This is a genomic window from Brevibacillus gelatini (assembly GCF_003710935.1).
In the GTDB taxonomy this organism is placed as follows: domain Bacteria; phylum Bacillota; class Bacilli; order Brevibacillales; family Brevibacillaceae; genus Brevibacillus; species Brevibacillus gelatini.
Window position 1 is genome coordinate 1 of sequence record NZ_RHHS01000063.1, and the last position, 57,671, is coordinate 57,671.

Sequence of the window (57,671 nt, forward strand, 5' to 3'; positions counted from 1 at the left end):
GAGCATCCGCCTGACTGCCTTCATCAATAAAGAAACGAAGGAACTAAAAAAATGGACGGGAACCTTTCGGTTTTCCGCCCATTTTTTATTTTGGGGACTTATTGGACAGCCCCTTTTGGCGGTGATTTGTCCCAAGGCAAGCATGCCCCCAAAGCAGCCGGAAAAGGAGCGGGTAGGAAAGGCGCAGCAAGCACGCTGCTTGAATAGGCTGAAGTGTTGGGGGCGGTGTTGGCCTCGGGTTCCGACGCCAGCCTTCCCAAGCCGTCGGGACGGAGTCTGTTTGAAAAAGAGACGGCTCGCCTCCCGTCGATACGAAAAAAATTTCCGGATGGCGAGATAGCAAACCTGTTTCTTTGGTGGTGTTTCGGAACCCATTGCCCATTTTCTGAATAGGATGTAAGGCAAAAGCCTAAAACCTTGAAATTCCGGCACCATCACCCACCCCCCATCATAGGATAAGGTGACTCTGTAATCCCTCAACCTTGTTCCTGTAGAGCCCACAAGGAGGGGTGGCACGATTGAAGGGTAGCGACCAAACCAAGCCGTTGTTAACGAATCGCGAAAGAGAAGTGTTTGAACTCTTGGTCCAAGATAAGACAACAAAAGAGATTGCCGGACAACTCTTCATCAGCGAAAAGACTGTGCGCAATCACATCAGCAATGTCATGCAAAAATTAGGTGTCAAAGGTCGATCTCAGGCAGTAGTCGAACTCGTTCGACTTGGCGAACTAGAGATTTGAACCCAGTCCACCCAGCCTCCCTTTTCTTCCCATGGTCGGAAGGGAGGGTTTTTTTATTTGGGGGGAGCGGTTGCAGTCGCAGAGGCTGTTACGCGAACGTAGCGTGAACGTAGCGAGTTGGACATTTACTTGAAAAAGAAAAAGTAAGATATTCACAGCAAATCATTTCCTGCTATGCTCCTGGTAAAATAAGGAGGATAGAATGCGCTTAAACATTGTAGAAACGGAAGAATTTTATATTGCAGGTATCGAAGTTGATATGGGTTTTGATTGGGATGAATTCTTCGAAGCGCCTGACCCTGTCTTGTCAGAGATTGAACATGCAGTGAAAAATAACGTCTATTATTTCTTTTCAGATGGGGAAAAAGATATTTTCGGCAAGCGAGTCAGTTCCATAGAGAATCTCCCGGAGAGGTGTATAGCCGCGAAAATACCTGCGGGGCTTTATTCCAAAGCACCTAATATTTTATCTACATATGAACACGACATGTTTTCAATGACGAATTACGAGATCCTTGATGAGGACGAATATAGCGAATATAGAGAGTTTGTATTTGGCCCAAACGGCAATTATTACATGTACGTTTATCGTTCAGTAGAATACTCGCCAAATATCGTGAATGTGCGCCAGATTCCCGTCTTGCCGGAAGCGAGGGCAAAACAGCTTCGCAAACAGTACATAGAAACATTTTTCGATGTGGACAGTGACCAAATTCGCGGGTTTCTCTATAAAAGATATGTAACATCTCACAGAGGATTCCTTTGGGAATTTCTAGGGAGAGAGACTTGCTTTAAGGGGCTTTCCCTGGCAGAAGCAACCGATTTTTTGAAAAGCAAACCAGAAGTGCTGTTTTTCTGGGATGGGTCAAGTGAGTTAGGGACAAGATTTGCATCCGGCAAAGTGTTTACAATGGATGCAGAAAAATTGATACGATCTTATACGCGTTTCACTTTTGACATGTACCTATTTGACTCTACGATGGACTGGACGATTATTTTTGTTCACGAACAAATTAGCGAGAAACCTAGCGATTGTTATCTCATCAATTGAAATGAAATGGAGACAACGCGCTAAAGGAGCGAAGGGGCTGTCCCTCCAGTCATGGAAAATGACAGAGGAACAGCCCCTTGTATTGTGGGTCGTCCGGAAATGAGGTAAAGGCTTTTAACAGTTGAACGCTCTCCGGGGCATCCCGGCAAAGCCTAATCCTTCCGTATAATCAAATACACAATCAACCCGATCACCGGGAAAAAAAGCAACCCAATCAGCACAATAACGGAAAATTCCTTGCTGTTGCCTCTGCGCCGTGAATCGCGGTAGGCCCAGATGCTGATGAGGATGTTTATCACGTTAAAGAGCAAAAACAACAGCAAGGGCAGTAGCATCACGAGCGTCGGGGAATCGAGCAAAAAACTCATCAATTGAATCACCTGCTTTGTCGGATAAGTCCTGTATCTTTTAATCATACCAAAATTTGGTTGATTCTGCATGTCCAGGCACTTTTTCTACAAGTAGCGGCTCTCGCGCCATTTTGTCTCGTATTCTTTTTTTCCTTCAATCCAGCAAAAGCCTTGCAACGTCAGCCTTGAAAGGAAACAAAAAAACAGATAGGGCAGCAAGCAGCTTCTGATTTCCCGATGGAGCAGATGATGAAACCCCATAGACGGCAACACCTTTTGTTTTGTTGCCAATCATTCGAGCCTGCTGGGGCTGAAAACATTCAAATGCATCCGCGCCATATGTTTCAGGAATTGGTCTTTCGACTCATATAGTTTCGGCAGGCGGTTCATGTATGATGAAACTATGGCGTGTTTTGGCAAAAAACAGGCCAAAGGAAACAGAAAACAGCGGATGAGGGGTCGCAACATGCAGGGGAAAAACAAACGTCTATTACTGGGAATCGCACTACTGGTTGTCATTGTGTTGGGCTTTTGGGGCTATCGTTTGCTGGGGCCTGTTGCGCTGGCGGAAGGATACATGTACGAAGACAACAGCCGGATGGTGTACGCGAAGGCAACAGCGGAAAATGACCAGGTCAATGTTGAAGTGACGCTGTCCAAGCTGCTCGTCGAGGATACGATTCCGCGCTTGCAAACCGAGACAAGCGCCTGGACGGGGACGATGGAAAACAATACGCTTACTCTTCAAGAAAAGAAGACGGGCCAAAAGCTCCAGGCCAAGCTGAGTGCAGACGGACTGCTGTTCCAGGGGCCGTTTGCGCAAGGCGAGCCTACTGAAACCATGCTCACAGCCAGCGACAAGCAGACGTATGATGACAAGCTGGCAGCGTGGACGAAGAGCGTCGAGCAGGAAGCCACACAGAAGAAAAAAGAACTGGAGGAGCAGCAGGCCAAGGAAGCAGCGCGCGTCGCGTTCGCCAAAAAGGTCGAGCAGACAGGAAGGCTTACGGCCGATATGCTGGAGAGCGCCCAATATTTGCAGGAAATCCAGTTCACAGAGGAGTTGCAGTTTTCCAAAGACCAGGTTGTCGAGCTGCAAGGTCTTTTGGACGAGCTGACTACATACGCGAAACAACCTGGTCTGAGCAAAATGGAATACGACGTGATGTCCGGGACGCTCGGCAGCATGAAGGTGCTGGTCGACGGAATGAACGCCATGGAGAACACGATTGCGCAAAAGAAAAAGCGGATACAGGACATTATCGCTGTGCTGGAGACGGATATGAAAGACGCGCAGACGGTGTGGGAGGAAATCAAGGCGAGCGTGACAGATGCAGAGAAGCGGGAAAAGGCGTTGACGGAAGCGGTCAAGACAGGCTCTGATGCAATCGCGCAGGCAAATGAGCGGCTCGGCACACTGGAAAAAGAGCTGGCGAGCGTCAAAGCTTCCGCAAACAGGCTCTACCAGCAGGCAGTAGCCGTGCTCGAACAGACGAGGGTCAAGTACGGCTACTAGCACAAATAGAAGACTCGTGAAAAAAATCAGGCTCAGCTTCCGGACGGCTCGATGCGGCGGAAGGCTGGGCTTTTTTTGCCAAAAAGAATGAACCAGACGTGTATCCGGTAAAAAGCCTACGTGGCACGACGGCAGATGAAGCGGGAAAGCTGGCCGGGGCCGTTTTACAGAGCAAGCTCTCCGCAAATGACTCGATGCAGCAGCGAAGTATCCGGAGCGAATCGGATTTTGTTATTTTCAGATCGGTATTCTTGTATTATCCTTAAACGTATACATCAGCCTTTGTGGCTTGGGTCGGGAGGTTTTTTATGAGCGTTTATGAAAGTATTACAGAGCTGATCGGAAATACGCCTCTCGTTCGCCTGAACCGGATCGTCCCCGAAGGAGCAGCAGAGGTTTGGGTGAAGCTGGAAAAATTCAATCCGTCGGGAAGCGTCAAGGACCGGGCTGCTTACAACCTGATCGCGGAAGCCGAGCGGGAGGGGCTGATTCAGCCGGGTGACACGATTATCGAGCCGACGAGCGGAAACACCGGGATTGGTCTTGCGATGAACGCCGCGGCCAAAGGATACCGGGCGATCCTGGTCATGCCGGACAACATGTCCAAAGAGCGGATCAACCTCTTGAAAGCGTACGGGGCAGAGGTCGTGCTGACGCCGAGCGAATTGCGGATGCCGGGAGCAATTGCCAAGGCGAAGGAGCTTGCGCAGGAGATTCCGCGCAGTTTTATCCCGCAACAGTTTGAAAACAAGGCGAACCCCGATATTCACCGGGTCACGACTGCCCGCGAGATTTTGGCGCAGACGAACGGACAGCTCGACGCTTTTGTCGCAACCGCAGGCACTGGCGGAACGATTACGGGGACAGGCGAAGCGTTGCGCGAGCAGCTCCCGGAGCTGTACATCGCCGTTGTCGAGCCAAAAGGCTCCCCCGTCCTGTCCGGCGGCAAGCCTGGACCGCACAAGCTGGTCGGCACCAGTCCGGGCTTCATTCCGCGCATTTTGAATACGGGCATTTACGACGAGATCATCCAGATTGCAGACGAGGACGCGCTGGACAGCATGCGCAAGCTCGCGGCGCTGGAAGGGATTTTGGTCGGCCCGTCGTCAGGAGCATCGGTGTACGCCGCCATTACGATTGCCAAACGGCTTGGCGCAGGCAAGCGGGTCGTCTGCATCGCGCCGGATACGGGCGAACGGTACTTGAGCATGAATCTTTTTTGACGAAAAAAGCCGCCTTTTCCCTTTTTTCCGAGGGAGAAAGCGGCTTTTTCATGTGCGCTGATCCGCTTGCTGTCGGCCATTTCGGGCCAGTGCCCTCACTTGCCTCTGGACTTAGCCTTGATGACGCGCCTGGTAAGCGAGCAAGGCTCCAATGAACAACTGCCCGGTCTGGAGCATGGAGCGCTCATCGACATCGAATTTCGGGTGGTGGTGCGGATAGGTCGCCTGGATCTTCGGATTGCGGCCTCCTGTCATGAAAAAAGTGGCGGGCCGCTCCTGCGCGAAGTAGGCAAAGTCTTCTCCGCCCATGATCGGCGGTATCTTCAAGACGTTTTCGTCGCCAAAAAGACGCTTGGCTACGGCTTCGACATGCGCAGTTTCCACTTCGTCGTTCCAGGTGGCAGGGTAGCCGCGTTCGTACGTGATTGCACACGTCGCGCCGACAGCCTGGCAGCTCGCCTCTACGATGCGGCGCATGGATTGCTCCACTGCGACGCGCACTTCCTCGTCGTACGTGCGCACGGTTCCTTTGAGGCGCACCTGGTCGGGGATGACGTTGTAGGCTTCGCCGCCTCCAAGGAATGAGCAGACGGACAGAACCACCTGCTTGAGCGGATCGATCTGACGGCTTGCGATTTGCTGCAAGTTCATCACGATCTGGCTGCCGAGCACGATCGGGTCGATCGAGTGGTGCGGGGAAGCGCCGTGGCCGCCTTTTCCGTACAAAATGATTTCGAAGCTGTCCGCAGCTGCGGTTACATAGCCCGGTGCAATCCCAACCTTGCCGACTGGCAGGTCAGAAGCGACGTGCGCACCGAACACCACATCGACGCCTTCTAGGCAGCCTGCTTCGATCATGGCTTTGGCGCCGCCCGGTGGCAGCTCTTCGGCAAATTGATGCAGGAACACGACCGTTCCGGGAATCTCGTCACGGTACTCGCTCAACACTTGCGCGACACCCAAAAGCCCTGCTGTGTGAATGTCGTGGCCGCAGGCGTGCATGACGCCCGGAATGCGCGATTTATACGCGACGTCTTTTTCATCCTGAATCGGCAGGGCGTCAAAGTCGGCGCGCAGGGCGACGGTTTTTCCGGGCTTTCCGCCCTTGAGATAGCCGACGACGCCCATGCCTCCGACACCTGTTTTGACTTCCATGCCAAAGGAAGCGAGCCTGTCTGCTACCTTTTTGGCTGTATTCTCCTCTTTGAAGGAAAGCTCTGGGTACATATGCAGATCACGCCGGAATGAAACAAGTTCAGGGTAAATTTCCTGTAAACGGGCAAACATTTTGTCTTGCATTGGACCCACTCCTTTTTCCTGTGGAAAGAGATTGATAATGCGCAGCAACCTCATTATAAAAATATTGCGAAATATTCTGCAATCTATGCTGAACCGAAGTATGCCCGGCGTGACGGGGGCGGTGGACAGTTTTGTCGTCGTGCGGATCGGCCTTGCACGACGGCTTTTTTATGATGCGCAAATGAAAATGGAAAAGAACCGGATCGAACCGTTTGATGAAAAAGTATTTTTCGTGTTTGATCGACAATTTTCTACAATGGATTGATAGGACTTTTGGCAGGCTTAGCGAAGTCTTTCTTCTCCTGCAATCCGAGAAAAATAGCACAAAAAATGGAAAATCAAACAGTTTGTCCTTTTAGGTCAGATGTCTCAAGAGAAAAATCGTTTTGCGCAGGGATAATTTTCTGTCGAAAGAAATTTTTAGGCTGTTATCAAGATGTATGTAATAATTGTGAATAGTCGGAACTACAGGGGGCGAAATGATAGTCCGGCCAAACCATACAGACAGAAAGAGAGGGTGAACGGCAGTGAAGAAAGGCAAGAAGTTCTTAGCTATTTTATTCTCGTCATCACTTGTGCTGAGTGCATTTGCGGCTGCACCTGCAGCGGGATTGGCCAAGTCGAAAGAGGACAAGCATACCCTGGAGGTGGACTTGTCCACAGTCAATATCGACCGACTGGTAAAAGGGTTGATGGAGCAAGGCGTTATTGATGAGGACGCCGATCAGGAAGAAATCAATGAAGCTTTGCTCGAATATCTCAAGGACAAAAAAGTGCCGCATGGAATCGACAACTCCAGCTCCTTTGGGAAAAAAGCGGAGAAGTCCCAAATGGCAGCCTTGTCGGAGGCGGCAAAGCGGGTGGCAGAGGTCGAGGACCAGGATGAAAGCGAACTGCGAGCCTCCAAACGAGTACATACCGATAACATTGTGGTCGCGCTCGTTGAATTCCCGGATCGGGAGCACAACCAGCTGCCAAAAGAGAACGACACGCTCTGGACGAAGGACTTCAATGAAAAGCACTACCGCGAAATGCTTTTCAACCAAAAGGGCTATACGACGCCAGAAGGCACCAGCATGACGACAATGGCCGAGTACTACTATTTGCAGTCCGGCAGAAGCTGGACGGTAGATGGAGTAGTCACTCCCTGGCAGATGGCGGAAAAGAGCTACAAGTATTACGGCGGAAACAATTCGAGCGGCAACGACGCAGCACCGCGCGATCTGGTCGAAGAAACGCTGGAAGCTGTAGGCAAGGCAATTGCAGGCAGGGAGGAAGAATTCGACCAGCGCGACCCGTACGACCTGGATGGCGATGGCGATCTGATGGAGCCGGACGGCATGCTGGACAACCTGATGCTCGTACATGCCGGTATCGGTGAAGAGACAGGCGAGGATGCAGATGCAATCTGGTCGCACCGTTGGACACTGAAAAAGCCGGTAGAAATCCCAGGCACAAGCCTGAAAGCTTTCGACTATATGATTCAGCCGGAAGACGGCGCACCTGGCGTTTTCGCCCACGAATACGGACACAACCTTGGGCTGCCGGATTTGTATGATACGACGAGACAAGGACACGATTCGCCAGTAGGGGCATGGTCCCTGATGTCTTCTGGTAGCCATACAGGCAAAATTTTCCAAACACAACCAACCGGACTGGATCCGTGGTCCAAGATGATGCTGCAAGAAATGTACGGCGGCAAATGGATTGCTCCGCGCGTCATCGATTATAAGGATCTGGAAAAGAAAAAGAAGACGTTTGGCCTGATTGACGCTTCCAGCACCGAAATGGGTGGAAAAGTTATCAAGCTCAACATGCCGCAGGTCGAAAAAGAACCGCCGACTCAGCCGAAAGACGGGGATTACGCCTACTTCTCCGATGAAGGCGACAACCTGAATACGAAAATGATTTCGGACGTAATCGATCTGACCGGGGCAAGCACGGCGTCCATGAGCTTCGACTCGTGGAGAGCGATTGAAACCGACTACGACTACCTGTATGTCAACGTGATTGATGAGGATACAGGCGAAAGCAAAACGGTAGAGCAATACGACGATGTCACCAAAGGCTGGGAAAAGGAAACAATCAGCCTGAATGATTTTACCGGCAAGAAAATTCGCGTGGAGTTCAACTACGTGACAGATGGCGGTTTGGCACTGCCTGGCTTCTACCTCGACAACTTTGAAGTGGAAGCGGACGGCGAAGTCATTTTTGCCGACGACGCCGAGGGCGACCTGAAGTTCGAACTGGATGGCTTCGTTCACTTCGACGGCAAAGGAAAATTGTACGACGCGTACTACCTGATCGAGCTGCGCTCTCATGAAGGCGTGGACGAAGGTCTGAAATACTTCCGCCGCGGCAACTCGTTCTTCTCTTACGACCCAGGCATGGTGATCTGGTACTATGACGGCCGCTACGGCAAAACAGAAGACAACAACACAAGCCAGCATCCAGGCTACGGCATGCTCGGCGTAGTCGATGCGCATCAGGAAGTGCGCTACTGGAACAACGACGAAGGAAACAAAGACGCGATTGCCGATTCCCGCTACCAGGTGAACGACGCGGCATTCAGCCCGAACAAGACGTCTGGTATGAATCTCGATTATATTTTCGGCACCATGAAATACCCGTCGCTCAAGGGAGTGACCACGTTCGACGACAGCAACGACTACTCGATGCCGGAAGTGCCGGAGGTCGGAAAAATCCTTCCGCAAATCGGACTGCAAATCAAATTGAAGCGTGTAACGAAGAAGTTCACCGACGCGTCGGTTGAGCTGTCCTTGAAAAAATAAGCAAAACGAAAGACGCCTGTCAGCGCTTGGCCGATGCCAGGCGTCTTTTTTTGTGGAAAAAGGAAATGGCCTCTAAATGTTCCCTGACAGTCCGAGCGTTTCAGGTCTAAGCCCGCCCTCCTTGCAATAGGTTAGTAACAACGAACGACAAGCTGCCCGAAATGATTTGCGCGAAAGAAAGACAACCTTTGAGCTGGAAAAAGCGAGCCCGCGCCCGGCAGCAAGGGGGGGATTGTTCATGCTGCACATCGTAGCTTGCATCAAGCAGGTGCCGGACACGAAGGTCATCAAGATGAATCCGAAAACAAACACGATGGATCGTGCCAGCGCACCCGCGATTCTCAACCCGTATGACGCACACGCGGTAGAGGAAGCAGTCCGGTTGAAAAAGCGTTATGGAGGCGTAGTTTCCGTGGTGACGATGGGGCCGCCGCCAGCCGTAAAAGCGATTCGCAAATGTGTGGAGATCGGCGCAGACGCAGGCTATCTGGTGACGGATCGCGCGTTTGCCGGGGCGGATACGCTGGCGACGAGCTATGCCATTACCAAGGCAATTGAAAAAATCGCCGAAACACAGCCTGTTGATCTGGTTATCTGCGGGAAGATGACGATTGACGGCGATACGGGCCAGGTCGGTCCGGGAGTGGCAAGAAGACTCGATATACCTCCGCTCACCAACGTCAAAAAAGTGGTAGAGGTAAACAAGGAGAAAGGCTATGCCATCGTGCACCGCAAGCTGGAAGACGGCTATGAGGTCGTCCAGTCTGCCTTGCCCTGCCTTTTTTCTGTCGAAAAGGAAATCAATGAGGTGCCGTACTCGCCGTTGCCGAACATGCTGCGCGCGGCCCGGTACAATCCGGTTGTCTGGTCGGTAAACGACCTTGGAGACATCGACCGGAACCTGCTCGGCCTGAAAGGCTCGCCGACGATTGTGGCGAAGGTATGGCCGCCGGAAAAGCCAAAGGGAGGGGAAATGCTGGAGGGCACCCCCAAGGAGCAGGTCGAGCGCTTGATGGAAATCCTGAAAGAAAAACAGGCGTTGTTTCGCGTGAAGGAGGGGCAGGCATGAATCTGGACGATTATCGGGGCATCTGGGTCTATCTGGAAGTACGGGAAGGACGTATTGCACCCGTGTCGCTCGAATTGCTTGGGGCTGGCCGGCAAATGGCCGACAAACGCGGTGTGCCGCTCGCAGGTCTTTTGATCGGAGATGGCGTGAGGGAGCTGGCACAAACCGTGTTTCCGTACGGGGCGGACCAGGTGTACGTCTACGACGACCGTATTTTTGCCGATTACCGCACGGAGTCGTACATGCGAGCCGTGATCGAGTGCGTACAGAAGCACAAACCGGAAATTTTGTTGTACGGAGCGACCTCCACAGGCAAGGACTTGGCGAGCGCTGTTGCGACCGACCTGGAGACAGGGCTGACGGCCGATACGACGATGCTTGACGTCAATGCGGAGACAGGGCTGCTCGAAGCCAGCCGTCCGGCGTTTGGCGGAAACATTATGGCGACGATTTTGTGCAAGAAGCACCGTCCGCAAATGGCGACGGTCCGCCCGAAGGTCATGAAGGCGATGGAGCCTGACTTCACGCGCACGGGCGAGGTGATCCGCGAGAGCATCCAGCTTGCAGAAGAGGACATTCGCACAAAAGTCTTGAAAGTCGTGCGGGAAACAAGGGAAAAGGTCAGGCTGGACGAAGCGGACGTCATCGTGGCGGGAGGAAAAGGGCTGGGGAGCAAGGAAGGCTTTGCGCTCATCCACCGTTTCGCGGAAGCCATCGGAGCGACAGTTGGAGCGAGCAGGGATGCCGTCGAGGCGGGATGGATCGATCATGCCCATCAGGTCGGGCAGACAGGGGTGACGGTGACGCCGAAAATTTATTTTGCCATCGGAATATCCGGCGCAATCCAGCATCTGGTCGGCATGCGTAACGCCGGACTGATTATTGCGATCAACAAAGACCCGAACGCGCCGATTTTTCAGGCGTGCCACTACGGGATTGTGGGAGATGCCTTTGAGATTGTGCCGTTACTAATGGAGGCGTTCCAGAAGGAGCCGGACAGGGAGGTTACGTATGGCTGAGAAATTTGATGTGATTGTCGTTGGTGCAGGTCCGGCCGGAACCGCATGCGCCTACACATTGGCGAAGGCGGGCGTCAATGTGCTGTTGATGGAGCGCGGCGAATACCCAGGGTCGAAAAACGTGATGGGGGGAGTGCTCTACTGCAAGACAATGGAAGACATCATCCCCGGATTTTACAAGGAGGCGCCGGTTGAGCGTCCCATCGTCGAGCAGCGCTTCATGATGCTGGATAAGGAATCCGCCGTAAGCTTCAGCTACAAAGGTCTGGAGTGGGCAAAGGAGCCTTACAACAACTTTACGGTGCTGCGGGCCAAATTCGACCAGTGGTTTGCGGAAAAGGCGGTGCAGCAAGGGGCGCTTTTGCTCAACGAGACGGTCGCGTTGTCTTGTATCGTCGAGGATGGCAAAGTGGTGGGGATCAAGACAGACCGCCCGGATGGAGACGTCTACGCCGATGTGGTCGTCCTCGCAGACGGGGTCAATTCGCTTTTGGCCAAATCACTTGGCTTTCACAAGGAGTTTCGCCCGGACGAAGTCGCGCTGGCCGTCATGGAAGTGCTCAAGCTGGACCGCAAAATCATCGAGGAGCGCTTCAATCTGGAAGGCGACAACGGCTGCACGATCGAGATTTTCGGCGACTCGACCAAAGGGATTCTCGGCACAGCCTGGCTGTACACGAACAAGGACAGTCTGAACATCGGCGTGGGCACGATGCTGTCCGGGCTGATTAAGCACAAGATCAAGCCGTATGAGCTATTGGATTACGTCAAGAACCACCCGATGATTCGCCCGTACCTGCAAGGCTGCGAGCAGCAGGAGTACCTGGCTCACCTCATCCCGGAAGGCGGCTACCGCTCCATGCCCAAAATTGTCGGCAACGGCGTGCTCGTCGTTGGCGACGCTGCGCAGCTCGTCAATGCCATTCATCGCGAAGGCTCGAACATGGCAATGGCATCCGGAGTCATGGCGGCCGAAGCGATTTTGGCCGCCAGAGAAGCGGGAGATTACTCGGAAAAAATGCTGGAATCGTACCGCACCAATCTGTTGAACAGCTTCGTCGGCCAGGATTTGAAAAAGTACAAGGACGCCACGCATCATTTTGAAAAGTCGCCGCACTACTTCGAGCAGTACATCCCGATGATGAACCGGGTGGCCAGCCAGATGTTCACGGTGGATGGAAGCTCGAAGTGGAGCAAGCAGAAAAAAATATGGAGCGACCTGGGCAGCGCCAGGGACAAGTGGAAGATGGCACGCGATCTGATGAATGCATGGAGGGTGATGAAGTGATGACGCAAATACCCAAAGGGCAATCGATCGAGGAAAAGCAGTACCTGGTTCGCTTCAAGGCCGACACGCAGTCGCATCTGCACGTGTTGAACGCTGATGTGTGCGCGACGCAGTGCCCGGATAAGCTCTGTACGATCTTTTGTCCGGCGGAGGTGTACAAGTGGGAAGAGGTGCGCATGCACGTAGGATACGAAGGTTGCCACGAATGTGGAAGCTGCCGCATCGGCTGTCCACACGAGAACATCAAGTGGGAATACCCGAAGGGCGGCCACGGGATCATTTTCAGACTGGGATAATGGGCGGCGATACAGGTGATTCAAGTAGGGGATTTGGTCGTATTCGCGAAGGATGGTGCCAGAGGTGTCGTCATCAGCATCGACGAGGAACGGTGTCAGGTGCTGTGGGAGGATGATTTTGTCAGTTGGGAACAGCGTGAATGGCTGATCGTCACCAAAATGGAACAGACAGAACAGCGGGAGCGATGACCCGCCGTTCTGCCTGTTTTTTTGACTGAATCGGATAGATGGACTCTATTCAAGCTGGAGAGGGCACGAAAAGGCGGTTGCCCCCCAAATGCGGTAACATCCGAGTGCAGGTTTTGGCGAAGCAAGGGAGACGATGAGATAGGCGGCTTCGGGATAGTTGGCGTAGGCGATGTCTTCGATGGATGGAACAGGCGGAGCAGTTGGATGGGAATGGTAAATTCCGACCAGCTTTTCCCCCCGGAAAGCGATTTTTTGCAGCACCTTCTGGATTTGCCGTGTGTTCATGGCAAAAGCGTCGGGGCGCTTCAAAATGTTTTCCATCCGCCAGATCGTTTGCGCGCTGCCGTTCCTTCCCGAAAGCAGGCCGCATGCCTCATACGGTTTTTCTTCCTGGCAATGCCGGATCATTTCATCCCACACAGAACGGGTCATGGAAAAGGGTACTTTTATTGCCTTAGCCTCGCCAACGCCTGCCGCAGCATCCCCCGGTTGTTTTGGTTTGGACAAAGGGCTTGACGTTGTGCACGGGCCCGGATTTTGGCAGTGGCGATGGCGGCATTCCCAACGGCCGCATGCCTTGGTGAACAGGGCGTTGCTGGCGTTGATTGTAAAGTGCGCGGAGTTGATCTGGTGTCATGGATATCCCTCCCTTTCTGTACTGTACTATGTTTTATTCAGCAAGGCTGCGAGTGGTAACGGCTATCGCACATTGGAGCAGGTCACTTGAACGGGTTGAATGTGTTCCCCTGCTGGGTGTACGGCGGCATCTGGAACGGCAAGGGAGTAGAGGAAGAGACGATCCCCGTCGACTGACTGCTGCTTGGCAACTGGCTCAACGCCTTGTTCGCCCGCGCTTCCTTTTGGCTGAAGTCTTTTATGGCTTGTCTGTATTTCTCCTCTTTTTCCTGATGCTCCTTGACAAGCTGTTTCAGTCCGGCGACTGTCTTTTTCAAGACAAGCTCCTGGGTGGTGATTTGTTCAAGCTGCTTTTCTTTTTCCATCAGTTGTTGTTTAAACGACTGGATGGTGTCTTCGAGGCGTTTGTTCCAACTGCTCTCATCCGCCTGCTGCTGGGCCAGCTTTCTTTCGGCGTCGCGCAACTGCTGCAGCGTCTGGTCGTGCTTGTCGCGCAGCTCCTGATAGGTCTGGTGCGCGGCTTGCAGTTCAGCGTCTTTTTGCGCAAGGGTCTGTTTCCATGATTGCTCCTGCTGTTCCCAGTGGGAGATGCTCGCTTCTAGTTGTTGCTGCTGTGCCAAAAGCTGTGTTTCATGGTTGCGGGCGGCTTCGAGTTGTTGGGTAGTGGATTCGAGTTGGGTTGAAGTGGCTTCGAGTTGTTGGGTAGTGTTTTCGAGTTGCTGGAAAGTATCTTCGAGCTGCTTTGTTGTCGTCTCCAGTTGGCGGGTCGTAGCATCGAGTTGCGAAGAGGTGCTTTGCCATTGTGTGGTTGTTTCTTCCAATTTTTTGCTCATTTCATCGAGCTGAAGTGAAGCGGTGTGCAACTGTTGCAGCGCTTGGTCGTGCTTGTCGTCCAGTTCCTGGTAGGCCTGCTGAGCAGTTTGGAGTTCGGCGTCTTTTTGTGCAAGGGTCATTTTCCAGGCTTGCTCCTGTTGTTCCCAGTACGCGATACTCGCTTCGAGTTGTTGCTGATGTGTCAAAAGTTGTGCTTCGTGATCGCGTGCCGCTTGGAGTTGGTGGGAAGTATCTTCGAGTTGCTCGGTTATTGCCTCCAGTTGGCGTGTCGTAGCATCAAGCTGGGAAGAGGTGTTTTGCCATTGCGTCGTTGCTTCTTCCAGTTGTTTGCTCATTTCATCGAGTTGCTGCGAAGCGGTGCTCAGTTGCTGCAGCGTCTGGTCGTGCTGGTCGCTCAGTTCCTGATAGGCTTGGTGAGTGGCTTGCAACTCGGCGTCTTTTTGCGCAAGGGTCTGTTTCCATGAATGCTCCTGCTGTTCCCAGTGGGAGATGCTCGCTTCGAGCTGTTGCTGCTTCGCCAATAGCTGTGCTTCGTGGTCGCGGGCGGCTTCGAGTTGGTGAGAAGTATCTGCGAGTTGTTGGGTAGTATCCTCAAGCTGCTTGGTTACAGCCTCCAGTTGGTGGTTTGTAGCATCGAGCTGCGAAGAGGTGCTTTGCCATTGCATGGTGGTGTCTTCGAGTTGTTTGCTCATTTCATCAAGCTGCTGCGAAGCGGTGCTTAGTTGCTGCAGCGTTTGGTCGTGCTGGTCGCTCAGTTCCTGATAAGCCTGTTGAGCAGTTTGCAGCTCGGCATCCTTTTGCTCCAGGGTCAGATTCCAAGAGTGCGCCTGTTGTTCCCAGTGGGCGATATTCGCTTCGAGCTGTTGCTGCTGTGTCAAAAGCTGTGCTTCTTGGTCGCGGGCGGCTTCGAGTTGTTCGGTTGTTGCCTCCAGTTGGCGGGTTGTCGCATCGAGCTGGGAAGAGGTGTTTTGCCATTGCGTCGTTGCTTCTTCCAGTTGTTTGCTCATTTCATCGAGTTGCTGGGAAGCGGTGTTCAGTTGTTGAAGTGTCTGGTCGTGCTTGTCGTTCAGTTCCAGATAGGCCTGGTGAGTGGCTTGCAACTCGGCGTCTTTTTGCGCAAGGGTCTGTTTCCAGGCTTGCTCCTGCTGCTCCCAGTGGGAGATGTTCGTTTCGAGTTGTTGAGAAGTATCTGCGAGTTGTCGGGAAGTGGCTTCGAGCTGCTCTGAAGCGGTGTTCAGTTGCTGCAGCGTCTGGTCGTGCTGATCGCTCAGTTCCTGATAGCTTTGGCGAGCGGCTTGCAACTCGGCATCCTTTTGTTGCAGTTGCTCTTGCAAGTGCTCCAACTGGGTGAGGTGCTCCTGCTCGATTTGCTGCGCGCTCTCGTATTCGGTGTGCATATGGTCAAACGCTTTTTTCCATGATTGTTCCTGTTGCTCCAGCCGGGTAATCGTCGCAAGCAATTGCTCGCGTTCCGCAAGCAGTTCTTCCATATTACTGCGTTGCTGTTGCTGCTCTTCCTGCAGTTTGGCATGGATTTGCTCCTGGGAGGCGATCACCTTCGTCAATTCTGCTTCTTTTTGCCGCGCGCTTTCCAGTTGCTTGAGCACTTGCTCGTTCGCAGACTCGATTGCTTTCAACTCAGACAGCCGCTCTTCCCATTGCGCTTCTTTTTTCTCGAAGCTCTCGACCTTGCGCTGCAGCAGTTCGATATGCTCCCGCAAGTGGGCTTCCTGGGCCTCATGCTTGGCGAGCGCCTCTGCCAGACTCGGGGACTGTTCCAGGTTGTGTATTTCTTGTTGCAACTCTTCGATCGTTTGTTTCAGTTTGCCTTCCCGGTCTTTATAGACAGCAATGGCCTTTTCGCGTTGCTGCAGCAGGTTCTGGTAATGGTCGAGCTTCGTCTCCAACTCGGTGAGCAGCTTTTGCGACTGTTCGGTGTACTGTTGCCATTCCATCGCTTTCTCGTCCAGCGTGGAAAGTGTCTGCTGCAATTCCTCCAGTTGGATTCGGTATTCCTGGTTTTCCTGGCTGAGCGCTTCTATCTGTTCTTCAAGCTCCGCGACGCGCTGGCCTAGCTGGATTGCTTTGTCTTCGTAGTAGTAGGCCTGTTTTTTCAGCAAAAGGAGCTTCTCGTTTCCGGCTTTTGGCTTTTTTGTGCTGGAGGTTCTCTTTTTAAGCACCGTGTTGTCCTCCTTTTTTGCGTAAGATGATCCTCTATAGACATATGTAAGGCATGCCAAATGGTGCATGTATCCTGGTAGAGCAGGCAAAAACGCAAAAAAGGGAGAAGCCATGGTCTTCTCCCGGTAAAACACAGTTTTTGAGCGAAGCGTCTTTATGGTGAGGTGATAACGATATCCTGGAAGGTGATGCAGTCGCGTACCAGCAGTTGCTCGTCTGGAACGACAGTGATGTTGGCAGTGAAGACCAGGACACCGTTGGAATCGGTCAGTGTAAAGATGATGACGTCTGGCAGGCCGAGGCCGGTTTCGGCGAGAGTCAGCGAGTAGGTCATGACCTCCTGGACGCCGGTTGCGGTAAATGTTCTTACCCCGGTACCAGTTACGACGAGACCACTCAACAGCTCGATGCCTGGCAGGACGGTAATGCATGTCGGCGAACTGATCGAAGTTGGCGAGAAGCTGAAGCTTTGGTCGCCCAACAGTTCAGTAATGACAGTGTCAAAGAAGTTAAAGGTGAACGAGCTGCTGGATGGATCGCAGCTTGGGCAGATGTCGGCGATCAGTTGAATTGTACCGACGGCGACTTCGAGCGGGATACCGATACTGATCGAAATGTTCGGAATCAGTGCGTTCACGGATGCCTGGCAATCGCAGTTGCGAACTGGGAAGATTGGCGGGCATTGCGGCGGGAACGAGATCGGCGGGCAACGGAAGGAAGGTGTTGGCGATGGTACAGGAATGTTGTTAGGACGTGGCGAGCAGAATTTGGCCAGCACTTCCAGTTTGACTTCCGCTTCGACCTGGATTTCCACGCAGACAATGACATCGAGTTGAACCATGCCGCCAAGGAGAACGTTTCCGGTTGGGCTGCACTCCAGGGCGCTGATGCGGCAAACGATGTTGTCCTCGTTAAGCGGTTCAGGCAGGCAGAGCACGACTTCCTGATCGAACTGGACGGTTGTCGTAAATTCGCAGAGTGGCGTTCCGTCTGCGAAAACACGTACGATAACAGTCGCACTGAACACGAATCGGACGACACCTACGCGAACGGTGGTTCCGTTGACGGTGATGTTTTCACGGCGAATGCTGACGACATTGCAGGTAGGTCCGGGAGATACAGGCTCCACGCACGAAATGGTAATATCTTGCCCTGCACGAATAGCTGCGTCCACAAGAGCTCGACAATCGTCGGGAAGGGCAATCTTGTTTCGGTAGCTGTTAGCAAGAACGACCCAGTCATACACCTTTTGGACGCGAATGCACTCTTCCTGAAGGTTGTTCGGAGTAGGAGGAGTGGCGGTCGGCGTCGGTGTAGGGAGCTGGCGACCCATAATGGGCTTCACAGGATGTTTCACCGTATGAATCCTTCCTTTCCTGAGGGATTTGCTTTGCAGTTACATACTATGTGGGCAAGGGGAAATTTGCTTGTCAACGAATGCCTATTTTTTAGGTGAAAGGACAGGTTAGAACGGGATCTGGAACTGTTGGAAAAACCAGTTGTCATCCCGTTTTCTCTGGGCGAGGTAACGGATGCGCTGGGCTGCCGCGCCACTGGTCAGGACATCGTCTTCGATCTCGTTTGCATCTGCGTACACAATGAGCTTTTTCGTCGCCTCGATCCGCTGTTCGTTAAAATGACTGTACGCCATCCGCAGCATATTGTAGTAGATGTGCTCATGAGCCACCGTGTACGGATGGGTTTGCCGGAACAAATGAAGAATTTTCACGGAAGGATGTACCAGGCAGGTGAACCCGAACAGCCACATTTTGATGGAAAACTCGATGTCTTCAAAGCCCCAGACGCGAAAGCCGCGATCAAAGCCGCCCACCTTCAAAAAAGCTTCCCGTGTGACGAGGAAGCAGCCCCCTGGCAGGATTGCGACCGGAGAAGGGCGATGCGGATTCGGATTCCAGACGACGCCGAGCTTCTGATCGAGCTTTTGCCCGTAGCCGATTTTGTGCGGCTCTGTCATGGAGGCGATGGCGGGGGCGACACCGTCCGCCTTTTTCGTGAGGACCAGCTCCAGCAGGCGGTCGATCCAAAAGTTTTCAAAAGTGAGGTGAGCATCGCAAAAGATCAAATATTTTCCACGTGACTGCTCCACGCCCAGATTTCTCGCGGCTGCGGCCCCGATGCCTTCTGTCGTAATCAGCTTGATGTTCGGGTTTTCCTGTTGGCGTAAAAAATGACAGCCGTTATCTGTAGAAGCATCATCGACCACGATGACTTCATAGCTCATATTCGTTCTTGTATTGACGAGGGAAGTAATCGTGGAGCGCACATTGTCTCCTTCATTTTTGACAGGGATGATAATAGAGATCAGCGGCGGGTGCTCGACGGACATATGACCACTCCTTTCTAGTTGCCATGGTATGCCATACAGCCCGAGAAGGAACGCCCAGTGCCAAAATTGCTCACTTTTGGCACTGGGCGTTCATACAATATGGCGGAGCGAGTTTAGGAAGTGTCGTAAGGGAGTGAACGGAAATGGACGTCGAGGTATATTACAGCGGGCAGCGTGGCGGGACTATGCCGTATGCGGCACTGCCTGCTTTTCGATTATTTTGCAAGCAAAACGGATTTCAATTGAAGTGGGACCCGAAGCAGAAGCGCATCGATCTGGACTCGGGATTGAAGGGCAAGGTTTGCGCTCTCTTCACGGGAAGCTCTGCCACAGAAACAGCCTATGAATGGGAGGTGCTGGGCAAGGTACAGCGGTTTGTTTCCGATTATGGCATGGAGGTCGTGCTGGCCAAAAACAACCTCGCCCTCGCCAAAAATACCGACATCGCGATCCGATTCAGCATGAAGGAACTGCGGCAGCTGGAAAAACCGCGGCTGGTTCTGTACCCGCCTGAAAGCGAGCGGCAAAGAGAGCTCATCAGATGCCTGCAGGCAGAGTTGAAGCAGACGGGAATCCCTTGCCAGCAAAAGGTGAGCAAAGGCGCGAAGCAAAATAGTGGAATCGTGCACGTCCAACTGCAAATTCCGCTGCATACCGAAGTATACCGGCGCAGGGCGTATAGCGAAAAGATTGCGTTTTACCTCGCCTCGGGCATTTTGGAGTATATGCAAAGCGGCTTGCGCATTCAGCCGCTGGCCTATCTGCCGCCGAACATTTTAAAGCTGTTTTATTCCAGCGTATGGCCATCCCAACCAAGCCGTGTTGAGGCATGGCCGGGTACAGATGACAAAGTGGAGCTGCTCAATGAAGTAGAGATGCTGCTTGATCGGGGAGCAGTGCATGCCGATGAGCGTGGGGCAAAAGAAGAAAACGCAGGGCAGACGGACGTAGTGGAGTCGGCAGAAGCGGCGGCGCAAGCGGGAGCAGTGGAGCAGGCAGAGGCAGCTTTGCAAGCGGGAGCAGTGGAGCAGGCAGAGGCAGCGGTGCAAGCGGGGACTGTGGAGCAGGCAGAGGCAGCTTTGCAAGAGGAAACTGTGGAGGAGGCAGAGCCAGCGGTGCAAGCAGGAGCGGTGGAGCAGGCAGAAGCGGAGAAGCAAGCGGGAGCAGTGGAGCCAGCAGAAGCAGCGAAGCAATCAGAAACCGTGGAGCAACCCAAAGCAACAGCACAAGCAAATGCCCCCGTTCCAATCGTAGCAAAGCCGACTGTCCAGGCACAGGGACGGATCGCGGCCGAAGTATTTTTCGACTACACGCTGATCCATTCGGACTCAGCCGAGAAGCCGTACCTGCTCATCGGCACGCTGCAGGTCAAAAACACAGGGACAGAGGTGCTGTACAATCCGATTGTGTGCCTGCGGGTGACTCCTGCCGATTCGATCAAGATGGGCGGACAGATTTTGCCGCCAAAACTCGTGGAGACGTTGGCGGTGCAAGGAAGCAACGGCTTGAAGGGCTGGAGATACCTTGACGACGACTGGTTCACGCAGGCGATGGAGCGGGGCGAATACTGGATTGCGCCGATCCAGCCGGTGGTAATCCCGCCGCAGTCGGCAGAAGCGTTTCAAAATTTCCAGGTTTCCTTCCTGAAGCAGGAGTCAGGAAAAGCAATCGTTGTAGAAGGAATCGTCCTCTGCAACGATCAATCGGTGCATTTTTCCGCCAACAACCGGATCGCTGTGTCGTTCTGAGCAAAAAAAGCCACCATTTCGCAAGCGAAATGATGGCTTTTGCATTCGATGAGCATTACTTTTTCAAAAACATTTGCACAAACGTTTTTCCGTGCGGACCGCCGTCCACGACAGCAATCCCGACGTAGTCGTAGGTAGGGCTGACGATGTTCGCCTTGTGGCCCGAAGAGTTCATGAACATTTGATGGGCACCGCTGACAGACGGATTTTGGGCAATGTTTTCAGCAGCGGCAATATAATGAATACCAAAGGTGTCCATCATCTGGAAAGGCGAGCCGTAAGTTGGAGAGGTGTGGCTGAAGTAGCCCTTGGCTACCATTTCCTGCGCCTTGACGCGCGCTACCTTGACCAGCTGCATGTCTACCTGATACGGAGCGAGTCCACGGCTTGTACGTTCCTGGTTCACCAACTGCACCATTTGTTTCTCATCTGCCGTAAGCTCGGCAGGCAACGGTACTTGTGTGCCTGTGTCCGGCTTTTGCGGTGTTTCCGGCTGGCTTGGGGTCGGAGCCGGAGTTACTGGCGGCTTCGGCGTTGGTGCTGGTGTTGGTTCTGGTGTTGGCTTCGGTTGGTTCTTGTTGTTCTTGTGCTGAGTTTCGATTGCTTTGTACGTCTTCGCATCGGCTTCACCCGTCAGGGTTTGCTTGTTGCGGGACTGGAACAACATGACGGCAAAACGGGTCGATTCGTCGTATTTGCCTGTCGCAGTTACCTTGTAGCCCAGATCAGCGAGCATCTTTTGCAAATCCTTGACCCGTTCGCCAGTGGAACCAAGCTTGAGCGTCACTGCCTGATCGGCTGGTTGGGCAGGCTTGGCAGGTGCTTGCGGCTTTGGTGCCGGCTTTTTCTTGAGGGCATTGTACGTCTTTTTCAGCTTGTCGTAGGTCGCCTTGTTGACGATTCCTGTTTGCTTGAGCTTGTATTTCTTTTGAAATTGCTTGACGTTGTACACGGTATCAGCGGTATAAAGCTTGTCTACTTTCAGCTTGCGGTCGAAGTTCAGGGCGTCGAGCATTTTTTCCACTTCGAGCACCCGCGCATTATTCATCCCTTTTTTCAGAGGGGTAAAAGTCGTTTTTGCAAAAGCTGGTTGTCCGATCATGGTGAAGGTGACGGACAGGGAAAGGATAGCTGCAATCTTCGAAATGTTGCGATTCATGTCATCACGCCTTTCTCTGGATGTCGTCTTCTCATGGTACTCGAGATTCAACGGCGAAGAAAACCACAAAATATTGGAAAGAGGGAAAAGTCGATGTTTGGCATCTCGTGGATTGACCTGGTCATTCTCGTGCTGGCCAGCTTTCGTCTCACCCATTTGATCGTGTATGACGAAATCACTTCTTTTTTGCGCGAGCCATTTTTTACCATCGTGTATGAACCCGACGACACCGGGCAAATGAACCGCCAGTATCGGTTCAAAGGGGGAAAAGTGCGCCGCTGGATTGGCGAGCTGCTCAGTTGCCACTGGTGCGTAGGAATCTGGACGGCAGTCTTGACCGTTGCGGTGTACGCGTATGTACCAGCCGCCTATCCCATTCTGCTCCTGCTGGCAATTGCAGGAGCGGCGGCCGTGATTGAAACGAGACTGTACATGTGAAGTCTGTCACGCTCTGGAAAACGTATGGTACACGATGAATTCATCGTGGGTGAGCGGAATCACTTCTTCGGCCAGATAGCCGCCGACCAGCTTGTTTTGCAAGGACGGGACAGATGCTGGCGTGATGAGCGAAGAAGCGATGTCTACGCTATGAACGTTCGTGCGTGGATCAAGCGGAATTTCCAGGGCGAACTGCGATTTTTCCACGGTAAACGTCTTGGCGCGCGCCCCGTTGACGAGCGCAGTCAGGTGAAAAGGTTTTTCCAGCTTGGTACGGGCTGTGGGAACCTTGCCTTTGATGAGCAGGATGTGAGCGGGATTGGCACGATCCGACTGGACGATAATGCGCAGGACTGGGGGAGCCCATGAGCCGGGAAAACGGTTGATGCTTGTGACATGTGCCGAGTTGGAAGGGAACGACTTGTATATTTTCAACAGGTCAATGACGCCCATCCCGCGATATTGCGAGACGTGTGACACCCAACCGCTGGGAATGCTCGAATAATGCTTGGCAAGCGACTTGAACACTTCCGGAATTCCGACCGAGTGCCATTGGGTTGTCGACTTGCAAGTGGAGTGGATGCGTGCGTTGGCAAAAAACTCCGGGACGAAGCCGATCTGATGAAACTTGGCGATCCGCATCCACAGTTCGTAGTCCATGCAAAAATGCAGCTTTTCGTCCACGCCCCCCATCTGCGCGATTACGTTGCGGCGAATAAAAGCTGCAGGCTGGCAGATGCAGCAGGAGTAGAACAGTTGCTTGGCATCGGCGTGCGAGGACGGAAATGTCTGGACGGCCTGGCCTTGTTCGTTGATGACCCGGCATTTCCCATGAACCATTCCCCAAGCCGGGTGCTGCAAAAGGGCGGTGACAGCCTTGCGAATCGCTCCGGGAAGATAGGTGTCGTCCGAGTTGAGCCAGCCGATGATCGTTCCTTGTGACATGGTAAATCCTTTGTTGAGCGCATGAGATTGCCCGTTGTCCGGCTCGGAAATATATCGGAAGCGGCTGTCCGCACTGGCGTATTCCTGCAGGATGGCGAGTGTACCGTCTGTCGACCCGCCGTCGATTACGATCATCTCCAGATTCGGGTAGTCCTGGAGAAGCACACTGTTAATCGTTTCGCGAATAAATTTTGCCTGGTTGAAGGAAGGGGTTACGATACTGACGAGAGGCAACTGTCCACTAGACACTTCTGTCACTCCTTTCCAAGAAGTCAGCGCAGCAAAAAACAGCACGCCTGCAATAGAATATGTACAAGAATCGTCTTTTGCGTCGGGATACATTTCTTAATTTTTGGGGGGCAGCAAAAAGCAACAAGGTGTGCCGCCCCCTGCGAGGAAGTGGGAGCGCACACCCGGTTGTCTGTCCAACAACAATGCAGCCATTACAGGTAGTCAGGCACCAGGCCCGGATTGCGGTAAATGCGCAAAAGCTCCGCGTACGAATCGGCGGCGGTTTCTCGCCCGCTGATCGCTCTTGCGACCATGCTGACGCGGCCGATCGGATAGTTGTTTTTGATTCCGGAGCTGATCGTCGAAATGCTTTGCGGCAAGACTTCAAAAAGCGTGCTGGCGAGCATTTCCCGCAAGCAGCGGATGGAAGGCACCCAGTAGGTGGTGATGTCGTGGTAGATTCGGGTCATGTTGCCGGGAGGGCCGTTGTAGATCATTTTTGATTCGTTGTCGTCCAGGATGCAGGCGGTCTCCAAAAGCAGATGTCCGCCTGTCTTGATGACGCTGCGCGCTTGCGACAGTGTCCACAGCGGATCGCGCACATGATAGAGAAGACCCGTATGCTGGACAATATCGAACAGGTTGTGGCGGATTTGCTGCGGGAACGGCAGCGGAACGGTGAAATCGTCCATGAGCAGCACTTTCAGGCCATCCCACAGGTTGTACGGCGAAACGTTGTACATCGGAATGACCTTGCTGCCGAGAATGTCTTTGCACAACTCAAAGTTGGAGTACAAGGGCTGCATGCAATCAGTAGCGACGACAAGCGACGCGCCGAGCTGCTCCGCCTCGAAGGCCCACATCCCGTCAAAGCTGGCAATGTCCAGCACGCGTTTACCGGCGTAGTTGATATGCGCCCTGGACTTGCGCGTGCTCTCCCAGAGCGGTTCCAAAATTTTCAGGCCGGGAGTGGCGATGCCGGGTCGCAGTTGAATCTTGTGATACCATGTGCGCTTGCTGATCTCGGCCAAAATCTCATCGTCTGTCCATCTTCCTCCCACTCATGTCCCTCCTTCGAGAAAATCGGCAGTCCATGCAAAAATGCGATCATGCTACATTACGATATGAACGCGGCAGATAGCGGGAAACAGGTGTAATCCCCCAATCTCTCGTACAGGAAGGGGGATTTAGGCAGCAGGCACAAGCAGTGGCCGTTTCCGCCGCAGCAGAAGGCGCATAAAGTGAAGGAAAATGACTGAACAGGAGGGGTGCACCGATGTCCTTGCCTATCATTTTCATGCACAGGGGCGATGACGACTATTTAGCCTACAGCTTGCGGCAAGCAAAGCTCAGCAACCCCCAATCTCCCGTCTACCTGCTCGGCAAAGAGGCGAACCGCAAACACGCTGCTCCAGGCATCATCCATGTTCCGCTGGATTCGTACATGCAGGCGGCGCAAATGTTTGCGAAGGTGTATCGACACATGCATGTCATGAGCTACGGATATAATCTGTTCTGTTTTCAGCGCTGGTTTATTCTCCGCGACTTCATGCGCAAAAACGGGCTGCAAAGCTGTTTTTACCTCGACTCGGACGTGATGCTCTACGCCAACGTCAATCAGCCTGAGTTTCAATCGTTTTCCATGGAGTTCGCGTGGACAAGTTTCATAGACTTGAATACGCTGGATCGCTTCTGCAACATGACGATGCAATATTTTGTGAACCCGCAAATGTTTCCGGTGCTCGTGCAAAAGACGCTCGAATTCGACCAGGTGATCGAAGGGGTGCCGCTTGTGTCGGATATGGTGCTTTTCCTGCTTTACTTCCGCTCTTACTCCGGCAGGCAGCATACGCACGGGTCGTTTGGCGATGCCTTTTTCGACGAAAATGTGAATCGCCCGCTCTGGGCCGAGAGTCTGGCAGGAAAGAAAAAAGTGTATGCGATCGACGGGAAGCTTTTCTGCAAGGATTTGGCCAGCGGTACATTCAAGCGGCTGTATTCGCTGCATTTTCAAGGGCTGACGGCCAAAAGCTACATGAAAGACTTCTGGTTCCCGCACATTCCGCATGAGCCGGGAATCTACTTTTACGACTACGCCGCACGCAGGTGGACCGAGCAGACGTGAGGCGATGCCATCCGCTAGAGACCATGCCCCGACCAATCGCGTCGGGGCTTTTGTCTGGCAGGCGCGGTTTGCGTGAAAAAAGCGGGTGAACAGACCATTTTCACTCGCAAAACGGTCATCCTCTATCATCGTTTCATATGATGATGCATGCATGAAGTATAACGGACAGAGGTGGCCTGGATGAAACTGGTGTTGCTGTCGGGCGGTTCGGGCAAAAGACTGTGGCCGCTCTCCAACGATGTTCGTTCCAAGCAGTTTTTGAAGCTGATTCGCAACGGGGAAAGCGAGCCGGAGTCCATGGTTCAGCGGGTGTGGAGGCAGCTTGCCGCCAATCAATGCCTGGATATGGCCTATATTTCGACGAGTCAATCGCAGGTGGATCTCATCTACAACCAGCTGGGGCCGAATGTGCCCTTGATTTTGGAGCCGCAAAAAAGGGATACGTTTCCCGCGATTGCCTTGATTGCAAGCTATTTGCACAGTGTCGAGCACCTGGGGCCAGACGAGGTTGTCACCGTCATGCCCGTCGATTCGTTTGTGGAGGACCATTTTTTTCAAAAGCTCAAAAGTCTGGAGCGCGTCATCATGGAATCGAAAGCAGAGCTTGCGTTGATGGGAGTCGCGCCGACGTATCCTTCCACCAAGTACGGCTATATCATTCCGGTCCAGAAAAAAAGCGGCCCGCAAAGCTCTCTGCAGGTCGAGCGTTTTACCGAGAAGCCTTCTGTGGAGGCAGCAAACAGGCTGCTTGCGCAGGGCGCGCTGTGGAATTGCGGCGTCTTTGCGTTTCGCCTGGGCTATTTGCTGGGCGAATTGCAGAAGAGAAAGCTGCCCGTCGACTACGACGAGCTGGCTGCGCGCTATCTGGAACTGCCGAAAATCAGCTTTGATTACGAGATTGTCGAGAAAGCCAGGCATGTCGTGGTCGTGCCATACGAAGGCCACTGGAAGGACCTTGGGACGTGGAACACATTGACAGAAGAGATGAGCGACAGCTCGGTTGGGCAAGTGCACCTGGTAGAGAGTACCAACACGCACGTCATCAATGAGTTGGACTTGCCGATTGTCACGATTGGCGTCTCTGATGTCGTGGTAGCTGCCAGCCCGGACGGGATTCTGGTCGCGGCAAAAGACAAAAGCCATGTCGTCAAAGACATCGCCAACGACTGGTCGCGGCGGCCGATGTTCGAAGAGCGCAGATGGGGCTGGTACCACGTCTTGCAGTTTCAGAAAATGAACGACAAGGTCGGGGTGTTGACCAAGCAGCTTCACCTGCACGCGGGAAAAAATTTGAGCTACCAATACCATCACTTTCGCAGCGAAGTCTGGATGATCGTGGAGGGCGAGGGCGATTTTGTCCTGAATGACCGTCTGCGTCGCGTCAAGCCGGGCGATGTGGTCGAAATCCCGGTAGGCGCCAAGCATGCGATCAAGGCGGTCAGCGACCTGGATATTATCGAGGTGCAAATGGGCAGCAAGCTGGTCGAGGACGACATTGTGCGGCTGGGCATGAGCTGGCACGACATTATGGAAATGGTCAGGGAAGCATGATGCGGCCAGACGCGACCTTTTGGCAAGGAAAAAAAGTGTTTCTGACAGGGCATACCGGCTTCAAAGGCGCGTGGATGTGCCTTTTGCTGCATACGCTCGGCGCACAGGTGACTGGATATGCGCTGCCGGCGCCGACAAAGCCCAGTTTATATGAGCTATGCAGCATCGACTCGTTGATTCATTCCGTGACAGGCGACATCCGCGAACGCAAAAAGCTGACGGATACGCTGCTGTCAGCCCGTCCCGACATCGTCATCCACATGGCTGCCCAGCCGCTGGTCGGGGTGTCGTACGTCGAGCCTGTCGCCACATACGAGACGAATGTGATGGGCACGGTCTATTTGCTGGAAGCAGTTCGTGCTGCGCGAGAGACAGGCATTCCGATCAGGGTGCTCGTCAACGTCACTACCGACAAATGCTACGAAAACAAGGAGTGGACGTGGGGGTATCGGGAGGTGGACACGCTGGGCGGGCACGATCCGTACTCGAACAGCAAGGCGTGCGCGGAACTGGTGACCGCCTGCTACCGGGCTTCCTTTTTTCAGGGGGGAGAAGCGCAGGAAAAGATGCCGCCCATCGGGATTGCAACGGCACGGGCAGGAAATGTCATCGGCGGTGGTGACTTTACGCCTGGCCGACTGGTTCCCGATTTGCTGGACAGTCTGCTAGGCGGCAAGCCGATCCAGCTTCGCCAGCCACATGCGATCCGCCCCTGGCAGCATGTACTGGAATCGCTGCACGGCTATTTGTTGCTCGCGCAAAAGCTGTACGAAGACGCTCCGCGCTACTCGTCGAGCTGGAATTTCGGGCCGAATGCAGACGATGCCAAAACCGTCGAGTGGCTGGCTGCGCGGCTGTGTGCAAAATGGGGAGCACAGGCAACCTATCACATCGCAGAGCGCGTCGCCTACCATGAGACGACATTCCTGAAGCTGGACAGCACCAAGGCGAGAGAGCTGCTGTGCTGGCGGCCGCACTGGACGGTCGAGCAGGCGCTGGATCGCATCGTGGAATGGACAAGAGCCTACCAGCAAAACGAAGACACGCGGCAAGTGTGCCTGGCGCACATTGAGCAATACAGGAAGGAGGGGGGGCCGTGAAGGTCGTCATACTGGCTGGCGGATACGGCACGCGAATCGGCGAAGAATCACAGCTTCGGCCGAAGCCCCTGATTGAAATCGGGGATAAACCGATCATTTGCCATATCATGTCCATCTACTCCAGGTACGGGTACAATGACTTCGTGATTTGCCTTGGCTACAAAGGCTATATGATGAAAGAGTATTTCGCCCATTATTTTTTGCACCAGTCGGATGTGACGTTTGATTTTCGCCAGGGAAATGAAGTCATCTTGCACAATGGCTGCCGCGACCCGTGGCGGGTTACTTTGATCGATACAGGCAAGGATACGATGACGGGCGGCCGGATCAAGCGCATTCAGCCGTTCATTGGCGACGAGCCGTTTATGCTCACCTACGGCGATGGAGTAGGCAACATTGACATCGCCGCACTCGTTGCCTTTCATCAGTCCCATGGCAAGCTGGCGACAATTACCGCTGTGCAGCCTCCCGGAAGATTTGGGGCGCTCGACCTTTCTGCCGACGGACAGGTCAACGGTTTCCGGGAAAAGCCGAATGGCGACGGAGGCTGGATCAATGCCGGATTTTTCGTTTTGCAGCCAGAGGTTTTTGACTATCTCGCAGACGACACGACGGTATTTGAGCAGGAACCGCTGGAGACGTTGGCGCAGGAAGGAAATCTGGCCGCGTATCGGCATACGGGCTTTTGGCATCCGATGGACACGATGCGCGACAAAAATTACCTGGAGTCTCTATGGAGAAGTGGAAAAGCGGAGTGGAAGTAGCAGACGAGGACAAAGCAAAGGGGGCCGAGCATGAAAGTATTGCTCACCGGAGCGACAGGCTTTTTGGGCAGCCATCTGGCGCGCGCACTGCTTGCGGAAGGGCATCAGGTGACGATCTTGAAGCGGAGCACCTCGGATTGCTCCAGGTTGGCGGATATTTACAGCGAGCTTGCCGCTTGCGATGTGGACGCGGCGGACCTGCTTTCGGCTTTTTCCCGGCACGGTCCTTTTGACGCCGTCATGCATGCTGCCACCGCTTACGGACGCAGGGGCGAGTCGGAAGCGGCGCTGGTGGAAGCCAATGTGCTGTTTCCGCTGCGCCTGCTTCGTGCTTGCTGCGAGTATGGAACCGGGCTGTTTGTGAATACGGATACGTTTTCCCGTGCCTCCCTGGCCTTTGGCGCGACGCATCTGGCAGGCTACCATCTGACGAAAAAGCAGTTTGCGGAATGGGGAGCGCATGCGGCCGTCCAGTACGGGCTGACGTTTGCCAATATGCGCCTGGAGCACGTGTACGGGCCGGACGACCAGCCTGACAAATTCATTCCGTACGTCATCCGCCAATGCTTGCAGGATGGAGCCAGACTTGCCCTTACTTCCGGCGAGCAGAAGCGCGATTTTGTGTATGTGACGGACGTGGTGGAGGCGTATTTGCTTCTGCTGCGGCAAAAAGACTCGCTCCCCAAAGGAGCGTATCTGGAATATCAGGTGGGAACGGGCAGAGCGACTGCTGTCCGCGAGGTGGTGGAAAAAATCCATTCGCTGACCTGCTCGACGGCACAGTTGCAATTCGGAGCGCTGCCGCAGCGGCCGGGGGAGCTTATGTGCTCACAGGCCGACACGCGCAAGCTCCGTGAGCTTGGCTGGAAGGAACGGGTATCACTGGAGCAAGGACTGACGATGATCCTGCAAAAAGAGGCAGCGAAAAATGGAAAATAACCCGGTTGCCCCCACGTCGTGGGAACGCAGCCGGGTATTTTTTGTCCCAAAATCATCAAAGTAGGAACGTTTTGTTTGTGCAAAACAAGTCGCCATGAAACGGCTTGATGGCATCGATCAGTTGGCTGTACGAGGTGATATTCACCAGCTCGCCGTCCCGCTTTATCAGGTATAGATGCGAGTAGAGAGCAAACAAGCGGAGGAACAGCTCGTTCGGATCCTTGCCGAAATACCCGCGCAAGTTGTCAGGATTGAACTCGATGACCAGATCGGGGTCAAACTTTTTGAATGTTTCCATTCCCCCTTGCAATACTTGAATTTCGGCGCCTTCCACATCGAGCTTAATCAGATCAATTCGCGACAGGCCGCGGTCAGAAACCCAGTCATCCAGGCGCGTGCAAGTGATCGTGTTGGTGGCGGCAGAGGTCGCTTCACTGGCGATAAACGACCAGCCTCCCCCGCGATCCACCTCGCAAAACTCGATGATGCCGTTCCGGTCAAATACGCCGAGCGGAACAGGCTCTACGTTGCTTGCGCCATTGTCGTTGAGCGTTTGCTTCAAAAAGGCGAGGTTGACGGCAGAAGGCTCGAACGCGTACACCTTGCCGCGAGGCGCCAGATAGCTGAGCGCGAGCGAGATCGTGCCGAGATTGGCCCCGATGTCCAGGCACGTGTAATCGGGCTGGACGACGCGCTTCAGGACGTTTAGCACGTAATCTTCATATAGACCGTCGGCCATTTCGATGTAGTGCAGGACGCTCTGGTCGGACGAGCTGCCATGCACGAGAAACGATTTGTCGTCAAAAGGCAGGCGGAAGGTGACGGTTTTTTGCGCATCTTGCGGGATGGGCGCGTAGATGCGGATAATGTCGTCCTTGACCTCGAAGTGCAGATCGGGGCGCAGGTTCGCAACGTACTGCTTCAGTTCGGCGATGGTCGGATAGTCGTTTAGCAGCGGGTTTGAGCCGATAAAGCAGCGGGCGTCGTCGATCAGAATGACGTGATTGCGCACAGGATGGGACAGGATGGCCGCCAGTTCTTCCAAAATCGGTGTATCCAGATCGCCTTTTGCAGATTCAGTCGACAGCGGGATGTAATGTCCGTCCAGCCAGAACAGGCAAGGCTCCGAAATGGAAGCGAGCAGCTCGGGGAGCACCTTGGCGCTGTCTCCGTGCAGGATGGAGATGTGCTGGTCGGCGGCAAAATGGGTTCTGGCGGCGAGGTACAGGGCGGGGTCAAGTTCGATGGAAAAAATGCGCGAGAACACGTCCTTTTGCGCGGCCACCATGTAACCGCGATACGTGCCTGTCTCAATGAAGGTGCGAATCTGATGGCGTTTTCCATACTCGGTGACGGCTGCGGTTTTGACCTCGTACGGCGGGGATTCCAGCAGCCAGAAATCCCACGTCTCCTGAGCGGTGAGGGGAAAAGGGATGCGCAACTCCTGTTGCCACACCCGCCGGATTTCTTCCATACGTGACATGAGCATGCTCCTTTCGTGAATCCGTTATTTTCCTGCGACCTGGTGCAAAATAGCGAGGGTTTGCTGCGCGCATTTGGACCAGGAAAACTTGCTCGCCTGCTGCAAGCCTTTGGTGATGAGTGCAGCGCGTACATGCTCGTTTTGCACTTCGACCATTTTTTGGGCGATGTCTTCAGGAGAAACCGGGTCGAATGTCAAGGCAGCGTCTCCGACGATTTCGGGAATGCTGCCGCTGCTGGAGCAGATGATCGGCAGCTCGCTTCGCATCGCCTCAACCAGCGGGATTCCGAAGCCTTCAAACAGGGAGGGGAAGCAGAGGAAGTTCGCGTTGCGGAACAAATACGGCATTTCCTCCTGCGGAATGTAATTCAGCCATGTAATCTGGTCGGACAACTGGAGCTGTTTGATCGTCGCCATGACCTGTCCGTGTGCTTCCTGCGGCGCTCCGGTGAACACCATGTGAATTTTCAGCTTGTGCTCGTCGCGCAAAAAGGCGAGTGCCTGCAACAGCGAGACGTGGTTTTTGTGCCACCACGTGTTGGCCGGATAAAAGCCGTAATGCGCAGGCAGGTTGTATTTTTGCCGGACAAGCTGATTTTTCGTCTCGTCAAACGGCAAGGTGAACTCGTGCGCTGAGTCGAGATGGATGGCGTGTATGCGATGCGGCGGAACCCCGAACTTGGCGATCATGCTCTCCCGCGAGTATTCCGACAAGGTCAGGACGGCATTGGCCTTGAGTGCGGAGGACTGGTAGGTCGCCTTGCGCCACTGCAAGGACTTCTCGTCGAAAAACTGCGGGTAAAATTCGTGCTGGATATCGGGAATGTTGATGACGCTCGGTATGGTGACATCGTACGGATTCAGCACCAAAAGCGGGCAAAACCACAGATCGAGGCGGAGGCTGCGAATCCAGCTGTGGAACTGCTTGTGCGCATCAATGTGGTCGTGCATCATCACCTTCATTATTTTCGGGTGATTGGGAAAGGTGTGGTAGTTGGTTTTGCTCAAAAACAGAAACCATTGGTTTTGATCGCCGCTTTGGATGGAGTACGCCAGCAGATTGCGCACGTACTGTTCCATGCCGCCGATTTTTCCGGGAATGCAGGCAAGCAGGTTTACTCCGATTTTCACGGTGCTTTCACCCCTTCGTCGCGCCTGTGCTGGCGGTACCAGTCGATTGTTTGCTGCAGGCCCGAGATCAGCGGTGTCGTCGCGGTAAAACCGAACGCGGCTTTGGCCTTATCTGTTGCGAGCTTTCGCCGCGGCTGTCCGTCGGGCTTGCTGGCATCCCAGACGATCCGCCCCTCGTACCCGCACAGCTTTTGAATCGTCTCAGCCAGCTCGCGAATCGTCATTTCCTCGCCAGAGCCGATGTTGACCGGATCAGAGGAGTTGTAGTGCTGGGTGGCAAGCACGATTGCACGCGCAGCGTCCTCTACGTAGATGAACTCGCGGGTGACGTTGCCTGTGCCCCAGAGAACGATTTCGTCCTTGTGCTGTTCCTTGGCTTCCAGACATTTGCGGATGATGGCGGGAATGACGTGGGATGTCTCCAAATCAAAATTGTCGTGGGGTCCGTACAAATTCACGGGCAGCAAGAAAATGGAGTTGAAGCCGTACTGCTCGCGATACGCCTGGGATTGCACCAGCATCATTTTTTTCGCCAGGCCGTACGGGGCATTTGTCTCCTCCGGATAGCCGTTCCACAGGTCTTCCTCCTGAAAAGGAACAGGGGCAAACTTCGGATAGGAGCAAATCGTCCCGATGGCAACAAACTTTTCCACGCCAAACAGTCTCGCCTGCTCCATGAGCTGTGTGCCCATCATCAGGTTGTCGTAAAAAAATTTGCCGGGGTTTTTTTGATTGGCGCCGATCCCTCCTACGACAGCAGCGAGATGGATGATGATGTCGGGGGCAAACGTCTGCAGCATGTGGACGATGTCGGCTTCTTTGCGCAAATCAAAGTCGCGGCTTCGCGGCACGAACAGGTGCTTGCAGTGCAGGGCTTCAAGCTTTTTTAGCACATGCTTTCCCAGAAAGCCTGCTCCGCCGGTCACGACGATTCGTTTGTCCGACAGATTCATGAAAGCAACACCTTCCTTTCGCGGATGTGGTCACAGCGAAGGGACTGGATTCCTGTTTTTCAACAGCCAGTCAGCTACCTTACGGGGATTTGTTTTGTAGTGCACATAAAACTGGTACTCCTGCGCGGAGAGTGGAAATACGTTCTGAACCTGAAAGCTGACAGTGCCGTTGCCTTCTGCCGCTTCGCTGTCCGGGAGTGCTTGCTGGCGGCTGCAAACAAGCTCGACAAACGAGTTGGGCTCACTGACAGGAACCGGAATGCTCGTTTCAAACGGCCCGGCCGGAATGACATGATGGGCAACAGGAGCATGGTTGACCATGACATGCACGTGAACGGGCTGATCGAACAGCGGATTCACGCCTTTGATGAGCAGGGCGTGCATCGGTTGGGCCGGATCGACATGCAGGTGCAGCCGGTAGCGCGGCGGAACCCAGGAAGACGGGTAGCGGTTGCTGTCCACGAGAATCGGCGTGTTGCCAAAAACCCGGTAGCTTTTGAACAGGTCGAGGTACCAGAACACCCCTTTGCCTGGGTAGTGCGTCAAAAAATGGTACAGCCAATGGTTGGCAACAGTGCCAAAGTGGCGGACGCTGGCCAGCAAAATCTCAGGCAGACCGAGATCGACCTCCAGCGCGATGGATTTACAGGCAGGATGCAGGCGGGAGGCGGCGAGAAAGTCTTGGATGTGACCGACTGCATACGATTTGGAGATGCGCATCCATAAATCGTAATCCATGCAATAGTGCAAGTTTTCATCGACGCCCCCGACCGCCTGGAACACCTCTTTGCGGATAAAGGCAGCCGGCTGGCAGATGATGCAAAATACAAACAGCGCCTGGCGGGAAAACGGCTTCGTCGGGTAGACACTGGTGATCTTGTCCTCGGCGTTGATGTGCAGGGCGTTGCCGTACACCATGGCCCATTGCGGATTGGCTGTCAGGGCGCTCACCGCTTTTGTGACTGCTCCCGGCATGTATTTGTCGTCGGAGTTCAACCAGCCGATGATTTGTCCGTTCGCAAACGCCAGGCCTTTGTTGATCGCATGCGACTGGCCGCGATCCGGCTCGGAAATATAGCGGAAACGGTCCCCCAGATGCGTGTACTCCCGCAAAATATCCACCGTACCATCGGTAGAGCCGCCGTCGACGACGATGTGCTCGATGTTCGGATAATCCTGGCTCAAAACACTCTCAATTGTTTTGCGGATGTAAGCGGACTGATTGAACGAAGGCGTGATGATACTGACCAGCGGCAAGTTATAATGTCCCATCAGCCTCCCCCCTTTGTTCGCGCTTGGGCTTGCAACGTGTCCCGCCAGTATTGCAGCAGGTCGCGCATGGTCTGGTGGAAGGGAATTTCCGGCTTCCAGCCCGTTTGCTCGCAAAAAGCGGTGGCGTCGCCGAGCAAAACTTCTACGTCAGAAGGGCGCAGTCGTTTTGGATCTACCAAAATCTGGACGGGTGCAGAGGTAAAAGAAAGCAGCGTATCCAACACTTCCTGGATGGTGCGCGTGCTTCCCGAAGAAATGTTGTAGACACTCCCGGGCACGCCCCGTTCCAGTGCGAGCCAGTACGCTTTGACGACATCGCGCACATCGGTAAAGTCGCGCCTTGCTTGCAAGTTTCCGACGTACACATGCGGGGGCTGCAAGCCAAGCTCGATCTGGGCAATTTGCTTGGCGAAGTTCGACGTCACAAACCGCTCGCCCCGCCGCGGCCCCGTATGGTTGAAGGTGCGGGTGCGGACAATCGACAATCCGTAGCTTTGAAAATATTGGTAGCCGAGAAAGTCCTGCGCGATCTTGCTGACGGCGTACGGACTTTGCGGACGCAGCGGGTTCGTTTCCTGCACAGGCAATTCATCCGGATAAACAAGGCCGTATTCCTCGCTGGAGCAAGCCACCTGGATTTTGCATGGAATATCTGCCATTCGGACGGCTTCAAAAATGTTCAGCTGGCTGACGATATTGTTCATCAATGTTTCGGCGGGAAAACTCCAGGAGGCGGGGACGAAGCTTTGGGCAGCGAGGTGGTAAATGTGTTCAGGCTTGATCTGGGCAATCATCTTCTCGACAGCTTCGCGGTCCTGCAGCTCGCATTCTACAAGCCGGATGCGGTCTGCAATATGTGCGATATGGTCCATCCGGCTGCGTGCCCGGTAGGTTCCGTAGATTTCGACGTCGCCGCGCGCGAGCAGGTACTCTGCCAAATGGCTGCCGGCAAAACCGGTAATGCCGGTAATCAAAGCTTTCAAGAGGCGTCCCCCCTTGTTCGTGATGGTTTGGCGAAAGCAGGCGAACCGCCTGAAAAGCGAGAAAGCAGATGCTTTATATATAGTAAAAACATGCACAGACTGGCACGGCGAATGTCTTTTGCGCACACGACCGTTTGCAGGGGGCATGCAAGCAGAAAAGGGAAGTTGCTGTCCGCCTTTTTCGCCTTTTTATGGAACAAGGGGAGCAAATGACTAAGCCTTTTGGCCGCATCTCAAATACGATGAAGAGAAGAGCGCCAAAAGGGAGGTGCACAACCGGGATGGATTCCATCAATCGCTATGAAAAACGGATTTTCTCACAAAACGGCGAGGACGGCATCATCGAAGAGCTGTTTTTCCGAATCGGGACGAAGAATCGGTTTTTTGTTGAATTTGGCGTCGAGACGGGCGAGGAATGCATGTCTCGCAATCTGGCCTGCACGCACGACTGGTCGGGGATTTTGCTGGAGGGGCACCCGCTCAAGTATTTGTACCTGCAGCAAAATTACGCCGCCTATCCGCGGGTAGTTACGCATCAGGCTTTTATCACGATGGAAAATATCGCTGCCTTGTTCGCCCGCTTGCAGGTTCCTTTGGAATTTGATCTGCTGACGATTGATCTGGACGGGATTGATTACTGGGTATGGAAAGCGCTGCATCGCTACAAGCCACGCGTGGTGATAATCGAATACAACGCGTCTTTTCCTCCGCCGCAAAAAAGGGTGGTCGCCTACAATCCGGCGTTTTCGTGGAAAGGGACCACCTATTTTGGCGCAAGCCTGACTTCACTGGCCGAATTGGGGAAAAAGCTCGGCTATTCGCTCATTGGGACGGACTCGCGCGGGGTGAACGCCTTTTTTGTTCGTCGAGATTTGCTTGCACAATCCGGTTTTGCCGAGCTGACTCCCGAAGAAGCCTACCATCCGCCGAACTACGGCGCTGCTGGAGGAGGCCACCCGCACGGAGATGGCCTCTGGCTGGAAATCTAGGCGGGCAGCAGTTGCTGCAAATAGGCAAGTACGGCTTTTTTTATATCCGAGAGTGCTTGCAGGGCCGCCGCCTCTGAGGTGTTCTTGACGCCAAAATACAGCTTCATTTTCGGTTCCGTGCCGGATGGGCGGATGCAAAACCAGCCCCGCTCGCCCAGCGTGTACTTCAAGCCGTCGCTTGCAGGCAGCGATAAAGGCTCCGTCCCGTTCGTTTCTGCCAGCCAGCGCTTGCCGTGCAAGTAGTCGTCAATCGAGGTCACATGGCGGCCTGCGACAGATGCCAACGGCTTGCTGCGCAAAGCGGCGAGGATGGCGGTCATGGCTTCCATCCCGTCTTTGCCCGGATACGTGATGGAGACGAGATCCTCCCGGTAGTGCCCGTACTTTGCATACAGCTCCTGCAAGCGCTGGTAGAGACTGGAGCCTTGCGCGAGCAGGCAGGCACAGGCGTCAGCAAGCAGAAAGGCCGCCTGCACCGCGTCTTTGTCCCGGACAAAATCGCCGCGCAAATAGCCGCAGCTTTCCTCCAGACCAAACAAAAACGCATGCGTGCCGCTTTGCGCAAACTCGTGAATTTTTTCCCCGATGTATTTGAAGCCGGTCAACGTATCAATTGTGGCAACGCCGTAGTCGGAGGCGATTGCCCGCACCATTTCCGAGGTGACGACGGTTTTCACGACGGCTGCCCGGGCTGGAAGCGTCCCTGCCTTTTTTTCCTGTGTCAAAATATAGTCGAGCAGCAAGACGCCTGTCTGATTTCCGTTCAGAATGACGTACTGGTTCGGCCCTGTCCGGACGGCCACTCCGAGCCTGTCTCCGTCCGGATCGGTGCAGATAATGAGGTCTGCGCCTTTTTTACGTGCCTGCTTCAGCGCCATTCGGAAGCTTTCCGGCTCCTCCGGATTGGGTGTCGCGACTGTTGGAAACAGCGGATCAGGCTCAGCCTGCCGGGAGACGACATGTACCTGTGTAAAGCCAAGCGCTTGCAGCCCTTGCGTGATCGGCGCCAGGGTCGTACCGTGCAAGGGGGAGAAAATGATTCGCGGCTGATGCGTGCGGAGGGCGAGCTCGGCGGCGGGATGGCGCAGTTGTTTTTGACAGGTCATGTAGGCGGCAAACACTTCGTCGCCGATCATGTGCAACAGTCCGCTGTCCATTAGCTCAGTCACTTCGCTCGTGCCGATTCGCAGTTCATCGCCTGCCTGCTCGATTTTGGCAAAAATTCGCGCGGCTGCTTCCGGCGGGATTTGCCCTCCGTCTGCGCCGTAAATTTTGTAGCCATTGTATTCGGGCGGATTGTGGCTCGCCGTGATGACAACTCCTGCACTCGCTCCCAAATGGCGGACGGCAAAAGAGAGCAGCGGCGTCGGGCAAAGCTGCTCGAACAGACAGGCTGTGATGCCGTAGTGGCCAAGCACTTTGGCCGTCTCCAGCGCAAACGTGTGCGAATGGGCGCGCGAGTCGTAGGCGATCGCCACTTTCAGCGCGGCCAGGTTTGTTTCCTGTTCAAGCAAGTGCAGGGCCAGGCCAGCCGTGGCTTTGCGGATCGTGTACATGTTGATTCGGTTGATACCCGGCCCCATCACCCCGCGCATTCCTCCCGTCCCGAAGGAAATTGGCTTGTAAAAGCAGTCCTCCCGTTTTTTTTCGTCGCCTTCCAACTGTTCGAGCTGGCGGCGAAGCTCCGGTTCCAAGTCCGGGTATTCCTTCCAGCGTGTATAATGTACCTGCCAATCTGTTGTCATGGTTGTCTTCACTCCCACCGATAAATGCAGATCGTTGCTTTAGGATATTACCGGGCGCGGAGGGGAGTGAAGGCTCCGGGCAAAATTGCTGCCGGCTGTGGCCGTCCACCTGGCGGGCTCGGAACTGCCGCAGGAAGATACGCAAAACATTTGCCAGTCGGCTTGCATATAAATAAAACAGTGTGAAATGAGCCGTGCCGGACAGTGTGCAGGAGCCAGCAAGGCTGACCGCATACACTTTGGATGGCGGTGGGCAGTTGGCTTGCTGCAATCGCAACGAGGGGGAGAGGTGGCCGATGAAAACAGCTTTCCTTACAGGAATCACCGGGCAAGACGGCGCGTATTTGGCAAAATTTTTGCTGGAAAAAGGCTATCGTGTGGTAGGGCTGGTGCCGCGTCGCAGCACCGTGGACCGCTGGCGGCTGGAGTATTTGGGCATCGCCGATGAGGTGGAATACAAAGACGGCGACATTCTGGACCTTGCGTCCCTGATGAGGGCGCTGAAGGCAACGCAGCCGGATGAAGTGTATCATTTGGCGGCGCAAAGCTTTGTCGGCTCCTCGTGGGAGCAGCCGATTTTGACCGCACAGTCTACCGGGATGGGGGTCTTGCACGTACTGGAGGCGATCCGTGAGACGAATCCGGCGATCAAGATGTATCAAGCATCCTCCAGCGAGCTGTACGGGCTTATCCAGGAGCCGCAGCAATCCGAGAAAACGCCTTTTTACCCGCGCAGTCCATACGCTGTATCCAAGCTGTTCGGGTACTGGATGACGAAAAACTATCGCGAGAGCTTCCAAATGTACTGCTGCAACGGCATTTTGTTCAATCATGAGTCCCCTTTGCGCGGGCTGGAATTTGTGACCCGCAAAGTGACACACGCCGTCGCCCGCATCGTCGCCAAAAAGCAAAACGAGCTGCGGCTGGGCAATATCCACGCGAAGCGCGACTGGGGCTTCGCGGGCGATTTTGTAGAGGCAATGTGGCTGATGCTGCAACAGGAGAAGCCGGACGACTATGTCATTGCCACCGGAAAAACATCGACGGTCGAGGACATGTGCAAAATCGCCTTTGATTACGTCGGCCTGAACTACAAGGATTATTTGGTGATCGACCCGGACCTGTACCGCCCGGCAGAAGTCGATGTCCTTTTGGGCAATCCAGAAAAAGCGAAGCGGGAGCTGGGCTGGTCACCGAAGACAAACCTGGTTGAACTGATTCACATGATGGTCGAGGCTGATTTGCGGCGAGTGGCGAAGGCGTAGAGTCGCCGGAGGAGAGAGGGGGAAGGTCGCTGTCACCTGCATGGTTGTTTTTTGTGCAAAAACGGAGCGGGTGAAGCTGCCCGTGTTCATGACCGCAAGCAACACTTCCGTTTCAAAACTGGCGTTATCAAGGTCTAGGTAAAAGAGAGTAGAAAAGGACGTTCCTGGAGACAGGGGCGTTTTTTTGTTGCAGACGAGCGGGTTTTTTAAAAAAAGGGAAATTAACAAATAAAATGTTGTTGAACCAATTTTAGTAATTCATTATAATTCAATCTATGTGTTTATAGGAATATTTTACTATTTTTGTTTTGTTGTTGAAGTTATGCAAGAAAGAGAGGGGGTCTTTCGAACGAGACAAGCTGGCTGACTTGCGTGCATACGAGCAGGCAAATGAAAACTACGAAAGATGAGGAGTTACCGGAATGAACCAGAAATTCATCCGTCTTGTCAGTGTTTGGCAAGCATTCTTGTTCGTTTCGCTCCTGCTTCTGCAACTGGTTCCCGAGCATGCAGGGGCGAGCGCAAACAGCAAGACGTACCTGATTGGCTTTAAAAACAGCGAGAAGGCTACGGTGAGGGCGATCCAGCGCTCGTCCGTGCAACAGCTCAGTCCAAGGGTGATGGTAGCCAAACTGACGGAAGGCGAGAGGCAGGCGATGGAGCAAGACCGAAACGTCGCCTACATTGAGGAGGACAGTGCCACTGAGCTTGCAGCAACAGACCTGGCACAACACCAGCAAGTACCGTGGGGCATCGCGCATATCGGTGCGAATGCAGCTCGCAACAAGCAGTACATGGGGGAAAACATCCGGATCGGGATTTTGGATACCGGAATTTCCAGCCATCCTGACCTGGAAGTCAAAGGCGGCGTTTCCTATATCGAGGAAGAGCCTGGGTACAGCGATAACCATGGACACGGAACGGCAGTAGCTGGCGTGATCGCCGCCAAAGACAACGATTTCGGCATTGTCGGGGTCGCGCCAGAGGCGGAACTTTATGCGATCAAGGTGTTGGACCAAAAAGGACATGGCACCTACTCCAGCATGATTCAAGGGATTGAATGGGCAATTCAAAACAAGATGAACATTATCTCGATCAGCGCGGGCGGCTTGATCGACAGTCGGGCGTTGCACGACCAGATCAAAAGGGCCAATGACCACGGGCTATTGGTCATTGCTGCGACCGGGAACCGGGGAATTGGCGAAGAAACGGAGCTGTTCCCTGCCCGATATGCAGAGGTATTGTCGGTCGGTGCAATCGATCAGGAAAACCAGCGCGCTGATTTTTCCAGCGTCGGAAAAGGACTCGACCTGATGGCACCTGGCGTGGACATCATGAGCACGGGGCTTGCCGGGGGCTATCAGACAAGCTCGGGTACATCTTTGGCTGCACCGCACGTAGCCGGGGCGGCGGCGGTGATCTGGTCTGGGAACGAAAAGACGACGAATCATGAAGTGCGCAAACTTTTGACTGAGAGCGCTACTCCGCTCGGAGAGTCTCGTTTTTACGGAAAAGGGCTGCTCAACCTGGAAGCGGCTTTGGGAGAGGAGGAAGAAAGGAATTCCGAGATCGAATCGTTGCATTCTTCTGTCAGCGAGCTTCAGTTGGAACAAGGGGAAAGCCGCCAGTTGAAAGTGACAGCGGAGCGAACAGACGGCACGGTTCAGGACTTGACCGGGCAAGCCAGCTATACGAGCGAGAATGAACAAATCGCCAAGGTCAATCGCTCTGGTCTGGTCAGCGGTATCGGAATCGGCGAAACAAAAGTGATCGCACAGTTTGCAGGCAAGGCAATCGAGATTGCTGTCAAGGTGCGTGAGGCTGCTCCCTTAACGCCGATTGGTGGGCTGGATCGACCGGAAGACGGCGAACTGGTCAGCGGACTGTACGAGGGAAAAGGCTGGTATCTTGACCCTTCCGGCGTAGCGCAAATCCGCATTTTGGTGGATGGAGTCCCGGTCGGTGAAGCGCAGTACGGCGACCCGCGGCCAGACCTGGAGGCAAAATATCCGGCCTACCGCAATGCGCATGCTGGCTTTCATTTTTCACTGGATACTCGTGACATGACACCTGGGGCACATACGCTTGCAGTCGCCATCGAAAATTCGCTGGGAGAGCAAACGCTTATCGAAGGAACGACGTTTTACATTGGCGACAGCCCCATGGCGGAGGGCTTGCAGGCAGATGTCAGGCGGTTGGAGCTTGCTCCCCGAAAAACGCATCAGCTGCTGATCTCCAACATTTTGCCTGATGATACGGTAACAGACGTGACGGAACTTTCGACCTATGGCTCGTCGGATGACGGGGTTGCTACGGTCAGCGATACAGGCCTGGTGCAAGCCATTGGAGAGGGAACAGCGACTGTAACAGTCTCCTACGAGGACAAAACGCTGTCCATCCCCGTCCGCGTAGTAATGGAAGCGACGCTCACACCGCGTTGGGAAGTGGAAAAACCAGCAGATCAGGCGACAGTACGTGGCATGGCTTTTATCGAAGGCTGGTATCTCGATCCGGCGGGGGTGGCCAGAATCGCGATTGATCTGGACGGCGAGCGATTGGGAGAGGCCCAAACCGGACTGGCTCGGCCTGACGTCGTAGCTGCACATCCCGAGTATAGAGATCCGTATGCTGGGTTTCGATACGCTTTAAATACGACAACACTCCTGGAAGGGGCACATGTGCTGAAAGTAACGGCGGTCAGCAACGACGGCACGGAGCGCGTGCTGGCTGAGCGAACTGTGCTGGTCGAACGGGAAGAAGCGGCGACAGGCATTGTGTCGAGCATGAGCAAAATCGAGGTCATCCAGGGAAAGACGCAGCAGTTGGGCATTTCCGCGCTGCTTCCAGACCAGCGAGTAAAGGACATCACGAAAGAAGCTAGCTATAACGTAGAAAATCCAGCCTTGGCGAGCGTATCGCCTGCCGGACTTGTAACGGGGCTGGAACCAGGGCAAACAACGATTACTGTTCATTATCAAACACATACACTGGCGATCCCCGTCCAGGTGAAAGCTGCAGCAGAGTTGGCGCATGGCGGGATCGACAGCCCGCAAGACAACGCCACGATCAGCGGCGTTTACCCGGTGACTGGCTGGTTTTTTGCCTCTGGCGGAGTGGCGAGTGTTGAGGTGCTGGTGGATGGAGCAGTGGCAGGAGAAGCCACGTACGGCATTGCTCGTCCAGAAGTCGAGATTACAGATGTCTCCGCTCCGGCAAGAGACATCGGCTTCCATTACAGTCTTGACACCGGGCGATTGCTGGAAGGAACACATACGATTGCGGTCAGAGGAACAGGCAAGGACGGAAAGCAGACGATCATTGGCACGAGAAGTGTTCAAGTCGTCCAGTTGCTGCCTGCGACAGCGCTCAGTGTGAACAATACGGAGCTTCGTCTTCCGCAGGGAAAAAACCATCAGCTTGCGGTCATGGCAGTCCTTGAAGATCAGAGCAAGCACGATGTCACGAAGCTGGCTTTGTACACAGTGGACAACGCAGCAGTGGCGAAGGTCAGTCCAGATGGTCTGGTAACGGCAGTCGCCCAGGGAACGACAAGCGTAACGATCCGATACGGAGAGCTGAGCGTCCAGATTCCTGTTACGGTCACGGAATCAGAGCCGTTGCAAGCGACAGGAGAAATCGAGACGCCCGTTAACGGTGCGACTGTGCAAGGCTCCACGACGGTAGCCGGCTGGTTTTTATCATCTGCTTCCATCTCCCGATTGGACGTTTTGCTCGATGGAGCCGTCATCGGAACAGCAACACAAGGGATCGCTCGACCAGACATCGCTTTGCTGCATCCGGATTATAAAAACAGCCATGCCGGGTTCAGCTATGCGCTTGACCTGTCCGGGCTGCCAGCGGGCGAGCATACGGTTGCCGTAATCGCCATCGATCAGGAAGGTGTGCAGCATCCTTTGCCGGAAAAACGCTTCGTGATCGGGCAGACACCAGCAGTACAGCGCTTGCAGTACGGGGATCAGCCTGTCGTCTTGCCGAAGGCTTCGAGCAAAAGCTTGACGATTACAGCCATCCTGGAGGATCAAAGCGCAAGGGATGTTACAGGTGAAGCGAAGTATGCGCATGAGCATGCTGACGTCATTCACGTCAGTCCATTGGGAGTCGTGACAGGGCTGCAAGTCGGCATGGCCAACCTCGTTGCCAGCTACGGTGGACAAACGGTAACGATTCCTGTCGTGGTAACCGAGACGGAAGCCGAGTCTCAGCAGGCAAAAGGCCAGTTGGAGCTTCCGTTCGAGCACGCTGTTATTGGCGGCACGACCACGCTGCAAGGCTGGATACTGGACCCGGCGGGAATCGACAAAGTGGAAGTTTTTGTAGATGGACAACTCCAGGGCACGGCCGAATACGGAGAGCCGCGTCCTGACATTGACGCGCTATATCCGCACTACCGTCAGGCTAACGCAGGATTTCGCTATCAGTTGGACACGCTCAAATTTTCCGAAGGGGCGCACAAAATAACCGTGCGAGCGACCAACAAAGAGGGCGTCGAGAGCGTTGTTTTGGAAAGGGAAGTGACGATTGGCCCCGTTGCCCAGCTGACCGCAAACCTGACCAGGATCGAACTGGAAAAGGACAAGACAGTCGCCTTGCAACTAACGGCAACGCACCGCGACGGTAGCACGAAGGACGTAACTGCGGAAGCGGCGTACGCCATCCAGGATGCGCTGGTTGCCAAAGTCGATGCGTCAGGCGTTGTTACTGCCCTTGCTTCGGGCCATACGACGATGACGGTTACTTATGCGGGTATCGTACTGACCATCCCCGTCCAGGTGCTGGGCGCAAGTACGGGCGGAGCCATCGACACCCCGGCGGATCAAGAAGTGGTGAGCGGACAGTATAACGTCACCGGCTGGTTCGTGCCAGCAGGTGAATTGGAAAAAGTGGAAGTGCTGCTGGATGGACAGCTCCTTGGCGAAGCCGCCTACGGTCTGGACAGACCTGACGTGCTGCGCACGCATCCGGAGAGCAAGGTGCAAAAGCCAGGCTTTTCCTATTTGCTGCAAGCGGACCAGCAGCCAACAGGCGAGCACAAGCTGACCGTGCAAGTCACAGAAAAAGACGGGAAGCAAACGAGCATGGAGAAGGCGATCACCATTGTCGAGTCCATTCCCGAGGTGTACACGTATTGGCTGCAATTTTCCAATCAGCAGGGGAAAAACAACTGGTCTTATCTGGAAGCAAACGGAGAGAGCTACACCGAGCTTGTCTGGGATGCCCAGGCGGAGGAATGGAAAAGCGAGCAAGGGGATACGGCAATCGGAAATACATGGCTGAAAATAGGCGGTTCGGAGCCGATCATTCGCTGGGAGGCGCCGCGTTCCGGGAAAATTCACGTCAGCGGCTGGGTTTCGATGATTGACCTGACCGAAGGAGATGGCGTCAACGTTCGCATTCTGAAAAACGACGAGCAAATCTGGCCTGCGTCTGGATGGCAGTCCATCGAGCACGACGATGAGATCGGCGTGGAGTTCTCGGAGGAGTTGGGGGTTGAGGCAGGAGACAAGCTTTCGTTTCAAGTGAATGCCAAAGAAACCGAAACGGGCGACCTGCTCAAGTGGACGCCGGAAATTCGCTACTTGTCCACCGAGATTCAGGATAACGCTGCTCCACAAGTGTATTTGGCCACCCCGGTAGCCGGAAAAGTCATCAGTGAGGTAAACGGGGAGGATGTCATTATTTTGTCCGGGCAGGTGCTGGACCCGAACATAAGGGATCAGGTCAGCGTCTGGTATCAAATTGACGACCAGGAAGCTCGCCAGATTGCATTGTTCACCGCTTCCGAGCAGGCGCACTCCTTTTTGTATCATGTGCCCGTGCAAAATTTGAACCCGGACGATTTGTACTCCTTAAAAGTTTGGGCCGTCGACCAGAAAGCACAAAAATCGCAGGTAGAGAAGCTCGACTTCCATCTTGACATGCGGGCTCAAGCGAAGGAAAAAGACCCGATTTTTATAGATGCCACCTGGAAGACTCCCCGAGCTAACGAGGAATTTAGCAAGGGACAAAAAGTGATGCTCACCTGGGAGTATCCAAGTGTGCCCCGTTATAGCCAATACTACGAAAAGATTACCGGACAGGAACTGACGATTTACATCACGCAGAGTGGCATGGTTACTCCTTCGATCAAGAAAAAATTGTCCGCGCAAGCTCGGTCGTATGAATTTGACACTTCTTCGCTCGTGAAAAATGCCAAGGTGGAAGCGCGGCTTCGGACGATCTTGGGTGATGTGCCGTCGTTCGTGGCAGGCTCCACGTCCAAAGTGAATTTCACTGTATTGGCCACGAATCAGCCGCCGATGTTGGAGGAGACGGAGCTCGTTACGATCGATGGTGGGCTGACTGGAATCGTCAAATACAGCATCAAGGAAAACGATGCGACCGACTTGATTGTCGCGAAAAAAATACGCGTCGGATTTACACCGGGCGGAAATGAGCTGGGCGAAAAACTGGAAGTCATTCCGGAGAAGGACCAGCAACGTCGCATCGTAGAGCGTTATCGTTTTCCGATCACCCAAGACATGTTGTTTAAGACGATTTATTGGACAGCGCAGGCTCAGGATAACCGCGGGGCGTGGACGGAGCCGGAGGTCAAATCTGCCCGCATGGTAGATGTTCTCCCCAAGCTGGCCATTTTTACGCCTGCTGTCAAGAAAACAATCGACGTGAGCGAGACATTTACGCTGGAAGGGACCTATGCGCGGCTGAAGCCGGGAGAAATTATCTCTGGTAAAGTCAATTGGATCCAAGAAGCCAAAAAAATGACGGCAACGAACACAGCGGGACATTGGCTGTTCAGCTGGACAGGAGCCGAATTGGGGCAAGACACGTATAAAGCGATTGAAGTGAGAAGCAGCGGCGGAAGTGTCGCGTTATATAACGGCGTCCTCACAGTAGAAAAGAAGCCGGGTGCTCCGACCATTGTGAACGTGGAAGCAGACGCAACTTCCATTAAAGTGTATTGGAATCCGGTCGCAGGGGCGACAAACTATGAGATCAGACTGGATAACAATGCGAGCAGGATGGTGAGCGGAACCAGCTACACGTTCTCCGGTCTTCAACCAGGCAGAGTTTACACCATTACGCTTTGGGCGATTAGCCAGTCCGGTATCAGCAGCTACAAAAGCTCGATCACTGTGGAGACGAAGCCTGCGGAAGGCAATTTCGTGCTGGTGCAGGAGAACAGCCCGATTCGCATGTACTTCCCTGCCAATCAGGCGAAGTATTTCAAGATCGCGGCGAAGACGAGCGGGACTTACCAATTCACGCTCAATAACGACTCCGGTGCCCAGGCCAATGCCAAAATTTCCATTTACCGAAGCGCGGCCTTGCTGTCCTCGGACCAAATCGCTGCGGGAGAGAACGGAAGTGTCAGTGCGGCTTTTGTCGCGGGGAAAACGTATTATCTGCAAGTGATTTCCAATAGTTCCCAGTATGCAACGCTTCTGGCCAAAGCAAACAGTGAAACCATTGCGCTTAACCAGGCCAAGGAAATCACGATTCCGGCCGGACAATCTGTCGAGTTTTCCATGAATGCGGTCGTTCCCGGAAAATACCGCATGGTGACTCAATTGAAAAATTCGAATGGCAAGTACCCGACAGTTACCTTGCTCGCCAACGGAAACATCGTGACTCCCAAGGAAAAGCCAAACGCAGCGGAAGTGATGTACGAACTGGCGACGGGCACGTATACGATCAGACTCACCAACACAGATAATACTCCCGCAAGCATCGTATTTACCGTCTATGCTCCGCTCGCTGGAGGGACGTTGTACGAATACGTCTACGATCAAAACAACCGCATTACCGCGATCAAGGAAAATGGCGCGATCAGTGTAAGCTTTACGCACGACGAGAATGGAAACCTTTTAAAAAGTGTAAAACAAACCGTTTCTCCGGCACCGGCGGCGACTGCCTTGAAGATTGATTCTGAAAAAGTGGACTTGCCATCCGGCGGTTCCAAGTCAATCAAGGTGATGGCAACATTGGCAAACGGCAGCCAGGTGGATGTGACAGCCCAAGCCGTATACGTCGTGGAGAATCCTTCCGTGGCGTACGTCAGCAATGGCCTTGTTTACGCGGTCAATGGCGGCACGACCAAGGTACAGTTGTACTACGGCGGCCAAACGAAAACAATGACGGTCACTGTGCAAGCGCCTGTTGTCCAGTTGTCGTCGATCAGCCTGAGCCCAAAGCAAACGACGTTGACGGCAGGGCGAATCCAGCGCGTTTACGCGACAGCCTATTACACGGACGGAAGCAGCAAAGACGTGAACAGCGCAGCCAGCTTCCAGACTTCGAATCCGTCTGTCGCACAAGTGAGCAGTCAGGGTGTCATCACAGGAATCGCACCCGGCACAGCGACCGTAACCGCTTCCTACAACGGAAAAAGCGCCGCGGCTCAAGTCATTGTACAAGGCGCGTATCTTCAGGCGTTGAGAGCAACTCCCGCGCAACTGTCGCTTACGGCAGGAAACAAGGGGCAACTGAACATCGTCGCCACTTATTCCAATGGTGTCGAGGAAAATGTGACACAGCAAGCAGAGTACACAAGTAGTAACCCTGCGGTTGCCTCTGTCGAGAGCGGCGGAATCGTTACAGCGCGGGCAGAAGGTACGACGCAAGCAACGATCAGGTATGGCGGAAAGAGCACTACGGTTTCAGTCACGGTCTCGGGCAGCCTGGTCACTCTCGTGTCTGTGGGAGTTCAGCCGGAAGCGGTCAGCATCAAAAAAGGGACCACCCGGCAGTTGGAGGTAAAAGCGACCTACAGCGACAACAGCGTGACCAATGTTACCAACAAAGCGGTGTATCAAAGCGCACATCCTGCGATTGCGACAGTTGCGGCCAATGGGGTTATTACGGGCGTCGCAGCCGGGTCCACGACGGTCACGATCACATTTGAAGGCAAGACAGTCGCGGTGCCAGTGCAAATCACCGAGGCCCAGGAGCCGGTGCAGAGCCTGACCGCAACTCCTGCCAGCCTGAATCTTTTGGCAGGACAAACAGAAGGCTTGCAAGTGACAGCCACCTACCAAGACGGAAAGACTGCCGATGTGACCAAACAAGCGGCCTATGTAGCACAAGATCCAACCGTCGCAACTGTTCAGGCAGACGGGCTCGTCACAGCCGTCAAGGCAGGCAGCACAAGCATCCAGATTTCGTTTGGAGGAGTGAGCACCAGCGTTCCGGTAGTTGTCACAGTCGAAAATGCACTGGTGGACATCAAGCTCGCATCAGGAGACATTACGCTGCTGGAAAAAGAGACAAAACAGCTCGTCGTCAAGGCCGTGTATGCAGATGGAAGCGAGACGGACATCACCGACAAAGCGCAATATACGGTAGACGACACAGCGGTTGCCACTGTTAGCGCGAGCGGACAGCTCACGGCAGGCAAAGCGGGTAGCGCTGGGCTTGTGGTGGAGTATTTCGGGAAGCAGCGTATTGTGGTGGTGAACGTGACGAAGGAAGTAGAGCCAGGCAGCCGAGTGCGTTCACTGTCGGCCGGCATGGGCTACACACTGGTGATAAAAGAAGATGGAAGCGTCTGGGCAACCGGGCGAAACGAAAGCGGCCAACTCGGAGATGGAACCACACAGAATCGGGCGACCCCGGTTCCAAGCATGCTGAATTTGACTGTCAAGCATCTGGAAGCCATCCCGAACGATGTAGATCTCCGGCCTCTGCAAACGAAGAAGTTACAGGTGAGTGCAACGTATGCAAATGGCAGCACGCAAGATGTAACCAGGCAAGTCAGCTATGAGATCAGTCAGCCGGAGCTAGTCCATATGTTCGTGCCCGGAGAAATTACTGCAGGAGCAGAAGAAGGGACCGTTACTATCACGATCCGGTATTACGATCAGCAACTGACAGTTCCGGTATACATCAGAGGTGCTGGCAAAAGAGCCGGGCAAATTTCAGCGGGCATGGGCTACACGCTTTTAGTGACAGAGGATGGAGGAAGCGTGTGGGCGACGGGGCGAAACGAAAGCGGACAACTTGGGGACGGAACTACGCAAAACCGGACATCTTTGGTGAAAAGCATGCTGGATGTTGCCGTCAAACAGCTGGAAGCCATCCCAGGTGCTGTGGAAATAGCCCCTCTGCAAACGAAGGCGTTACAGGTGATGGCAACATATGCAAATGGCAGCACGCAAGATGTAACCAAGCAAGTCAGCTATGAGATCAGTCAGCCGGAGCTAGTCCATATGTTCGTGCCAGGGGAAATCACTGCAGGAGCAGAAGAAGGGACCGTTACTATCACGATCCGGTATTACGATCAGCAACTGACAGTTCCGGTGCAAATAAAGGGTGCGATTCCGGGGCAGGCAATTGTACAGGAACAGGGGAGGGCAGCAAAATGACAGGACGTCGGTCATACGTCAAAAAATTAATGGGTTCTTTCATCACAGTAGTCACATTCTTTTTCCTGCTGCAAGGGATTGCTTATGCGGAAAGTAAAGTCCTCAGTAGCTCTGCAGGGCAGACTCACAGCCTCATCTTAAAAGAGGATGGAACTGTCTGGGCTTGGGGCGAGAACAGTAATGGACAATTGGGCGACGGGACAACCAGTTCCAAAAACACGCCTGTTCAGGTAAAAGGGCTCACAGAGATTATAAGCATTGCTGCTGGAAAAAATTTTAGCTTGGCCTTGAAAGCAGATGGAACCGTTTGGGGGTGGGGATTCAATCGGAACGGCGAAGCGGGCGACGATACCCGAAAAGATAAAACCGTGCCCGTTCAAATAGCAGGTCTTGCGGACATTGTGGAGATTGCTGCCGGAGATGGGCACGCGCTGGTATTGTCGCGAGATGGCACGGTCATGGCTTGGGGAATCAATCATGCCGCTTTCTCGGTAAGCAGGAAACCAGTCAAGGTAGAAGGATTATCCGAAATCAAAAGTATCAAGGCTGGTGCGGCACATAGCATTGCGCTTAAACAAGACGGTACGGTTTATACGTGGGGAAGCAATTATTTTGGACAGCTTGGTTTGAACCATCTGAATCCGAGTGCTGCTCCAAAAAAAGTAGAGTCGCTCACCAATATACGCTCCATTGAAGCGGGTGCTAGCAGGAGCTTTGCGCTTACTATGGATGGACAAGTTTACGCATGGGGAGATAATTTGAACGGTGAATTGGGTGATGGCACTACTTTGGAGCGAAATACCCCTACTCTGATCCCGGAGTTAACCAATATCGAGCACATCTACGCGGGCCCTTTTGCGTCACACATTTTTGCTCAGGCAAAAGACGGAACGCTCTACGGTTGGGGAGCCAATGAGTACGGACAACTAGGCAACGGGACGACCACGTCTGGCAACAAGCCAGTAAAAATGATCTTGTTTCCCTAACCACCAAAAATCCCCCCTTCTCACCAAGGGGGGACAACTAACCATTATGGAGGCATTATGAAACACCTTTCCATAAAGTCACTCATCTACCTGCTATGCCTTTCCTTATGCGTCACACTCCTGCCCCCAGGAGCCGTGCTGGCAAACGAACCTTTCGAGTTGTCGCCGCAGCAGGACACACCTGTTGCCACCTCGACTCTGGAAGCAGCCACAGAGGAACTCAGGCAGTCCATCGAAGACCAGCAGCTTGCCCCGCTAGAGGAACAAGCCGCAACAAGTGATCCAACCAAGTTTACCGAAGCGGAGATCGCCGCGCTCACCTGGACACAGCTCGACGTCCAGACGGCAATTGAGATTCATCGGACTTATGACAGAGGACTGCTGAAATTCGCAGCCTATTTCTACTCTGATCTTCTGCAACTTTTGTCTCTGCAAGAACAAGAGGAAGTAAAAGCACTCTCCGAAGACGAGCTTTTTGCCCGTTTTCGTGCTTTCGCACCAGACGAGCTACAGCTTTTAAACAGATTGACTCCGCTCGTCCAGACAAAAATGCAGGAGCTTAGCCAACTGGAAGAAAGCATGGAAGCTCAGTCTACCCCAACCCTTCCAGAGATGCAATTCACGGAAAAAGAACAGGAGTTTCGCTTCGCCCGCTCCAAAACAGAAAGTTCTGTAGACGAATTGTACCGGGCAGCCAACCTCGTTGAGCAGGATGTCTACCTGGAAGGCAAGCACGGCCTTGATGTCGTGCTGCAGCGTCGGTACCATTCTTTAAACAGCAAAATCAGCTTGCCGTCCTGGAACGAAGAAGAGGCGAAAAACGAGACGTATATCTCTGGCAAGAAGCTGGCGACCGGATGGGAATTCAATGTGCCTCGGATGGAGATCGTCACCAGAGGACACAGGGTATCCGTAAGCGACGCTGTTCGCAAGCCTGGACAAGAAACCTATACGACTCACATTGAGAAGTACTCGGCAAGCAATTTGTATTATTTTACGCTGGAAGACGGGACTTCTTTTGAATTTCGCCATACAAATGTCCAAAACTATCCTTACGACGATGTCAAGCTGTCCATTGAGCAGATGGGGTCCAATTACACCTTGTACTATCGCGACGTGAAATACGAGTTCAATATTCCCCATGGAACTGTTGTGAAATCCAATATTTACGGCGACACCATCAAGTACCAGCTGAACAGCGACGGCGAACTGATGAACATCGAGGATAGCGTTGGACGCTTCATCGTCCTGAAAGAAAGAGAGCGCAACGCTCTGACACAAGACCTGTATGTCTACAAGGATAAGTCTCAGACGACCGTGCTCAAGCATATCCGCTACCATATCGAGGTCAAAGTGGCTCTGAGTGGTTACACACAGTTGAACCGTGTAGAAGTGCTTCCAGTACCAGGAAGTGGAACACAAGCGTACACGGTTGCGCGTTATACGTATCATAATCCGAAAACAAAAGGAATCGCGTACTTCAACCTGAACAAAAAATACACACTGGATAAACTGGTAACCGACCAGACGCTCCAGGAGTCTCCTCAATTCTGGGAATCAGACAAAAAGGATCGGAAGCAACTTGACTACCTGCTCATGCAAGAAGCTACCTATCCGTTGCAAGGGCTGTCCATCCAATACGAGTATCGCCCGTATCAGCTGGAGCAAACGTCATTTAAGGACGGGCTGGTGCGAATTTTCCAGGACAAATATGCGCTGAGCTACGTCGCCTACCATCCCGTCAATAAAGTGACGTACAGCTACAGCTTGAAAACACCGAAAGGCACGAATACGTACAAGCTGGAAAAAAGCTATGCGGACAACGACCGCTTTTACGAGATCTGGAAAGTGCCGAAGGACCAGTTGCCGCGGTTGAAAAACATGGCGGACAGACACGGTGATACGGTCCAGGTCACGGAAACGGTGCCTTCCCGCTACACCCGTACGCTCCTGTTCCGCATCAACGCAGAAGGAAACATGCTCTTGAGAAGCGAGAAAACAACGGGAATCAGCAAAGGCGGAACCTCGATTTCCGGAGCCAAGTACCAGGTGTCGTATAACCCGACGACATACACCACGTACGCCTATTCCGGCAGCCATACCAAGCCGACTTACAAGTACGTGTTTCTGGAGCCATCTTCTGGCGTGACAGACAAGGATATTTTTAACCAATACTTGAAAGAGCCAGTCTTGTCCAAACGCGCTGCGTATGCCGCGAAAATCAACAACTACGCGCAAGAAACGTACTTCGAATACGACGACTACGGCCACCTCGTCAAGCAATTAACGCCAGACGGCATCTTGACGACCTGGACGTACGATCTGGAGAGCAAAAAAGGCTTCCGTGCGTATTCCCAGTTGAAAACTGTGCGCACGCAAGCGACTTCCGCGTCCGGCGAGCCGTACTATTCGAACATTTCCTACGAGTACAACGACCAGTATCTGCTGCGAAAAGAAACGGAAATTCATTCGTTCCCGGTGAACATGTCCGGCTACAAAAGCCAGACTACGGAGCGAACCTATGAATACACGAATGCGCAGCTTTATTCGGTCACGGAAAACTTTGGCGGCAAGACAAGAACGCAGACGTTTACCGCCTATGATGCATACGGCGTGCAACCGACGCAAATCTCGTTGGCAGGCATTGAACTGGAAAGCGGAAAAACGGACGTCCTCAACTTCTCAATGGAGTTCGACAACCAAAGCCAGCTAAAAAGCCAGACGTATCCAAACGGCAGCAAAGTCACCTACGAATACGACACGCTGGGAAGAGTTCTCACGGAAAGCTACCGCCACCAGGGCGCGAGCCGTATCTATGCGTATGTATATCGGGACGGCGAAGCATCCGGCACAGGCGCAGAGGGGCCGGGAATCGTCGAAAGAGTCTTGCCTGATGCATCCCGGATCATCACCTACTACACGCCATACGGGGACATCGCCTACCAGGAGCAGCGCGGGACGAGCGGAGGCAAACGCCCGCTGGTAGAAAACGAGTTTACCGCCGACGGCATGCAAATCAGCCGCACCATCCCATACGGCAACCAGGCGAAGAGTACGACATACACCTACGACTGGGACGGCTTCGTCTACCAGACTACGAACGCCTTGGGTACGACCCGCTCCCATCGGGCTAATGCGTATTCAGACGGCACCAGCTATTTGCCGCGCCTGACCGAACAAACATTGTCACCAAACGGCTACATCGTCACCACCTACCGCGACCTGTACGGCCGGGTAGAGAGTGTGGAAGAAACGACCCAACGAGGCAGCCACCACCGCGTGACCAACTACCAGACAGACCGCTTCGGAAAAGTTACAGACAAGGAAGTCACGGACGGCAACATCACCCAACGCTGGACGATGCGCTACGATCATAACGACCAGTTGGTCTATTTGCGCGACCCGGAAAACAATGTGAACGAATACAGCTACGACGGACTCGGCAACCTGACCACCGTGATCGAAAACGGCACCCCTACTGCCGTGTACACGTATAACGCGCTGTCCTGGAAGTTGTCCGAAAAGAACCCGGAAACCAAGGCCGAGCAGTACACGTACGAGAAAAACGGCGCCGTCAAAACTTTCAAAGACAAAAACGGCGTCCTGTTCAGCTACCAGTATTCGCCGTTCAACGAAATGACGAAACTGTCTGCGGGCAGCAGCTTCTATGAAGAACGTAGCTACGATCCACTTTCCGGCTTGCTTTTGATGGAAACAAACAACTACGGCCAAACTGTCCGCTATGGCTACGACGAATACCGCCGCCTGAATCGGCAAACGATGATGGGAAAAGACTACCAACTCGTCTACTCCGACTACGATGAGAGCATCGACGCCCTCATTTATCCATCCCGCAGCGCGGTTTCCGGTTCGGCTCCTACTTTGCGCGTTGATTATACCTACGACAATGCCGACCGCCTCAGCGCCGTGACAATCCCAGGCGTAGGAACGACGAGCTACAGCTATACGATGAACAATAGTGGCGAGACCAACACTGTCTCCTACCCCGGCCAGTCGTCGGCGATGCAAAAAACGATCAGTTCCTTTTCCGAGATCACCGGGATCAATCACGCGGATGGTTGGAATGAGACGAACAGCTACGATCTGTTCGGCAACATCATCAGCCAAAAACGCGGGGGAACGACCTACGGCACGTTTGCCTACGACAAACTGTCCCGAATTAAAGAAGAAACCATCCAGGGCAACACCCGACAGTACGCGTACGACCGCCGCGGCAACCGCCAAATCTATGCCAATGCGCCCGCAGATTCGACGCGCAGCTACGAGTTGAAGCACGATTTGCTGAATCGCCTGATCGAGTACAAAGACGCGAAAGGCACAACAAAGTACACCTACTACCCAGGCGGACTGCGCGCGACGAAACAGCAGACTGGAAGTGTAACCAACACGACCCATTACGTGTATCTCAACGGGCAAGTGATCGAAGAACTGACCCAGGACGGTAGGGTCAAAGCCCGCAACGTCTTTGGCAACCAGCTGATCTGGCGCAAGGACTACACGACGAACCAGGAAGGCACGTACTATTACAACACCCACGGGGATGTTGTGAAGATCAAAGCTCCGAACGGGAATGTGTTGAATACGTATGAGTATGACATCTGGGGCAACTTGCTTGCCGATAAAGTCAAGGAAACGATGCCGAACCCGTTTGCATATGCGGGGGAGATGTACGACAAGGAGAGCGGTTTTTACTACCTGCGTGCCCGGTATTATGATCCGAAGATGGGGAGGTTTGTGTCGGAGGATACGTATAAGGGGCAGGTGGATAATCCGCTTAGCTTGAATCGGTATGTGTATGTGAGTAATAATCCGTTAAAGTTTGTGGATCCGAGTGGACACTTACAGGAGATGACGGCAGGAGTAGGTGGCTATTCCTCGCCGGAAGCAGAGTATATACATTGGGCCAAGGTCGCAGCACAGAAGGCATACCAAGAGGGGATAGAACCCGAAGATGCAGTAAGCAAGTATGTACCAACGCCGCTACAAAAGGAAGTTCTTTCAACCGCTATTGTCACATTCAATACTACGGTTGGCATGAATCATGGAGATGTTCCCAATTTTAGTTCTGCAAGGACCGTTCAACCTGTTAATTCTGTTAAGCTTGTTGCTAAGGCAAACACAATAAAGGCAGCTGGTTGCAATTGTTTTACAGCGGGTACTAAAGTGCTGACAGATGAAGGGGAGAAGAATATTGAGGATATTCAAGTCGGAGACATGGTTCTCGCTAAGGATGAGTTTAACCCAGATGGAGAACTAGGCTACAAGGAAGTCACCGCTTTATATCGTAACCAACGTGATGATATTATTAAATTGTATGTTGGGGAGCAAATCATTGAGACGACAGACAACCATCCGTTCTGGGCTGAAGGCAAAGGTTGGGTCTTCGCCAATGAACTTCAGGTGGGAGATAAACTTCTAAAGGCTAATGGAAGTAACTTAACGATTGACAAGGTAGAGTTCGTTAAACTGGATAAGCCAGTTACGGTTTACAACTTTACGGTTGAGGACTATCACACGTATTATGTAACAGATTTGGGAATCTGGGTGCATAATACAAAATGCACTAGCAGCATTAAAAAACTTTCTAGTTCTAATCCTCTGCCCAAAAAAATTCGGGAACAATACGAAGAAATTATTTTAGGCAGGGGAACGCCAAGGATTAACCCGGCCACAGGTCAACAAAAGGTATTTAATGCGAACGAGTTGAAGAATAAATCAGGTGGTGGAGCAAATGTATGGGCCGGGTCGTTAGAATATGACGTTCCTGGAACTAACCATAGAATATTAAAAAGACCAGACGGAAAACTTGGGTATGTACTAAATCATGACTATTCACAACCTAGATTATTTCCGGGACCATGGTATCCTGAAGGTGGAAAATAGACTTGGAGGTACAATGGTTAAGTATAAAATATTTGATGATGACAGCCAATTAATTGTAGGAACTTGCAAAGACATTTTGGGACTTTCAGGAGAATGCACTACAATCGTTGAAAACGAATCTTTCCAAAAGATCATCCTAGAAGACTTTACAATAACCAGAGAATTTATGGGATACTGCACGGAAACAAAAGCCAGTGTTTCAAATATTCATCTAAGTATCCTAGATGTAAATGGGAATACCATTGGTTCGTTTTATTTCTCGCTAAAAGTTCCATTATACTTTCATAAAAATGTGCCTGAAATTAAACAAAGATATCTTGAACTAATTGGAACACTATTAACAAAGACCTCAAAAGAAGCTTTAGCGATTTGGGAAAAATGGAGACATTCTCCTCCTACATCCACTAACTTATGGTCTAGTCTCACAGAGCAACAAAGAGTAGGATGGTTAGAAGTTGCACGTTTATATTTTAAGAGAAATCCTAATCAACAAGATGAAAGATACGGAGTATATTCTTTTGATGCAAGTTACGTAAAGGATCCAACTTCTTTCTTTTGTGCTTTAGGAGAGGCAATTAATGGCCCAGGTGGATATTTTGGATTTGATTTATTAAGTCTCGAGGATTGTCTTTGTGGTGGCTTTGGTGTAGTTCCCCCATTTACCCTTAATTTGCAAAATGATAGTGATTATTTTGAAACAGATAGCGTTTTTCTAGCACAACTAAATGAGATCCTTACAGAAAAACAA

Annotated in this window: 41 protein-coding genes (1 of these 41 running past the window's edge); 24 read left to right on the plus strand and 17 right to left on the minus strand. The window is 53.3% G+C overall.

Features of this window, described 5'->3' with window-relative positions; all coding sequences use genetic code 11:
- A partial coding sequence (locus tag EDM57_RS23600; protein ID WP_211338296.1) for a hypothetical protein occupies positions 1 to 435 on the minus strand: 435 nt, incomplete at its 3' end.
- Between the two features lie 83 nt (positions 436 to 518).
- Between EDM57_RS23600 and EDM57_RS22055 the strand changes: the two genes are divergently transcribed.
- A complete protein-coding gene (locus EDM57_RS22055) occupies positions 519 to 740 on the plus strand; it encodes a helix-turn-helix domain-containing protein (RefSeq protein ID WP_003387736.1) in 222 nt (73 codons plus the stop codon).
- 202 nt (positions 741 to 942) lie between these two features.
- Positions 943 to 1,791 (plus strand): hypothetical protein, encoded by an 849-nt coding sequence (locus EDM57_RS22060; RefSeq protein ID WP_122906827.1) that lies wholly within the window; start codon positions 943 to 945, stop codon positions 1,789 to 1,791.
- Positions 1,792 to 1,943: 152 nt separating this feature from the next.
- Here EDM57_RS22060 and EDM57_RS22065 read toward each other — a convergent pair whose 3' ends face one another.
- Positions 1,944 to 2,159 carry a PLDc N-terminal domain-containing protein gene (locus tag EDM57_RS22065; RefSeq protein ID WP_122906828.1) on the minus strand — a complete coding sequence of 72 codons (216 nt, stop codon included), beginning with the start codon at positions 2,157 to 2,159 and terminating at the stop codon, positions 1,944 to 1,946.
- 136 nt (positions 2,160 to 2,295) lie between these two features.
- Positions 2,296 to 2,436 (minus strand): hypothetical protein, encoded by a 141-nt coding sequence (locus EDM57_RS23495; RefSeq protein ID WP_170163493.1) that lies wholly within the window; start codon positions 2,434 to 2,436, stop codon positions 2,296 to 2,298.
- A gap of 171 nt (positions 2,437 to 2,607) precedes the next feature.
- On the opposite strand from EDM57_RS23495, the gene EDM57_RS22070 reads away from it, so the two are divergent.
- A complete protein-coding gene (locus EDM57_RS22070; protein ID WP_122906862.1) occupies positions 2,608 to 3,657 on the plus strand; it encodes a hypothetical protein in 1,050 nt (349 codons plus the stop codon).
- Positions 3,658 to 3,965: 308 nt separating this feature from the next.
- A complete protein-coding gene (gene cysK / locus EDM57_RS22075; RefSeq protein WP_122906829.1) occupies positions 3,966 to 4,880 on the plus strand; it encodes a cysteine synthase A in 915 nt (304 codons plus the stop codon).
- A gap of 111 nt (positions 4,881 to 4,991) precedes the next feature.
- On the opposite strand, the gene EDM57_RS22080 is transcribed toward cysK, so the two are convergent.
- The gene (locus tag EDM57_RS22080; protein ID WP_122906830.1) at positions 4,992 to 6,179 is read right to left on the minus strand and encodes an amidohydrolase; all 1,188 of its coding nucleotides are present in this window, start codon (positions 6,177 to 6,179) and stop codon (positions 4,992 to 4,994) included.
- 37 nt (positions 6,180 to 6,216) lie between these two features.
- Here EDM57_RS22080 and EDM57_RS22085 point away from each other — a divergent pair, with 37 nt between their 5' ends.
- The 7 genes from EDM57_RS22085 to EDM57_RS23500 all read left to right on the plus strand — a co-directional run bounded on the left by EDM57_RS22085 (position 6,217) and on the right by EDM57_RS23500 (position 12,832).
- Positions 6,217 to 6,444 (plus strand): hypothetical protein, encoded by a 228-nt coding sequence (locus tag EDM57_RS22085; RefSeq protein WP_122906831.1) that lies wholly within the window; start codon positions 6,217 to 6,219, stop codon positions 6,442 to 6,444.
- A 262-nt stretch (positions 6,445 to 6,706) separates the two neighbouring features.
- A complete protein-coding gene (locus EDM57_RS22090; protein ID WP_122906832.1) occupies positions 6,707 to 8,971 on the plus strand; it encodes an immune inhibitor A domain-containing protein in 2,265 nt (754 codons plus the stop codon).
- Between the two features lie 238 nt (positions 8,972 to 9,209).
- Positions 9,210 to 10,040: an electron transfer flavoprotein subunit beta/FixA family protein gene (locus EDM57_RS22095; RefSeq protein ID WP_122906833.1), complete on the plus strand. Its 831-nt coding sequence runs from the start codon at positions 9,210 to 9,212 to the stop codon at positions 10,038 to 10,040.
- The gene (locus tag EDM57_RS22100; protein WP_122906834.1) at positions 10,037 to 11,059 is read left to right on the plus strand and encodes an electron transfer flavoprotein subunit alpha/FixB family protein; all 1,023 of its coding nucleotides are present in this window, start codon (positions 10,037 to 10,039) and stop codon (positions 11,057 to 11,059) included. Before EDM57_RS22095 ends, EDM57_RS22100 begins: the two co-directional genes overlap by 4 nt.
- Positions 11,052 to 12,347 carry an FAD-dependent oxidoreductase gene (locus tag EDM57_RS22105; RefSeq protein ID WP_122906835.1) on the plus strand — a complete coding sequence of 432 codons (1,296 nt, stop codon included), beginning with the start codon at positions 11,052 to 11,054 and terminating at the stop codon, positions 12,345 to 12,347. Before EDM57_RS22100 ends, EDM57_RS22105 begins: the two co-directional genes overlap by 8 nt.
- Positions 12,347 to 12,643 carry a ferredoxin family protein gene (locus tag EDM57_RS22110; protein ID WP_122906836.1) on the plus strand — a complete coding sequence of 99 codons (297 nt, stop codon included), beginning with the start codon at positions 12,347 to 12,349 and terminating at the stop codon, positions 12,641 to 12,643. Before EDM57_RS22105 ends, EDM57_RS22110 begins: the two co-directional genes overlap by 1 nt.
- A 15-nt stretch (positions 12,644 to 12,658) precedes the next feature.
- Entirely contained in the window at positions 12,659 to 12,832 is a 174-nt protein-coding gene (locus EDM57_RS23500) for a hypothetical protein (protein WP_170163494.1), read from the plus strand.
- Between the two features lie 45 nt (positions 12,833 to 12,877).
- On the opposite strand, the gene EDM57_RS22115 is transcribed toward EDM57_RS23500, so the two are convergent.
- The 4 genes from EDM57_RS22115 to EDM57_RS22130 all read right to left on the minus strand — a co-directional run bounded on the left by EDM57_RS22115 (position 12,878) and on the right by EDM57_RS22130 (position 18,830).
- The gene (locus EDM57_RS22115; protein ID WP_122906837.1) at positions 12,878 to 13,264 is read right to left on the minus strand and encodes a M67 family metallopeptidase; all 387 of its coding nucleotides are present in this window, start codon (positions 13,262 to 13,264) and stop codon (positions 12,878 to 12,880) included.
- A gap of 287 nt (positions 13,265 to 13,551) precedes the next feature.
- A complete protein-coding gene (locus EDM57_RS22120) occupies positions 13,552 to 16,482 on the minus strand; it encodes a hypothetical protein (protein ID WP_122906838.1) in 2,931 nt (976 codons plus the stop codon).
- A gap of 155 nt (positions 16,483 to 16,637) precedes the next feature.
- On the minus strand, positions 16,638 to 17,840 hold the full coding sequence (locus tag EDM57_RS22125) for a BMQ_0737 family morphogenetic spore coat protein (RefSeq protein ID WP_122906839.1): 1,203 nt from the start codon (positions 17,838 to 17,840) through the stop codon (positions 16,638 to 16,640).
- Between the two features lie 108 nt (positions 17,841 to 17,948).
- A complete protein-coding gene (locus tag EDM57_RS22130; protein ID WP_122906840.1) occupies positions 17,949 to 18,830 on the minus strand; it encodes a glycosyltransferase family 2 protein in 882 nt (293 codons plus the stop codon).
- 143 nt (positions 18,831 to 18,973) lie between these two features.
- Here EDM57_RS22130 and EDM57_RS22135 point away from each other — a divergent pair, with 143 nt between their 5' ends.
- Positions 18,974 to 20,578, plus strand: coding sequence for a hypothetical protein (locus EDM57_RS22135; RefSeq protein WP_122906841.1), 1,605 nt, complete (start codon positions 18,974 to 18,976; stop codon positions 20,576 to 20,578).
- Between the two features lie 55 nt (positions 20,579 to 20,633).
- Here the strand turns inward: EDM57_RS22135 and EDM57_RS22140 are convergent, their stop codons facing one another.
- Positions 20,634 to 21,737 carry a peptidoglycan-binding protein gene (locus tag EDM57_RS22140; RefSeq protein WP_122906842.1) on the minus strand — a complete coding sequence of 368 codons (1,104 nt, stop codon included), beginning with the start codon at positions 21,735 to 21,737 and terminating at the stop codon, positions 20,634 to 20,636.
- Positions 21,738 to 21,830: 93 nt separating this feature from the next.
- On the opposite strand from EDM57_RS22140, the gene EDM57_RS22145 reads away from it, so the two are divergent.
- Positions 21,831 to 22,175, plus strand: coding sequence for a DUF1360 domain-containing protein (locus EDM57_RS22145; protein ID WP_122906843.1), 345 nt, complete (start codon positions 21,831 to 21,833; stop codon positions 22,173 to 22,175).
- 6 nt (positions 22,176 to 22,181) lie between these two features.
- Here EDM57_RS22145 and EDM57_RS22150 read toward each other — a convergent pair whose 3' ends face one another.
- Both EDM57_RS22150 and EDM57_RS22155 read right to left on the minus strand, forming a co-directional pair.
- Complete coding sequence (locus EDM57_RS22150; protein WP_122906844.1) at positions 22,182 to 23,369, minus strand: glycosyltransferase family 2 protein; 1,188 nt, start codon at positions 23,367 to 23,369, stop codon at positions 22,182 to 22,184.
- Between the two features lie 194 nt (positions 23,370 to 23,563).
- A complete protein-coding gene (locus EDM57_RS22155; protein ID WP_122906845.1) occupies positions 23,564 to 24,412 on the minus strand; it encodes a DUF1698 domain-containing protein in 849 nt (282 codons plus the stop codon).
- A 215-nt stretch (positions 24,413 to 24,627) separates the two neighbouring features.
- Here EDM57_RS22155 and EDM57_RS22160 point away from each other — a divergent pair, with 215 nt between their 5' ends.
- From EDM57_RS22160 to EDM57_RS22180, 5 genes are all read left to right on the plus strand, one after another.
- A complete protein-coding gene (locus EDM57_RS22160) occupies positions 24,628 to 25,476 on the plus strand; it encodes a hypothetical protein (RefSeq protein ID WP_122906846.1) in 849 nt (282 codons plus the stop codon).
- 180 nt (positions 25,477 to 25,656) lie between these two features.
- Positions 25,657 to 27,027: a sugar phosphate nucleotidyltransferase gene (locus EDM57_RS22165; RefSeq protein WP_122906847.1), complete on the plus strand. Its 1,371-nt coding sequence runs from the start codon at positions 25,657 to 25,659 to the stop codon at positions 27,025 to 27,027.
- On the plus strand, positions 27,024 to 28,127 hold the full coding sequence (gene rfbG / locus EDM57_RS22170; protein WP_122906848.1) for a CDP-glucose 4,6-dehydratase: 1,104 nt from the start codon (positions 27,024 to 27,026) through the stop codon (positions 28,125 to 28,127). Before EDM57_RS22165 ends, rfbG begins: the two co-directional genes overlap by 4 nt.
- Positions 28,124 to 28,891, plus strand: coding sequence for a glucose-1-phosphate cytidylyltransferase (gene rfbF, locus EDM57_RS22175; RefSeq protein ID WP_122906849.1), 768 nt, complete (start codon positions 28,124 to 28,126; stop codon positions 28,889 to 28,891). Before rfbG ends, rfbF begins: the two co-directional genes overlap by 4 nt.
- A 30-nt stretch (positions 28,892 to 28,921) precedes the next feature.
- Positions 28,922 to 29,830 (plus strand): NAD-dependent epimerase/dehydratase family protein, encoded by a 909-nt coding sequence (locus tag EDM57_RS22180; protein ID WP_122906850.1) that lies wholly within the window; start codon positions 28,922 to 28,924, stop codon positions 29,828 to 29,830.
- 55 nt (positions 29,831 to 29,885) lie between these two features.
- Here the strand turns inward: EDM57_RS22180 and EDM57_RS22185 are convergent, their stop codons facing one another.
- The 5 genes from EDM57_RS22185 to EDM57_RS22205 are packed head-to-tail and all read right to left on the minus strand — an operon-like array spanning position 29,886 to position 35,652.
- Positions 29,886 to 31,313, minus strand: coding sequence for an FkbM family methyltransferase (locus EDM57_RS22185; RefSeq protein ID WP_122906851.1), 1,428 nt, complete (start codon positions 31,311 to 31,313; stop codon positions 29,886 to 29,888).
- Positions 31,314 to 31,337: 24 nt separating this feature from the next.
- A complete protein-coding gene (locus EDM57_RS22190; protein WP_122906852.1) occupies positions 31,338 to 32,444 on the minus strand; it encodes a glycosyltransferase family 4 protein in 1,107 nt (368 codons plus the stop codon).
- Positions 32,441 to 33,397 carry a GDP-L-fucose synthase family protein gene (locus tag EDM57_RS22195; RefSeq protein WP_122906853.1) on the minus strand — a complete coding sequence of 319 codons (957 nt, stop codon included), beginning with the start codon at positions 33,395 to 33,397 and terminating at the stop codon, positions 32,441 to 32,443. Before EDM57_RS22195 ends, EDM57_RS22190 begins: the two co-directional genes overlap by 4 nt.
- Before the next feature lie 30 nt (positions 33,398 to 33,427).
- Entirely contained in the window at positions 33,428 to 34,669 is a 1,242-nt protein-coding gene (locus tag EDM57_RS22200; protein WP_122906854.1) for a glycosyltransferase family 2 protein, read from the minus strand.
- Complete coding sequence (locus EDM57_RS22205; RefSeq protein ID WP_122906855.1) at positions 34,669 to 35,652, minus strand: GDP-mannose 4,6-dehydratase; 984 nt, start codon at positions 35,650 to 35,652, stop codon at positions 34,669 to 34,671. Before EDM57_RS22205 ends, EDM57_RS22200 begins: the two co-directional genes overlap by 1 nt.
- A 281-nt stretch (positions 35,653 to 35,933) precedes the next feature.
- On the opposite strand from EDM57_RS22205, the gene EDM57_RS22210 reads away from it, so the two are divergent.
- Positions 35,934 to 36,641, plus strand: a complete 708-nt coding sequence (locus tag EDM57_RS22210) for a hypothetical protein (protein WP_122906856.1) — start codon at positions 35,934 to 35,936, stop codon at positions 36,639 to 36,641.
- Here the strand turns inward: EDM57_RS22210 and EDM57_RS22215 are convergent.
- The gene (locus tag EDM57_RS22215; RefSeq protein ID WP_122906857.1) at positions 36,638 to 38,386 is read right to left on the minus strand and encodes a phospho-sugar mutase; all 1,749 of its coding nucleotides are present in this window, start codon (positions 38,384 to 38,386) and stop codon (positions 36,638 to 36,640) included. The two genes, EDM57_RS22210 and EDM57_RS22215, sit on opposite strands and share 4 nt — an antisense overlap.
- Before the next feature lie 296 nt (positions 38,387 to 38,682).
- On the opposite strand from EDM57_RS22215, the gene EDM57_RS22220 reads away from it, so the two are divergent.
- The 5 genes from EDM57_RS22220 to EDM57_RS22245 all read left to right on the plus strand — a co-directional run.
- Positions 38,683 to 39,651, plus strand: a complete 969-nt coding sequence (locus EDM57_RS22220; protein ID WP_122906858.1) for a GDP-mannose 4,6-dehydratase — start codon at positions 38,683 to 38,685, stop codon at positions 39,649 to 39,651.
- A gap of 422 nt (positions 39,652 to 40,073) precedes the next feature.
- Positions 40,074 to 50,033: an Ig-like domain-containing protein gene (locus tag EDM57_RS22225; protein WP_122906859.1), complete on the plus strand. Its 9,960-nt coding sequence runs from the start codon at positions 40,074 to 40,076 to the stop codon at positions 50,031 to 50,033.
- The gene (locus EDM57_RS22230; RefSeq protein ID WP_122906860.1) at positions 50,030 to 51,019 is read left to right on the plus strand and encodes an RCC1 domain-containing protein; all 990 of its coding nucleotides are present in this window, start codon (positions 50,030 to 50,032) and stop codon (positions 51,017 to 51,019) included. The genes EDM57_RS22225 and EDM57_RS22230 overlap by 4 nt, the downstream gene beginning before the upstream one ends.
- A 57-nt stretch (positions 51,020 to 51,076) precedes the next feature.
- Positions 51,077 to 56,923, plus strand: coding sequence for a polymorphic toxin-type HINT domain-containing protein (locus tag EDM57_RS22235; protein WP_246005882.1), 5,847 nt, complete (start codon positions 51,077 to 51,079; stop codon positions 56,921 to 56,923).
- 13 nt (positions 56,924 to 56,936) lie between these two features.
- A protein-coding gene (locus tag EDM57_RS22245) for a barstar family protein (RefSeq protein WP_211338297.1) crosses the window boundary here: on the plus strand, positions 56,937 to 57,671 show its 5' portion. The gene runs 21 nt beyond the window's last position; only the first 735 of its 756 coding nucleotides appear in the window; its start codon is at positions 56,937 to 56,939; the stop codon falls past the right edge of the window.

Coding starts and splice junctions, on each gene's coding strand:
- EDM57_RS22095 (WP_122906833.1), top strand. CDS start 9,210: ATGCTGCACATCGTAGCTTGCATCAAGCAGGTGCCGGACACGAAGGTC.
- EDM57_RS22100 (WP_122906834.1), top strand. CDS start 10,037: ATGAATCTGGACGATTATCGGGGCATCTGGGTCTATCTGGAAGTACGG.
- EDM57_RS22145 (WP_122906843.1), top strand. CDS start 21,831: ATGTTTGGCATCTCGTGGATTGACCTGGTCATTCTCGTGCTGGCCAGC.
- EDM57_RS22110 (WP_122906836.1), top strand. CDS start 12,347: ATGACGCAAATACCCAAAGGGCAATCGATCGAGGAAAAGCAGTACCTG.
- EDM57_RS22235 (WP_246005882.1), top strand. CDS start 51,077: ATGAAACACCTTTCCATAAAGTCACTCATCTACCTGCTATGCCTTTCC.
- EDM57_RS22195 (WP_122906853.1), bottom strand. CDS start 33,397: ATGAATCTGTCGGACAAACGAATCGTCGTGACCGGCGGAGCAGGCTTT.
- EDM57_RS22135 (WP_122906841.1), top strand. CDS start 18,974: ATGGACGTCGAGGTATATTACAGCGGGCAGCGTGGCGGGACTATGCCG.
- EDM57_RS22105 (WP_122906835.1), top strand. CDS start 11,052: ATGGCTGAGAAATTTGATGTGATTGTCGTTGGTGCAGGTCCGGCCGGA.
- EDM57_RS22130 (WP_122906840.1), bottom strand. CDS start 18,830: ATGTCCGTCGAGCACCCGCCGCTGATCTCTATTATCATCCCTGTCAAA.
- EDM57_RS22165 (WP_122906847.1), top strand. CDS start 25,657: ATGAAACTGGTGTTGCTGTCGGGCGGTTCGGGCAAAAGACTGTGGCCG.
- EDM57_RS22185 (WP_122906851.1), bottom strand. CDS start 31,313: ATGTCACGTATGGAAGAAATCCGGCGGGTGTGGCAACAGGAGTTGCGC.
- EDM57_RS22140 (WP_122906842.1), bottom strand. CDS start 21,737: ATGAATCGCAACATTTCGAAGATTGCAGCTATCCTTTCCCTGTCCGTC.
- EDM57_RS22060 (WP_122906827.1), top strand. CDS start 943: ATGCGCTTAAACATTGTAGAAACGGAAGAATTTTATATTGCAGGTATC.
- EDM57_RS22220 (WP_122906858.1), top strand. CDS start 38,683: ATGAAAACAGCTTTCCTTACAGGAATCACCGGGCAAGACGGCGCGTAT.
- EDM57_RS22225 (WP_122906859.1), top strand. CDS start 40,074: ATGAACCAGAAATTCATCCGTCTTGTCAGTGTTTGGCAAGCATTCTTG.
- EDM57_RS23495 (WP_170163493.1), bottom strand. CDS start 2,436: ATGATTGGCAACAAAACAAAAGGTGTTGCCGTCTATGGGGTTTCATCA.
- EDM57_RS22160 (WP_122906846.1), top strand. CDS start 24,628: ATGTCCTTGCCTATCATTTTCATGCACAGGGGCGATGACGACTATTTA.
- EDM57_RS22080 (WP_122906830.1), bottom strand. CDS start 6,179: ATGCAAGACAAAATGTTTGCCCGTTTACAGGAAATTTACCCTGAACTT.
- EDM57_RS22215 (WP_122906857.1), bottom strand. CDS start 38,386: ATGACAACAGATTGGCAGGTACATTATACACGCTGGAAGGAATACCCG.
- EDM57_RS22180 (WP_122906850.1), top strand. CDS start 28,922: ATGAAAGTATTGCTCACCGGAGCGACAGGCTTTTTGGGCAGCCATCTG.
- EDM57_RS22070 (WP_122906862.1), top strand. CDS start 2,608: ATGCAGGGGAAAAACAAACGTCTATTACTGGGAATCGCACTACTGGTT.
- EDM57_RS22200 (WP_122906854.1), bottom strand. CDS start 34,669: ATGGGACATTATAACTTGCCGCTGGTCAGTATCATCACGCCTTCGTTC.
- rfbG (WP_122906848.1), top strand. CDS start 27,024: ATGATGCGGCCAGACGCGACCTTTTGGCAAGGAAAAAAAGTGTTTCTG.
- EDM57_RS22115 (WP_122906837.1), bottom strand. CDS start 13,264: ATGACCCGTTCTGTGTGGGATGAAATGATCCGGCATTGCCAGGAAGAA.
- EDM57_RS22210 (WP_122906856.1), top strand. CDS start 35,934: ATGGATTCCATCAATCGCTATGAAAAACGGATTTTCTCACAAAACGGC.
- EDM57_RS22065 (WP_122906828.1), bottom strand. CDS start 2,159: ATGAGTTTTTTGCTCGATTCCCCGACGCTCGTGATGCTACTGCCCTTG.
- EDM57_RS22085 (WP_122906831.1), top strand. CDS start 6,217: ATGCGCAGCAACCTCATTATAAAAATATTGCGAAATATTCTGCAATCT.
- cysK (WP_122906829.1), top strand. CDS start 3,966: ATGAGCGTTTATGAAAGTATTACAGAGCTGATCGGAAATACGCCTCTC.
- EDM57_RS22230 (WP_122906860.1), top strand. CDS start 50,030: ATGACAGGACGTCGGTCATACGTCAAAAAATTAATGGGTTCTTTCATC.